We start from the raw sequence: 57,671 nt of genomic DNA, 5'->3' as shown, positions 1-57,671 counted from the left end.
TAAAGATAAACTATCTCGACAAATAATTTTTAAGTTTGCAATACTTTTAGCATCAATATATATAATCCTTATTGGATTTATCTATTACATACTAAAAACTGCTCTTTATCCTCTAGAAAGAATAAATAAGCGTGTAGCAAAAATTAATCCTCGTAGAAATGAGAAACTTAATGAGGATATTATTCCCTTTGAAATAAAATCTATTGTTGAACAGATTAATTCATTAATAGAAAAGTTTCATGCAACATTAGAGAGGGAAAAGCGATTCTCAGGCGATGCTGCACACGAACTTAAGACTCCTATAGCAGGAGTAAAAACTTTGGTTGAGATTGCGCTTGCATCTGATGACATAAATGAGATTAAACAAAAACTCGAGCGAATCAAAAACTCCACCAATAGATACTCTCACATTATTGACCAGTTATTAACATTAAGTAGAATCCAGCCGAATGAGCAAATCACATTTGGTAAAAAACTTATGATCAATACTGTACTTGAAACATTCATTGCTGATAATGCTATTAAAGCTATCGAGAAAAATATAGAAATTGCCTTCTATCCATCACAAGAAAATTTATATTGCTATAGTAACGAATACCTATTAGGAATAATGTTTAAGAACCTAATATCAAATGCTATAAAATATACTCCAGATGGTGGACTCGTTGAGATACACTCTTTCCAAAAGGATGATAATATCGTTGTTGAAATTAAAGATAATGGTATAGGTGTCCCTCCTGAAAATATCGAACGTATTTTTGATAGATTCTATAGGGAGACAGGCACCGGTGAAGAAGGAAGCGGACTTGGACTGGCAATAGTTTCAGAAATCGTAAGGCTCCATGACGGTAAGATATTTGCACAAAACAATACTGATGGAAGTGGTATCACTGTTACTGTCAAAATTCCTATTGAGCATAAACAAGAAGACTAAATATATCTTTCTAGAGCCTTTGAAATCTCAGGATCCTCAAACTCAAAACCCTCTCTTTGTAATTTAGTTGGTTTTATGTTTTGGCTAGATAACAAAAGCTCCTCCCCCATCTGTCCAAACATTAGCTTAATCATTGCACTTGGAATCTTAATTATACGTTTTTTGGCTAGATATTTACTCAAAAGCTCTATTAAGTGCCTATGCTGGCTAGCTTCGGGCGATGTCAGATTATATACTTCTTTCTTGTCCAACTTGTTGTCTATAATAAACTCAACCGCTCTCGATAAGTCAAAGACACTTATCCAAGTCATATAATTATGTCCATTACCAAACATTGTCAAAAAGCCAAATTTAGCAGGCATAATCATTTTTTCAAGAACACCACCGTTACCGATAACAACCCCAAAACGCATGATTGTGTACCTAGCTAGCGGAGAATCCACTAAACATTTCTCCCAACTATCAACAACTTGCTGACCAAAAGTTAAGTTATCAAACTGTCTATCATGCTTTTCTTCATCCTGAGGAATATCAGAAAAATTATAATAGCCAATAGCACTAGCATTAATTAGCCAAATATTTTTATTACCTATTAGTTCAACCAACCTAGTAGTTGGTTCTATACGACTAGATATAATCTTATTCTTAACAGAGTTACTCCAACGCTTCTGACCAATGTTATAACCACATAAATTTATGACAATATCAAAATCGGATATCTTAACCTCATCAAGTTCAGACCAAGTTAATAAATCATCATAGTATCCAATTTTAGATTTTTGCGATCTAGTGAGTAATGTCAATCTATACTTAGGACTTAAATATTTTGATAACTCCCTACCTACAAATCCTGATCCGCCTGCTACTAGTATTTTCATAAGATCTCCTAAAATCTTAACTTATACTACTATTATATTTGTAAAATTTGACTAAGTAACATTACAATTTATTAATCTAGTTTGTGGTTACTTGAGAATAGTAAACTATTGTGAGATTCTATTTATAGTAGCCTCCCAGCTGAAAATCATAATAAAAGTTACTAGCCTAATCTATAAATAGGTTGGTTTTAATAACAACGAAAAAATAGAGGTTCTTTCTATGTACTGGGTCGAAATACTATCAAGAATACAGTTTGCCTTTACGGTAAGTTTTCATATTTTGTTTCCAGCCTTCAGTATTGGGTTATCAACATTTTTGATGATCTTCGAGGCTTTATGGCTAATTACCAAAAATGATAAATACCTCGCTATAGTGAAATTCTGGACAAAAATATTTGCTCTTACGTTTGGTATGGGCGTTGTGTCTGGAATTGTTATGGAGTTCCAATTTGGTGCTAACTGGGCAGGCTTTGCCGAAAAAGTTGGTCCTGTACTTGGCTCTCTGTTCACATATGAAGTCCTTACAGCTTTCTTCATAGAGGCTGGAGCATTAGGTATTATGATTTTCGGTTGGGGTAGAATAAACAAATATGTTCATTTTTTGGCTAACTTCACAATATTTGTTGGTGTGACATTATCAGCCTTCTGGATATTATCAGCTAACTCATGGATGCAAACACCTGATGGTGTGAACTATATCAATGGTAAGTTTGAAGTATACAGCTGGTATCATGTAATCTTTAACCCTTCTGTGATTCCAAGGTATATCCATATGCTTATGGCTGCATACTTGAGTACTCTAATGGTTATACTAGGTGTTAGTGCATATTACATCATTAAGGATAAACATCACACCTTTGCAAAAACATGCATCAAATTTTCGATAGTTTCCATTCTAATTTTAAGTATAGGTCAACTTGGTGTGGGTGACGATGTAGGTAGAGAAGTACATGAACATCAGCCACTTAAAACAGCGGCAATGGAAGGTGTTTGGGATACTCAGAAAGGCGCTCCTTTTGTAATATTTGCATACCCAAGCGAATCACAAGAAAAGAACTTATTCGCTATAGAGATTCCTAAGCTTGCTTCTCTAATAAACACTCATGAGTTAGACGGAGAATTAATAGGCCTTAAATCTGTTCCGGAAAAAGATAGACCAGTGGTTGCTGTCGTATTCTATAGCTTTAGAATAATGGTAGGTATTGGTACGCTAATGATACTTATGGGTGTTGTAGGAACTATACTCTTAGCGAGAAAAAAACTACAAACTTCAAAATGGTTCCTAAGACTCTGTACACTAACTACACCACTTGGTTTTGTTGCTATCATCACAGGATGGTTCACAGCAGAATTTGGTAGACAACCTTGGACTGTATATAACATACTAAGGACTGAGTATTCCGTCAGTGATATTAACTTCTGGCAAGTGTTTAGCTCATTAGCAGCAATAATTATTGTTTACTTCATTATATTTGGGTTCTTCTACTTCAGATACTTATTTAGAATTATAAATGGTGGTCCAAGTACTGGTGGAGAAGAAAGAATGCCTTACTCATACTTCCAATCAGTTGAGAAGACTACAGGCGAGGAGGAATAGTTATGGACTTAGGATTAATTTGGTTATTTATAATTGCTTTTGCTCTACTACTATATATTGTATTAGATGGATTTGCTCTAGGCATGGGGTCACTATTTCCATTTTTTGATGATCATCAAAAAGATATTGCAGTGAGTATATTACTACCAACTTGGGATGGTAACCAAACATGGCTAGTTTTTGCTTTAGCGTGCTTTTATGGGATGTTTCCTATCGCATTTGCCTACATATTCCCTAAGATTTACTTATCCGCGATACTTTTAGTAGTTATGATACTCTTCAGAGGTATTTGCTTTGAGTTTAGACTAAAATCTCATAAAGGTATCAAAAACTGGGATAAGCTTTTCTTCATATCTTCATTAACGGCAACTTTTCTGCAAGGCTACATAGTTGGCGAATTGATAGTAGGTTTCCCACATAGTACTTTTTATGGTGCTGGCTTTTCCATACTTACGGGTATAGCTCTAGTATTTGGTTATAGCTTACTTGGCGCAACTCGTCTTATACTTAAAACTGAAGGAGAGCTTTATGATAAAGCTAAAAGACTAGCTAAATCATGTAGTATAGTACTTGCGATATTAATGTTAATTATTGGAGCAATTACTCCTATATATACTAAATTACCTTTAGATAGCTTCTATAAGATGACTGTCCTTGGCGCACTTTTTGTACTTACCATTATAAGTTTCTTAGTCCTTATCAAAGTGATAGATGCTAAAAATCATGCTTTACCATATTGGTCGGCTGTAGCAATATTTGTCTTTACGTATACAAGTATGCTGGCATTAATATTTCCATATATTATCCCTTATCACATTACATACACCCAAGCACAAGCTAGTGATACCACACTACTATTTACGCTAATTCCAGCTGTAATTATGATTCCATTACTGTTGCTATACACCAGCTATGCTTATTATATCTTTAGAGGAAAAACCAAAGAAAAATTAAGTTACTAGGAGAAATAATTTGAAAAGCTACAAGAGCTTAGACATATATCTTGCCTATCTAGGTTTAGTTCCTTTCATATTCTTTTCATCATGTATACTACTAGGCCACAACAGCTTTCTAATATTTGAAAATATAGCAAAAGCTCTATCCGTATATGGATTAGTTATTACATGTTTTATGGCTGGAACCCATTGGGGCAGACAAATTAATTTAGAACCTAGCTTCACAAAGACATTGATACAAGTTGCTAGTAATTTAATTGCCATAATAATTTGGCTTGGATATCTAAACTTAGATCCACAAGATTTTATATTATTACTCATAGCAGAATTTTTAATACTACTCAAAGTCGATTACTACTTCTTTAAATTAAACCTTATTAGTTCAAAATATTTCAAATGTATAAGACTACCAATAACACTATGCGTTGTTATTTCACTAGCAGTTTCTTGGAGTCTTGTATGAAAGTGGCAATAATAGGTGCTGGTCTTGCTGGATTAACCGCTGCAAATATTCTAAAAGATTTGGCACAAATAACTATTTTTGAGAAATCTCGTGGAGTTAGTGGCAGAATGTCAACAAGATATGCTAACCCTTACTACTTTGATCATGGAGCTCAATATTTCACTGCTAAATCCCTTGAATTTAAAGAGTTCCTTAAACCAATGATAGATCAAGGCATAATCAAAAACTGGCAAGCAAATTTTGTTGAAATCAAAAACTCTGAGATAATAAATCAAAAACCTTGGGGTAATGAATATAAACATTATGTTGGCTCTCCTAAAATGAATGCCGTAGCGCAATACTTAGCTCAAGATCTAGATATATCTCTGAACACACGTGTTAGCTCTATCACCAAAGAAGATAGACTTTGGATTGTTAAGGATGATAACAACCAATTTTTAGGATATTTTGACTGGATTATTTTTGCAATCCCATCAGACCAACTTAAAGATTTACTACCTCAAAACACTTCTTTCTATAACCAAATTAGCTCGATAAAAATGGATAGCTGCTTTTCACTAATGCTTGGTTATGATAAAAAGATTAATCTGAATTTTGATGCTGCTCTAGTACATGACGAGATAATTAGTTGGATATCTCTCAACAGCTCAAAACCAGATCGTAATACTCCTAGCTGCTTAATGATACACTCTGCAAATAAATGGGCTAATCAATATATTGATTACGATCGTGAACAAATCCTAGAAACAATTTTTGAAAGAGTCAAAGAGATATTAGCTATAAATCTAAATCAGCCAGATTATAGAACACTACATGCCTGGCGTTATGCAAATATAGGTAAACAAAATACACCTGGTTACTTTATTGATACAAACCAAAATATATCCGCATGTGGTGACTGGTGTATAAAGGGGCGTGTTGAATCTGCATTTACAAGTGCTTCAATATTGGCCAATCAGATTAAAAATTTATTATAATATCAAAAACAGAATCAAATATTATCGAAACATACCCTATCTTATTATTATATACTTAGCTGCCTCTTCAGGAGTTATTGTTCCCGCTTTAAGAAGGTTTTCTATACTTTGCTCCATAGTTGCCATACCTTTTGCCGTACCAGTCTGAAGAGCCGTGTATATTTGAGAAAGCTTATTCTCTTTTATCATATTTCTGATACCAGTATTAGAAATAAGAACCTCATACCCAGCAACACGCCCACCACCTTTACGCTTAAGAAGACGCTGAGATATTACAATCTGTAAAGATTCTGCTAACATATTACGGACTAATTCCTGCTCAGCTGGTGGAAATACCGATATTACCCTATCCACTGTTTTGATTGCTGACATTGTATGTAATGTCCCTAGTACCAAGTGACCAGTTTCAGCTGCCTCAAGAGCCAAACGTATAGTTTCTAAATCACGCATCTCCCCAACAAGAATACAATCAGGATCTTCCCTTAGTGCTGATTTTAGAGCTGCGTTAAAGCTTCTTGTATCTCTTTTGACCTCACGTTGGTTAACTAAAGCTCTTTGGCTTGTATGTACAAATTCAACAGGGTCTTCAATCGTTAGGATATGAGAATCTTCTTTTTGGTTTATCTCGTTTACTAAAGCTGCTAATGTACTACTTTTACCAGAACCTGTAGGTCCGGTAACAAGTATCAAACCACCCTTTTTAGCTTGAACTGTTTTCAGAATCTTAGGAGCCCCGAACTGATCTAGAGTGGGGATAGTATTCTCTAAACGACGAAATACAGCACCATACCCACGATTATGAAAAAATGCATTAACCCTAAATCTTGCATCATTATCTTTATCATCAATTGAAAAATCACATTCATAGGTCTCTACAAGCTCATCCTTCTGATCATCTGTCATAATCTCCAAGAGCATTTGAGAGATCATCTTATCATTTAATACAGGAGATGTTTCGATATCAATCAAGTCCCCATCAATTCTATACTTAGCTTTACAACCAGATGATAAATGTAAGTCTGACGCTTTTTTTTGCACACACAGAGTTAATAATTTTCTTATCATATATAAAAAATAAAATTAATAGTTATAGTAAAACTTTATCACTATTAAGAAACAAAAAAAACAAAGAATTAAATTATTTTTAGAGATAAATTATTTGAATAATTTTTTGAAGAAATTAGCTATTCTTGCAAATGGACAAGAAGACTCTTCAGAGTCTTTAGAGCAAAAATTATTATCAGTGTTTACTGAACTAGATTTTTTTTTTTGATCCATCATATCTTTAAGAACTGTTTGCAAGATACCGCCGTTCTTCAGATAATCAACATCAACATCTGCATCTAAACGAGCTAATGCTTCAAACGTTGTAGTATGAGCAGTCTTAGGATGTACAGCTTCAACAACAACTGTTTGACGAGGCTGAATATTATTCAAGTTTTTGATATTGAACATTTCAGTACCATCTAGACCAAGAGTCTTAGCACTTTGACCATCAAGATATTGAAGAGGTAACACACCCATACCTACAAGATTAGATCTATGAATTCTCTCATAGCTCTCAGCTATAACTGCTTTAACACCTAATAGGAAAGTACCTTTTGCAGCCCAGTCACGTGATGAGCCAGTACCATATTCTTTACCAGCCAAAATAACTAGAGGAATATCTTTCTCTTTATACTTCATAGCAGCGTCAAATACATACTGTTGAGAGCCATCAAGATGATACTTAGTATATCCTCCTTCTACGCCATCAAGAAGTAAGTTACGAATACGGATATTAGCAAATGTACCTCTCATCATAACTTCATGGTTACCACGACGAGAACCATAAGAGTTGAAATCTTTTTTCTCTACACCGTGAGACTTCAAATATTGTCCAGCAGGATACTCTTCTGGAATAGCTCCAGCAGGTGAAATATGGTCTGTAGTTACAGAGTCACCCAACATAAGTAGAGTTCTAGCACCTTTGATATCTAAGTCATCATTACCCTCTGCGAACTTCTCAAAGAAGCTTGGGCATTGGATATAAGTAGAAGAACTGTCAAACTCATAAAGCTTACCTTCAGGAGCATCAAGTTTCTTCCAATCTTCTGTACCATCAAGAACTGTAGCATATGCTTTTTCAAACATTGCAGAATTGATTACATCTGATTGGATTGCAGCAATTTCTTCTGTAGTAGGCCAAATATCTGCCAAGTATACAGCATTACCTTCCGCATCAGTTCCAATTGCATCTTCAACAGGATCAAAATCAACAGTACCAGCTAAAGCATAAGCAACCACATGGATAGGAGATGCTAGATAGTTTGCTTTAACATGAGGGTTAATACGACCTTCAAAGTTACGGTTACCTGAACTTACAGAAGATACTACAAGATCAGCCTCATTGATTGCATCAACAACAGGCTCATCTAAAGGTCCTGAGTTACCAATACAAGTAGTACAACCATAACCTACTAAGTTGAAGCCTAAATTCTCTAGCTCTGGCAACAAATTAGCTTTCTCAAGATATTGAGTTACTACTTGAGATCCAGGTGCTAGAGATGTTTTAACAAAAGGCTTAACTTTAAGACCTTTTTCATTAGCTTTTTTAGCTAATAAACCAGCACCTAAAAGTAGTGATGGGTTTGATGTATTTGTACATGAAGTAATTGCGGCAATAGCAAGAGAACCATGAGTGATTTTCTCACCTAAACCTTTTACTTCTGCAGATTTCTTAAGTTGCTCTTCTGTCAAACCAAAACCATGTAGGCCCTGCTCATGAACTAGAGCCTCTGCAAATGCTTTTTTCATATCATGGAAAGCAACTCTATCTTGTGGACGCTTAGGGCCAGCAAGGTTAGACTCGATATCAGATAAGTTTATCTCTACAATACTAGAGTATTCAGGCTCTTCTGATGGATTTTCTCTAAATAGTAATTGCTCTTTATACATATCACGAGCTGCATCAACAAGCTCACTACGGTTTGTATTGTTAAAGAAGTCTAATGTTACTTCATCAACTGGGAAGAAACCTATCGTAGCACCGTACTCTGGAGCCATGTTAGCGATAGTAGCTCTATCTGGTAGAGATAAGCTCTCGAGGCCTTCTCCATAGTACTCAACAAACTTACCTACAACACCATGCTTTCTAAGTGCTTCTGTAATCTCAAGTACTAAGTCAGTTGCCGTTACACCAGTTTTTAACTTACCAGTTAGTTTAACACCAACCACATCTGGAAGTACCATGTAGTACGGCTGACCCAGCATTACAGCCTCAGCTTCGATACCACCTACACCCCAGCCTACTACACCAACACCATTGATCATGGTAGTATGAGAGTCTGTACCTACTAATGTGTCTGGATAAATTACATCTTCACCATCAATATTTTTAACTAGTGCTCCTTTTGCAAGGTACTCTAAGTTAACTTGGTGAATAATACCCATCCCTGGTGGTACTACAGTGAAATCATCAAATGCCTTTTGTGCCCACTTAAGTAGACTATATCTTTCGCCATTTCTTTCAAACTCTTTAGCCACGTTTTGTGCTAGAGCTGTTTTTGTACCATAGAAATCAACTTGTACAGAGTGGTCAATTACCATAGCTGTATCTACAAGAGGATTAATCTTATCAGCATCACCACCGGCGTCTTTGATAGCCTTTCTCATAGCAGCTAAATCAACAACCGCTGGTACACCTGTAAAGTCTTGCATCACCACTCTAGCTGGCATATGTGGAATTTCAGGTCTTGAGCTAGCTTTAGCGTCCCAATCTAAAACCTTATGCATATCATCTTCTTTTACTTTGTAGCCATCTATATTTCTTAGTTGGTTTTCAAGTAATACTCTGATAGAGTAAGGAAGACGAGTTACATCTTTACCAAGCTCTTGAGAAAGTTTCTTTAAGCTATATAGAGAGTATTTCTTTCCTTTTTCCTCTATCTGTAGCTTAGTGATATTTTTAATATCAGACATGCTTTAACCTCCGTAGATACTAATTAATTTTTGCATAACACGCGTATATTTTAACCTGTTAATGACTATTTGTATATAAAATATAATCTTTCAGCTATTTTGCATCACTTTAATAGTGAAATATCAAGCTTACCTTTTTTGAAAGGTGGACACCACAAATAGCTTGTCTCAATAATCTTAGAAAATTTAAAGACTCCGTCAACAATACCATCACTACCACCGAGCATATTGCCCATCTGTAAATTAAATGATCTAAATGATAATGCAAACGCAGAGAACATGAAGCCTCCATTTAGATTATCATCTGACCAAGGCATTGATCTTCTTAGTAACTCTGCTTCTGGATCAAAGTTTTCTTTGGCAGATCTCTTAACATGAGCGAAGTCTTTCAAATCCTTAAATTGATGAGAATCATCCAAAGACCTACCAATACACTCTTCTTTCGCTGATTGGCTTGCACTATTTAACCAATCAAAGTCATGTAACCATTGCTGAAGAACCCAAAAGCTCGACCCCTCTAACTTGCCTTCTGGTATTACCGATGCTGGAACAACCTCTTCACCCTTAGGATTCTCAATACCATCTTCAAATCCTGATAAATCATACTTTCCATGATAGGTATAGCTAGAAACTATTTTTTCTACAGTAAAGAAATCTTGCAATGCTTTTCTGATGTTTAATGCGTTATGAAATAGCTCTCCTCGATCATCACCTCTTAGCCAAAGTACTAAGCCATAACCATCATTATCAGGCATTCTTTCATTATTGAATTTAGCTCTTTTGAAATTATCATCACTAGGAAGATCAAACATTTGCAAAAGATCTTTACCAAATCCAGCAACCACACTCTTACCATCGACAAACTTTTGTAACACCTTCAATCCAAACTTGACATCATTATCTTTATTGATACTAAACATCATATATAAAGCAGATGATGGTAAACCCTCAGTAATTCCCAATTGATATTTAATTATTTCCATCTAACTTTCCCTTATAAAATTCTCTTTAATAGTTATAATATAAACAACTACTATAAAACTCCACAAACTAATGTTAAAAAAACAACTATCTTATTTCATAATTATAGGTATATTAGCATCAATAACTAACTTTGTTATTGTATGGTTGCTTGTTGAACTTGATATTTTCAAGCCTATGGTTGCAAATTTCTTTGCATTTCTTATTGCTTTTAATGTCAGCTATTTTGGACATAGGTTTTTGACATTCTCCACAACAACTCAATCACATAAAAAGGCTGCTACACAGTTTTTCATCAATGTAATGATTGGTTTAGCGCTCAATGAAGGCATATATTACGTATTACTTCATCTTCTGCATATACAATATCTAATTGCACTGTTTATAACGATGGGGTTAGTCGCAGTATATACTTTTGTTGTTAGTAAATTCCTCATCTTCAAGGCATAAGATGTTTAATATAAACAAGCAAATAGGAATATACATACACTTTCCCCGGTGTGTCCGTAAATGCCCTTACTGTGATTTTAACTCTCATGCAATCAAAGATGATACATATCTTTCACAAGATTATTACAAAAAGCTAATTGCCGACTTTGATACTCATCTAACTGATCTACAAGATAGAGAAGTTATAAGTATTTTTATAGGGGGTGGCACACCTTCACTTTTCAAAGCTGATTATCTTGGTAAAGTTTTACAACACATAAAAGATAATTCAAAGCTTAATCCCAATTGTGAAATAACTCTAGAAATGAATCCTGGTACTGTCGAACGTGGCTCTATTTCAGAGTATGCAAATATTGGTATAAACCGTATCTCAGTTGGTGTACAAAGCTTTCAAAATGAAAAGCTGCAGTCATTGGGTAGAATCCATAATTGCGACAATGTTTATACAACTATTGAAGAGATTAAGAATTCAACAATTTCGAATTTTAATATTGATATCATGCATGGGCTTCCCAATCAAAGCTTTGAAGATGGTATTTTTGACATTTCTCAAGCAATTACAATGAAGCCAACTCATATATCTTGGTACCAACTAACTATAGAACCAAATACTCTTTTTGCAGCAAAGCCTCCAAAACTACCAGACGAAGAAACTTTAGAGCAAATTGAAATAACTGGTAAAAAACTACTCCAACAATCTGGGTACTATCAATATGAGATATCCGCTTATGCAAAAGATAATTTAAGATCTATTCATAACTCAAACTATTGGAATTTCGGCGACTATATAGGTATTGGTGCTGGAGCTCATAGCAAGATTACAAATCTTCAAACCAAAGAGATTAAAAGAACACGGAAACACAAACATCCCAAAATATATTCACAAGCAAATAACTGTATAAAAGATTTTAATACTGTTGGTAAAAATGAACTAATATATGAGTTTATGTTAAATGCTTTAAGATTAAAAAATGGCTTTGGTATCAGCACTTTTGAGCAACAAACTTTTTTATCTAAGAATGAAATTATCCAAAGATTATCGCAAGGGGTAGAAAAAGGGTTACTAAGTTTCTCTAATAACAAGATCGAGCCAACAGACAAAGGTTACTTATTTCTAAATGATTGTATTAACCTTTTTATCTAATCATCATATCTAATCTGAGATAACTTACCACTAATTGCATCAACATACGCCTTAACTTCCTGCTGGCTATTATCTACACATTCAATCTCATATACACCATTCTTACTTTCAACACTAGTAATAGTTTTACACCTATCACTAGGAACCGCCCTTATAGCTTCGCTCATATTGATTTCTTTTGAGCCTTTTTTTGGCAAGGGGACTTCACCTGTATTTGGATCTATGTATATATATTCTTCTTTACCGGCATTACTGATAACTTTGGCTTTATAAACTCCATCATCGTATTCTATTTTGTTAATCCCATCATATCCCTTGGCATAAATATTAGAAATAACTTTAGCCATAGGTATAGAATTAGTTGGTGGAATATCATCTGCGTACATAACTGACGTAGATATTACTATCAATAAAATCATCTTAGAAGTTATTAGAACTTTTCTCATTTTTTAACTTATTTTTTTGAAAGATGACTTTAAATTACCATTACGAACTTATAATATCAATGGCATATAAAGCAATAGCTACTGTCCTAAAACAGTACTGACATAATTATTCATTTGTTTACGAAGAAACTCTATTATCTTTGTTCTATTTCTAAGGTGCTTTGACACTATTACTGCCTGCATATCATAAAAAGTTTCCGTTGTAATACTGTCTATACTAATTATAGATGAATTTGATATTTTGGCATAGTTATCCAAAAGAACCCCTGCTCCTAAACCTTTATCAATAAGAGATACTTTATGGCCATCATCCTCAACCAAATACTTGATATTTTTAATCTGTTGATTTATAGATTTACCCTCTACCGTAATATTCAAGCTAAATGAAGGCTGATCTCTACGCATAATGAAAGGAAGTTCAAAAACATTCAGAGGATTTGATTTTAAATCGTACTTGTCTAATAGCTCTTGGTTAACATAAATCTTAGATGGCAAATTTACTGAATCTATAGTTGCACAGACCATCCAATGATCTTGATCTATTTTATCCAAATCTTTAAACGCTATAAATGCTATATCATAGTTATTCAACTGATAAATATAACTATTTGCTTGAGATAAAAGATAGCTATCAAATGTAAAAGTATACTCATTCTTAGGGTCTACCTCATGGATAGCTGGAGAAATATAGTTAACAAATGTTCTAGTGCCAAAAATTCTTATATATTTTAATTTATCAACACCTTTATATTTACTGGAAAGAATACTATTCTCTAAATCTATATATAGCTTATGACAAGATGCATAGTATTTTTTACCATATTTTGTTATTTCGACTTTATTGCTACCTGATTGAATTAATTTAACTCCTAGATAACTTTCCAACAGCTCTAACTTATTTCTAATAGTATTAACTTCGACCGAATAATAACTCTTTACCGCTGCATAAGATCCCAGCTCTACTAATGATATAAAATACCTTGTACCTTCTATTATATTTTTGTCTACAACTTCTTTGACTTGTCTACTCATAGATAGCTAATTTAATTAGATATACCTAATACACTATAGCTATGTTATCAATAATAAAAAATATTTTATAGATGCTATCGATATATTTACTTAAACAGCTCTCAATACAGGTATTTTAAAAATTATTTCTAACAAAGTCACTATATTAGATTTGGAAATTTAAGGATAATTAAATCTAATAATATGCCTGCTCTAATTCCGTTTTTATAAGAAAAACTTTATCAAGAACTTCATTGATATGATTTGGGACTATATAAAACTATCAAGCTAGCTAAGAATATTGATTTTAAAGATTTTTCGATACTTGTTAGAAATGATATTTGGTGCACCGAGCGAGATTTGAACTCGCACGTCCTTCGGACACCACCCCCTCAAGATGGCGTGTCTACCAATTCCACCACCGGTGCAATTAAACTTTACTTAGATGCTGCTTCTTTAGTCGTAGAAGTTTTTGCAACCTCTTTTTGATATTGGTCATACTGACTAGCTATTGAGCTATCAGTGTTCGCAGTACTTACACTAGTCATTGTAGTGTGCGACTTTCCTAGGTATCCTAAAGTAAGGCAACATACAAAAAATACCGCTGTAAAAAACACTGTCATTTTAAATAGAAATGAAGCTGCACCTTTACTACCAAAAACAGTATTAGACGCTCCACCACCGAAAGAAACACCCATATTAGCTCCTTTACCTTGTTGCAACAACACAAGTGCCACAATAGCAATAGCAGCGATAATATCTATAGTTAAAATTATTCCGTACATATTTTATTTGCTTGATTTATTATTTCGTTAAACTCAGAAGCTTTCAATGATGCTCCTCCAATCAAACCACCATCAACATCTGGTAGGCTTAATATATCTTTAGCATTTTCAGCTTTTAGGCTACCACCATACACTATTTTCATATTTTTAGCAAGATTTTCATCTACTTTGGCCACTAGCGAACGAATAAACTGATGTGTTTCTTGCACCTGTTCTAATGATGCTACAACTCCTGTACCTATAGCCCAAACTGGTTCATACGCTATTACAACCTTAGCAAGTTGCTCAATAGACAAATTTTCTAGTATTAGACTTAATTGTGTTGATAATACTCTTTCTAACCTTCCACCTTGTCTATCTTCTAGCGACTCACCTATACAAACAACTGGCACAACTGATGTATCTATAATCTTATTAACTTTTTTGAAAACATCTTGATCAGTCTCACCAAACAAAGATCTTCTTTCAGAATGTCCTATAAGTAGATAATTACATCCAATGTCATGAAGCATATCAGCTGATAGCTCTCCAGTATATGCACCATTATCATAAAAAGTAATATTTTGTAGACCTACTCCAATTTCTTTAGGAAGTTGTGCAAGCACCTCTTTGATATATACACTTGATGGAAACACAGCTACAGCGACTTTGTTACTATTGTACTCCGCTTGTGAAATACCTCTACAAAGCTCTTCTATGCTTGCAGAGTTACCATTCATCTTCCAATTGCCCATTATTAATTTTTGCATATCTATACCAACTTTTGTTTTACTTTTTCAACCAAATATTCTGCTTCTTTTGTAGCTAAATTCTTATTGTCTGCTTCGACCATAACTCTCAAGACAGGCTCAGTCCCTGAAGGCCTTAACAATACACGTCCACGATTACTCAAACGCTCTTCAACTTCTGCAACATCACTAGCTAGCTTAGCTAAGTGATCAGATGTTACTTTAAAATTCAGTGGGACATTGATCATCGTTTGTTGCATCAACTCACCATCTAGCTTAAATGCCGACACTGGTTTATCATTTTGTGAAAAAATAGCTAGTAACTGTATAGCTGTGGACAAACCATCACCTGTAGTTCCAAAGTTTAGATTGATAACATGACCTGATGACTCACCACCTATCTTATAACCATGCTTAACTAAATCTTCTAAAACATATCTATCACCAACTTTAGAACGAATAAATGATATGTTATTTGACTTATAGTGATTTTCATAACTCATATTTGTCATCTGTGTACCTACTATACCAGCAGTACCTCCGCAAATATCACTATACTGCGCGATAATATTTAGTATTCCGTCACCATCAATCTCTTGAGCATTTTCATCAACGATAATAATTCTATCAGCATCTCCATCTAATGATATTCCTAAATCAGCATTATGCTCTTTTACAGCTTTTTGAATATTAGAAATACAAGTCGCTCCACAATCAACATTTATGTTTAACCCATCAGGATTAGATGCTATAGAAATGTAATCAATACCAAATCTATCAAGCAAAACTTCAAAATGCTTTGAGGCAGCTCCGTGTGCGCAATCGATAACAACCTTTCCTTTATACTTAACTAAAGAGCCAAATCTATCAAATAGGTTTTCGATATATTCACGCATAAAACCATCAGCAACTTTATAACTACCAAATCTATATTCTGGTTGATAAATAAAGTCTGAATCTATTTTGGCTTCAATCTCTTCTTCTAACGCATCATCTAACTTAAAACCATCTGATGAAAAAAGCTTAACTCCGTTATCAGTAAATTTATTATGTGATGCAGTAATTACAAACCCAGCAGCTGCTTTATGCTTTACTGTTATGAATGCTACAACAGGAGTAGGAACCACTCCTAAATCAATAACATCAATCCCTGCCGCATTTAAACCTGAGACTAAGGCAAATTTTAAGAACTTTCCAGAGCTACGCGTATCTTGCCCAACAATAGCAATTTTAGGATAACCTTTATCAATTATGAATGTACCAACCGCATTTCCAAGTTTTTGCATAAACTCTGCCTGTATGACAGAGTTACCAACCTCTCCACGAATACCATCTGTACCAAAATACTTAGCCATAATCTTCCTTTAGTATTTTACCAACGACGAAACATCATACCCTTCAAGAACTTTTCTACCATTTAAGCCATCAAGCTCTATTACAAATATAAGGCCTGCAACATTTGCTTGAGTTTTCTCGATAAGCTGCACTGTGGCTTTTGCCGTACCACCAGTTGCCAATAAATCATCAACAACTAGCACACTATCTGACGGCTTAAAAGCATCTTTATGAATTTCTAAACTATCACTACCATACTCTAGCTCATAGCTTACACTATAAGTTTCTCTAGGAAGTTTGCCCGGCTTTCTAACAGGCACAAATCCTAAACCTAAGACTTCCGCAAGTGCAACCCCAAAAATAAAACCTCTACTTTCAGTACCTGCAATAATTGTTGGGTTTATACCCTTTGCTTTAAGTTCTTTAGCCATAGCCAAAGCAGTTATCTTCAGACCTTCAGAATCTGCTAGTAATGGAGTAATATCTCTAAAAATTATACCCGGCTTTGGAAAATCAGGCACGGCTACAATTCTATCTTTTATAAAATCTAAACTCATGAAAATATAATACCTTTAGAATAAGTTTGAATAGAATAATTAAACTTGTAAAAGAATTCTATTAGGATCTTCAAGCAATTCTTTGATCATCTTTAAAAATCTTACAGATGTTCCACCATCAATAATTCTATGATCATAAGATAATGCCAAGTACATGATTGGACGTATTTTGATCTCACCATTAACTACCATAGGTCTTTCGACAATGTTATGCATACCTAAGATTGCACTCTGTGGTGAGTTAATGATTGGTGTAGATAGCATAGATCCATAGGTACCACCATTAGTGATAGTGAACGTACCGCCTTGCATATCTTCTAAGCTTAACTTGCCATCACGACCTTTAATTGCTTTATCAAGCACATCAGCTTCTAGCTCCGCTAAGGATTTACTGTCAGTATCTCTTAAAACTGGTACTACTAAACCTCTATCTGTACCAACAGCAATACCGATATCAAAGAAGTTATGATAAACAATTTCATCACCATCAATTGAAGCATTAACATCTGGAAACTTCTTAAGAGCTTCAGTCGCAGCCTTTATAAAGAATGACATAAATCCAAGCTTAGTATCATGCTCTTTGACAAACATGTCTTTATATTTTTTTCTAAGCTCCATAACTGCTGTCATGTCCACTTCATTAAAAGTAGTCAAAATCGCATTAGTATGTTGAACTTCAACCAACCTGTTTGCAATTGTTTGACGCAGACGAGTCATTTTAACTCTTTTTTCATATCTTGGACCTTGATTAGCAACTACAGTTGGCTGTTGTGGTTTACTACTAGATGCTGCCTTTTTAACATCTTCAGATGTTATACGTCCCTTTTTACCAGTACCTTCGATACTAGCAGCAGATTCTAATCCACTTGAATTAAATGCCTTACGCGCAGAAGGAACTAGATGCGGATCATTACCTGTGCTATCAGCTTGAGATTTCACTTCTTCTTTGGCTACTGTAGCAACAGCCGCACCTTCTGAAATTTTTGCAATTAATTCTGATGAAAGAACTGTTTCACCAGCAGGTTTCAATATTTTAGACAATACACCATTTGATGTCGCTGGAACTTCCATAACTACTTTATCAGTCTCTATCTCAGCTAAAATATCACCTTCGGCAACAGCTTCACCTTCTTGCTTATGCCACTCAGAAACTGTACCATCTGCAACAGACTCTGGGAAAACAGGCGCTTTAACATCGATCTCCTTGCCTGATGATTGTGTAGCCTGAGCTGTTTCTTCAGTAGCAACCACTTCTTGAGCAGAGTCAGCAGCTACAGCATCTGTATCAATACTTGCTAAAGATTCTTCAGAAAGCACAGTATCTCCTTCATGCTTTTTAATGCCTTTAAGGACTCCGCTCGCTGTCGCTGGAACTTCCATAACTACTTTATCAGTTTCAATTTCAGCGATAATATCACCTTCTTCAACAAAGTCGCCTTCATTCTTATTCCATTGAGCTAATGTGCCATCTGCAACGGACTCCGGAAACATAGGTACTTTTAATTCAACCATTTCTTACTCCTAGTAATAATTCAAATTTTATATTTCTAAAGCTCTATTAATAATTTCTTCTTGCTGCTTAACATACAAAGCGTGGTAACCGACTGCAGGAGTAGATGATCTTTCCCTTGCTACACACAGCAACTCTTGGTTTTTAGATACAAGCTTCTCTATAAAGTGTCTAATATTGTACCAAGCTCCTTTATTCTGCGGTTCTTCTTGCAACCATACAACTTTGTCAACTTGCTTATATTTTGCAAAGATATTTGCTAATTCCTCTTGTGGGAATGGATATAGCTCTTCGAGTCTTACTACAGCAATATCATTATGAGTATCTTGCTTTTTAGCAATCAAATCATAATAAACTTTACCATTACAAAGTATTAATTTCTTAACTTTATTTTCACTAGCATTTACATCATCTATAATAGGCTCAAACTTACCTTTTGAAAGCTCTTCTAGTGTAGACACAGCCATAGGATTTCTTAATAAACTCTTAGGTGTCATTACGATCAATGGCTTTCTAAGCGGTCTAATCACTTGACGTCTTAATAAATGATAAATTTGTGCTGGTGTTGTAGGTGTACACACTTGCATATTTTTATTGGCACATGAACTCAAGAATCGTTCTAAACGCGCTGAAGAGTGCTCAGCACCAGCACCTTCTTGACCATGAGGCAAAAATAATGTCAAGCCAGACAAAATACCCCATTTTTCTTCTGCTGCCACTAAGAATTGATCTATTACAACCTGAGCAGTATTTACGAAGTCACCAAACTGCGCCTCCCAAATTACTAGAGAGTCGGGACTATAGCAACTATAACCATATTCAAAGCCTAACACTCCATACTCTGAAAGTGTAGAATCAATAATATCAAACCTAACATTTTCATTAATATGCTTCAGTGGTACATATTCTTTTAGCTGAGAACTAGTGTTCATGTTTTTAACAACAGCATGTCGATGAGAGAAAGTACCCCTACCACTATCTTCTCCAGATATTCTTACTGAATAACCTTCATCAAGTAGTGTTGCATAAGCAAGAGATTCTGCAAATCCCCAATTTAAAGGAAGCTCTCCGTTTGCCATCTTCACTCTATCTGTTAATGCCTTTTTAACTTGCATCTGCGCCTTAACTTCTTCAGGCACTTCACTCATTCTTAATGCTAGCTCTTTAAGACCTTCTTCTGCTATTGCGTTATAGCTATATTTAGTTTCTTGCTTACCTATATAAGGAAGCCAATCACAAACATTAAGTTTGTCTTTCACTGTTTTTCTATCAAGAATATCTATCGTAACTTTACCATTATCAAGCTTACTACGATAATTAGCATTCAACTGTGCAAGAAGGCCTGCATCAATAGCACCTTCGTTGATAAGTTTTTCACTATATAACTTTAATGTTGTAGGAAGCTTCTTAATTACCTCGTACATTTGTGGCTGAGTTCCTGATGGCTCATCAGTTTCATTATGTCCATTCCTACGATAACAAACCAAATCAATAACCACATCCTTATTGAATTTCATACGATACTCAAGAGCTATATCAGCAACCTTAAGAACAGCTTCAGGATCATCACAGTTTACATGAAATATTGGTGCATCAACCATCTTAGCAATATCAGTAGAATAATTACTACTTCTATTTACACCAAATGTACTACTAGTTGTAAACCCAACTCGGTTGTTAACTACAAGATGAACCGTACCACCAGTTCCATATGCTTCTGTAAGTGAAAAACCAAAAGTTTCCATAACAATACCTTGTCCACAGAAAGCCGAATCACCATGTATCAATATAGGTAAAACCTTGTTATGAACATTACCATCTAGCTTATCTTGTATAGCTTTAGCTGCACCTTCAACCACAGGATCAACAGTTTCAAGATGTGAGGGGTTAAATGCTAGTGCAATTTTTGCCTCTTTACCATCAACACACCTATAATCTGAGTATCCCATATGGTACTTAACGTCACCAGATAAACTTTTTTCACTTTGCTTACCTTCAAACTCTTCAAACAAATCCTTAGGATTTTTACCCATCACATTTACAAGAACATTTAAACGTCCTCTATGAGCCATACCTAGCTGAATGAATCTTGTTGAGTGTCTAGAAACTGCTTTTTCAATAACATGCTGAAGTGAAGGGATTAGGGATTCACCACCCTCTAAGCCAAATCTTTTCTGACCAACATACCTTAGAGCTAAATATTTCTCTAACCCTTCAGCTGCGACTAACTGCTGTAAAATCCATTTCTTATCTGATTGAGACGTAGACAAGTTTTTTTCAATCTTGTCTTGAAGCCATAATTTTTCTTCTTTATTTCCTATGTATCTATACTCATAGCCGACACTAGACTCATAAATTGATTTAGCTTTTTCTACCACTTCTTTCAGACTAATAGCTTTATTATCAGTAAAATCACCAAGATTAACCTTTTCAGACAAGTCTTTTTCAGAAAGTCCATGAGCAGACAATTCCAAATCAGAATCTCTCTGGTATTTCATTAGTCCTAATGGATCAATATTTGCTGATTTATAGCCATGTGAACGATAGGCTTTGACAAGAGCCTTAGCCTTTAGCCCAACATCTCCTTCGCCATTAACGATAGCTGTGGATGTAGCTTTATTTTTAGCCAGAAACTTAAACTCATCTACCAAATCACGATGTACAGTATCAGTTGAGCTAGCTATAGAATCAAAAAAGGACAACCATTTTGGATCAATATCCTCATAGTTGCCCATTACATAGTCATCATATATTGATTCAAGATACTCTAGATTACCTCCGAAGAGCTGGGTTGTTTCCAACCATTGACTAAAATCCGGTTGTTGTTTTTTCATATAAATACCTAAATAACAGGTTTTAAATTTTACACATTTTTACTTAGTAGTGCTGACCTAATCTTACCAATTGCTTCTGTAGGATTAAGACCTTTAGGACACACAGATACACAGTTCATAATTGTTCTACATCTAAAGAGACTAAAAGGATCTTTCAAATCATCTAATCTCTGCTCTGTAGCTGTATCTCTTGAGTCTGCGATAAACCTATATGCCTGCAATAAGCCTGACGGACCTATAAACTTATCTGGATTCCACCAGAATGATGGGCATGAAGTAGTACAACATGCACATAAAATACACTCATAAAGACCATCAAGCTTAGCTCTATCTTCAGGAGATTGTAATCTTTCCTTAACTGGTGGCTCTTCATCATTAATAAGATATGGTTTTACTTTTTCATAGTTTTTATAAAACTGCTTCATATCAACAATCAAATCTCTAACCACAGGTAAACCCGGCAAAGGATTAACCTTGATTGGCTGCTTCAACTCGCCAACTGAAGTAATACAAGCCAAGCGGTTTTTACCATTAATATTCATACCATCAGAACCACAAACACCTTCTCTACAAGATCTTCTCATAGCTAATGTAGGGTCTTGCTCCTTAATGAGCTCAAGAGCTGTTAAAACTTTAACACCCTCATTTTCTACCGTAATAGTATATTCATCATAATATGGCTTTTTATCTACTTCTGGATTATATCTATAAATTTTAAATCTTACGTCCATTACACTAAATCCTCGTAATTAATACTTACGTTCTGCTGGTTGGAAAGCTTTAACCTTAGTAGGTGACATATTCACATCACGCTGTGATGTTTTATCACCATCTAAGAAATATAGCGTATGCTTCATCCAGTTTTTATCATCTCTATCAGGATAGTCTACTCTTGAGTGCGCCCCTCTAGACTCTTTTCTTTCAAGAGCCAACTTCGCAGTTGCTATCGCAGTTAATACTAGGTTATCTAGCTCTAGCGCTTCTATTCTCATCATATTGAAAACTCTAGAATTATCTTCAAGAACTGCATTATCCAGCCTTTCTCTAATCTTAAATAGCTTATCGAGACCTTCTTTCATTGTGCTTTCCTGTCTAAACACAGAAAAATACTGCTGCATTGTTTGTTGCAACTCTTTTCTAAGTACCGCGATCTTTTCTTGACAACCTCTCTGCTCAGAAGTATCCCACTTTGTGATTCTAGCAGTTGCTTTCTCAACATTCTCTTGCGAAACTTCTTTCATAGGCATACCTTCTTTAAGGCTTTGTTCAGCGTGCATACCCGCAGCTCTACCAAATACTACCAAATCTAACAATGAGTTACTACCAAGCCTATTAGCACCATGAACTGATACAGAAGCACATTCTCCAACAGCATATAAGCCGCCAATAACTTTATCTTCACCATCAACTTGAGTAATCACTTGGCCATGCTTATTAGTTGGTATACCTCCCATCTGATAATGACAAGTAGGTACAACAGGTATCGGTTTTTCTACAGGATCAATTCCAGCAAAAGTTCTACCCAATTCTCTAACTGTAGGGAGCCTTTCATCAATGACATCTTCACCCAAGTGTGTTAAGTCTAACCAAACACAGCTTGTACCGGAGAAAGTATCGCCTCGACCTTCCATAATTTCTTGCTGCGACGCACGAGATACAACATCACGACAAGCAAGATCCTTAGCATTTGGAGCATATCTCTCCATGAATCTTTCACCATCTTTATTACGCAACACACCACCTTCGCCACGGCATCCTTCAGTAACAAGAACTCCTGCTCCTGCAATACCAGTTGGATGAAACTGCCAAAACTCCATATCCTGAAGAGGAAGGTCAGCTCTTAGTGCCAGACCCATACCATCGCCAGTATTAATATAAGCGTTAGTACTAGACTCATATATGCGTCCAGCTCCACCAGTAGCCAAAATTGTGATCTTAGCCTTTAAGAAAACAGTTTCTCCTGTTTCGATACTTAAAGCTATGACACCTGCGACACTTCCATCATCAGCTTTAACTAAATCAACAGCAAACCACTCTGTATAAAAATCTGTTTTATGAGCCAAATTACCTTGGTATAAAGTATGTAAAAGAGCATGACCTGTTCTATCGGCTGCCGCGCAGGTTCTCTCAGCTTGATTGGCTGGGTCATAGTTTCTTGACATACCACCAAACGCTCGCTGATATATTTTACCATTTTTGAGTCTTGAGAAAGGCATACCCATATGCTCTAGCTCAATAATTGATTGTGGAGCATGCTCACACATATACTCTATAGCGTCCTGATCACCAATATAATCAGAACCCTTAACAGTATCATACATGTGCCACTTCCAATCATCTGAAGGAAGATCATCATCAAAATCTATATTCCCCAAAGCTGCTGCGATACCACCCTGAGCCGCAACCGTGTGCGATCTAGTAGGGAAAACTTTAGAAACAACAGCTGTTTTAAAACCTGACTGCGAAAGCTGGAAAGATGCTCTCATACCAGCACCACCTGCTCCTATTACAATAGCGTCAAATTCTTGCGTAGCTATACTCATAAAAATAACCTCTTAGTAAAAAAATAAAACTGCAAACAACCAAAAAAAGCAGAATACATAAACTAAAACAAAACTCAGCATAACAAGAGCTGATGCCCAAGCACACTTAATGTAGTCACCACAGATAATCCAAATACCTACCCAAGCATGAAAAAACATTGCCAAATAAGCCATCAACGTAGCAACTCTGAAGAACATACCATCAGTAAACAAACCTCTCCAGCTATCGTAATTAAGAGTTCCTGAGTAGGACAAACATAAAGCCTCAACGATAAGATAACCAAAATAAGCCGCAATAATTACTGCAGTAACTCTTTGTACAAAAAAGTCTTTAATACCCGATGAAGTTAATGAAATTACAGCCATAAGTAGCACCCCCATAAAATAGCCGATAAAACACCTAATACAATAACTAATAGCGAAGTAAATTTAGCAACCTTCATACTTTCACCAAAGCCCAAATCCATGATCATGTGTCTAACACCTGCATAAACATGATATGTAATAGATGACAAAAAAAGCCAAAAAAACACGCTACACCAACCTTTGGTTAATATAGCAACTGTTTGCTGGTAGCCATCAGGACCCGCTAGAGTATAGTTCATACCAACCACTGCCAAAGGGATTGCAAAAATCAACACCACACCAGAGATACGGTGTAGTATAGAACTAATGGCGGTAATAGGAAACTTATAAGATTTAATTGACATTAAATCAACATTTGTAATTCTTTTCATGCTCGACATTCCTCCGAAGCAATTTTTATATGTATATCAGTAAATTGGATGTAAACCAATGTCATACCACAACCCTTAAATAATATATTTTTACTAAAACAAATTCAAATACTTAAACAGTTTTTTAATCCTTATTTAGTTTAAATTACAACAACACAAGCTACAAAACATTATCACATATAGCAAGAACACTTTAGGCTTATATTTTTTTTATTTGCAAAAGAGAAATCTTTAGCTTATTATTCCCCTGTAACGATACCTAATAAGCATATTTTTAAAAGGTATCTTTTTATTGCAAACCACTTGCATTGTATTTTTTGATCAACTCACTTGGAGGCCTATTAATGAGTAAATATGCAACTCTTAAGTATGCAGAAAAAAATATTGAAATAGAATTACCAGTCTACACTCCTAGCCTTGGTAATGACTGCATCGATGTATCATCTCTGGTAAAGCATGGTGTCTTTACTTACGATCCTGGATTTATGTCAACTGCTGCGTGTGAGTCTACAATCACATATATCGACGGTGGCAAAGGTGTTCTTCTTCACAGGGGCTATCCAATAGAAGAATGGACACAAAAATCAAACTACAGAAGTCTTTGCTATGCTTTAATATATGGAGAGCTTGGCAATGATACTCAAATCAACGATTTTAGAAGCGAAATCATTTCAAAAATGCCAGTATGTGAGCATGTCAAAGCTGCTATATCGTCTATGCCACAGCATACACACCCAATGTCTGGGTTAATTGCTGGTGTTAATGTATTAGCTGCTGAGCATATACACAATGGTCAAATAGAAGCTCAAGACGATGTTGCTAAAAATATTGTTGCTAAAATTGCTACTATTGCAGCAATGGCTTACAGACATAACCAAGGCAAAAAGTTTTTAGAACCTAAGAAAGAGTATGGCTACGCAGAAAACTTTATCTATATGATGTTTGGTGAAGATGAAAACTTTAAACCTGACGAGCTACATGTTAAGGCTATGGATACTATCTTCATGCTTCATGCTGATCATGAACAAAACGCTTCAACATCAACCGTTAGACTTTCTGGTTCAACTGGTAACTCTCCTTATGCTGCTATCATTGCTGGTATTACTGCTCTATGGGGTCCTGCTCATGGCGGTGCTAATGAAGCTGTATTAAAGATGCTATCAAAAATTGGTAGCGTTGATAATATCGACAAATTCATCGAGAAAGCGAAAGATAAAAATGATCCATTTAGGCTAATGGGCTTCGGGCATAGAGTATACAAAAACACTGATCCGAGAGCCACAGCCATGAAAGCTAACTGCGAAGAAATTCTAGCTAAGCTAGGTAACAGTGACAACCCGCTTCTTGCCATAGCTAAAAAATTAGAAGAAATTGCCCTACAAGATAGCTATTTTATCGATAGAAAACTTTTCCCGAATGTAGATTTCTACTCAGGAATTATCTTAAAAGCTATGGGTATCCCAGAAAGCATGTTTACAGCGATATTTGCTCTTGCAAGAACTTCTGGCTGGATATCTCAATGGATCGAAATGGTTAATGATCCTGCACAAAAAATTGGGCGTCCAAGACAGTTATACACTGGTGCAACTAGTAGAGATCTTTAATTTAATCAAAACTACATTCTTATTTTATTTACTTTTCTATCCAATTAAACTACGATTCCTTTATCAGTAAATTTCTACCTTATGTATAATGAATAGCTCTCCAACATTTGGTGAAAAGTTAGTCGCACCATTTAAACAGCCCAAAATGCTTACAATGCTAATCCTTGGCTATGCATCAGGATTACCTTTGATGCTTACAGCATCATCCTTACTACTTTGGTATCGAGATAGCGGCATCAACATTCAAAATATAAGCTTTCTAACACTAATAGCTATACCATATACTTTCAAATATTTATGGGCCCCATTTCTTGATAAAATCAATATCTTAAACATAGGTAGGCGCAAAGGATGGATACTTACAACACAAGTAACTCTAATAATACTAATCGCGCTCATGAGCCAATTATCCCCTGCAAATCAGCCTCTTTTGATTGCATTCATTGGCTTTATGATATGCTTTACATCTGCGACACAAGATATTGCTATCAACGCATACCAAACAGAAGTCCTAAACGAAAGAGAGAAAGCTTTAGGTAACGCCATAGCAGTGATGGGTTACCGCATCGCCATGCTTGTTACAGGCTCATTAGTGTTAATATTTGCTGATTACTATAGTGGAGGTGCCGAGCCTATAAAAATATGCACTCCCAAACTTACCGAATACTATGGTGCAAGTGCCTTATTTACCAATATTGATATAGTTTCAACTCAGAATCTTATATCTAATGGTTGGAGCTTAGCTTTAGTAACAATACTTGTATTTTTTATAGTTTGCCCACTATATTGCATATTCTTGAGAGAATCCGCATCAACTATTGCTCCAAAAAATTTTAAAGAAGCCTTTACAGAACCCTTTATCGAATTCTTTAAACGACAAGGAATTAAAACAGCAATCATAATACTTTTAATAATAATTGGTTATAAGCTTGCAGATGCGATTGCGTTCTCACTCAATACGGTCTTTTTCGCCGACTTAGGCTTTGATAAAACCACGATAGCTGTTTCATACAAAGCCTTCTCATTAGCAGCCACACTAATAGGACTTATTACTGGTGGATTAATCGCTAACAAGATAGGAATTTTTAAAAGTTTTCTTTTCTTTAGCATTATTATGGCGTCAGCAAATCTAATGTACGTACTACTCGCAATCGTTGGTAAGAACTACTACTTAATGGTAAGCTCTGTTGCTGTCGAATACTTTTGTGGAGCAATGGGCACAGCAATACTTGTTGCAATGATAATGAGCCTTGTAAATATAAAGTTTTCAGCAACCCAATTTGCCGTACTTAGTTCGATTGACTCACTAGGAAGAGTTCTTGTAGGACCATTTGCCGGATATGTTCAAAGCCACTATAACTGGGAGGGACTCTTCATTGCTAGTTTCATAATCGGCATACTAATATCTACAATCATTTATATCTTCAGAAACAGAATCAAATTAATGGCAAATATTGAATAGGTTAACTCACTTATCTTTTCTGAAAAACAATAAAGAAATAATAAAAACTATCCATGGTAGCAAAAGAATCGCTAACACAACATTTTTTGTAATAGCAGTTATCTGAAGACTTGGGAATAATATAATTACCACCAAAACAAGAACTATAGAAAGCACACCTGCTATAAAAGAGAAAAGTGGTAGATTATTCTTAATCATTTATAACAGCCTATTTTGCAAACTGCTCAGAAACAAACTCCCAATTTACAATATCCCACAGAGACTCAACATACTTAGGTCTAGCATTGCGGTAATCGATATAGTATGCATGCTCCCAAACATCAAATGTTAGTAATGGCTTTTTACTCTCTGTTAGAGGACAACCTGCATTACTAGTAGTCACAATTTCAAGTTTACCATCAGTATTTTTAACTAGCCATGCCCAACCAGATCCAAATGTAGTCACTGCAGCTTTTGAAAACTGCTCTTTAAAACCATCTATTGACCCAAAAGTCTCAATTATAGCTGCTTTCAATTGACTAGATGCCTCAGTCTTATTAGGTGTTAGACAGTTCCAGTAAAACGTGTGATTATATACTTGAGCAGCATTATTAAATATACCACCGGAAGAAGTTTTTACTATTTCTTCCAAATTTTTACCAGCATGTTCTGTACCTTCAACCAAATTGTTTAGGTTTGTCACGTACGTTTGATGATGCTTACCGTAGTGATACTCAATCGTTTCTTTTGAAATAGTAGGCTCTAGTGCATCTAGTGCATAAGGTAGTTTTGGTAATTCAAATTTCATTTAATCATTCTCCTCGAACTAATTGAAGTTAATTATTATAGCATCTTAGTACTATACCCGTTTAGTATAATATGCTATCATTTTTTAGATAAAATTTCTAAGCTTAGTTGTTTAATCAAATAAAAAGGAAATAAATATGTATACACCTGAAGAGCAAAAAGTTGTTGATAGAATAGAAAAACAACTTAAAGAAAATGACATTATACTATACATGAAAGGCTCTCCAAACCTTCCTCAATGTGGCTTCTCTGCTCATGCTGCCACAGCTGTTAGATCATGCGGAAAACCATTCGCTTTTGTCAATATCTTAGAAAATCCTGACATCAGAGCTATTCTACCAAAATATGCAGACTGGCCAACCTTTCCTCAACTATGGGTAAAAGGTGAATTAGTGGGTGGATGCGATATAATCATGGAAATGAATGAATCTGGCGAATTGAAAGAGCTTATAGAATCAATCTAATCATCTATTACTTATCTTTGTCCAAGCATCTGTGCCATATTTACCAGTTGGCTTATATGCACTCATGGTACACAAGCTTGACTCAGGACCGATATTACATCTGTATAAATCACTACCTACAGCAACTACGGTGCCTCCCTTATAGTCTTCAATACTATATGGATAAATATACTCAGCACCACTAGGTTTAATCTCCTGTCTATCTGCTGCAACATGAGTGATATCATTTGTAATATTGCTCCATGCTAAAAATCCTCTTTTATTCATGGGACTATAGGATAAGTCATTACAGTATCTTTCTTTCTGACATTCAAACTCTCTTCCTTCAGCTAGCACTATTTGACCAACCTTATAACTTCCCATTCCCTTTGGATAATTAGCCACCTCACCTGCTTTTAATTTATATTTCTTGTTTTTTGAGGACTTTTTAGTATTATTCGACTTAAGCTCTTGCCATGCAAGATCGCCATATAAACCATTAGGAATATAAGCATCATCATTACAAAGCTTAATTTCTAGCATAGACTTACATTTATACATCTTACCCGCAAAACTTACTATAGTATCAGCATCATAAGTTCCGATATTATATGGATACCTAATAATATGTGTATCTCCAATATACTTTTGTGGCTGTATAGAGCGTTTATTTACACTATCATCCTGACTATCCATATAAATATTCGAAAGTACTGGTGGCAATTTAATACTAGCTATTATATTAGTAGTACTCCAAGGCTTATGTTTATAATCATCACTCAAATCTTCTAATTTAATATTACTTGCATCAAAGTCCATACTCCAAATAGCGAATCCTGCAAATGATGCCTTATTTTCTTTCATCAATGTGACTGCTCGATTTATTTTAGATTCTGATAACACATATATCCTTCCTCCATGAACAGCACCCTGTGTAGCAGGAATAACAAAAACAAGCTTTTCGGGAGATATAACAATAGGTTTATCTATTTTACTATATTTAGGCTTATTTACTTTGAAACCATCTTGAGTCGTCAGTGCCCAAGCAAGCGAAGCTATAAACTTATCATAACCGTCAATTGGTGAAATCTTACCATAATCATTATTAACATTTTTATCAAACCCTATAATTCCCTCAGATGGCTTCCCTGAGAAAGTACTTACAAACAGGTAATTTATTTTATCCATACCAATAGCATCTAATAACTCAACATAACCACTTTCTCTATACAAGTTATCTTCACCATTTTTTGCTAATGGCGCAACAATATATTCCCACTCAGGTGAGAAAGTTAACCAAAACTGCTTATTATTTTTCCTAAGACTTGATATTAAGCTACTTATTTTCATAGCTGCAATTTCAACTGTTTTGTCATTCTTTGGAATAGCTGAATGTGGTAAATTGAAGTTTACACCATCAAAACCATATTCTTTAACAACACTAGCTAAATTATCAAAATTCACAGATTGCCAATCAATATGAGAAGATTCTCCGCCAATCGAAACAATAACATGCTTTCCTTTTGACTCCATATAGCCAATAAACTCTTTAAGCTTTTCTGGGCTATACAATCTATCTGAGCCCCTATTTTTTTCACCAAATGAAAGCTCAAACCCTTTCCCGTGTATATATGTTGCATATGCTGCTATTATCACATTATACTTACATACTTCGGGGTTTTGCTCACAATACTCTTTAGTTTTTGGCATAGCTATATCTACAGGGGTTGTATTAATCTGCTTACCAACAGTATCATAAGAGCTACTTTTAGCCCATAAGGGTAAAATTCCTGCGATAACTGGACCTTTTATTGTTTTATCGACTTGTGCACAAGCATTATTATAAATACACTCTCTAAGACTCTTAGCAAATGCTCCTGAACTATGCTCAGAATCTCCATATAAATCAGCGGCATAGTCAGTATTTAGAGACCAGCCTGTTACCCCTGCGAACCTTGGTTTAAACTTAAGCTTCTCAAACTGGGGCAACATAAGTTTAACAGCCTGCTCAGTTGTTAATGACAAAGTAGCATTTCCTTCAGGATGATATACTGTATTTGTGCCTCCTGAAACTGCATTTGTTGGCTCACCTATCAAAATTTTAGTATGAATTGGGATATGCAGGTCATTGACAATTCTTGAATAGCTATCAGCTATAAAGCCAGGTTCATATTCAGGATATGTGTCATACTCTTGAATAAATAAATAATCTATATATCCATTCTGAATGACTTTATCATAGTCATTACTCTTACCCGTTGTCACTAGCTTATAGTCATTTACTTGAGGCTCTGCAACAATTACAATTTTTGAATCCAGTTTCTTTATATCAAGAGAAAGCTGATTAATAAAATCTGCTGAAGTAAACTTTCTAAAACTATAAACAATTCCATCAATATTATTTTTATGTAAAAAATTAACAATATTATTTGCTAAAGTGTTAATTTGAGCTTCTGTCATTTTTTTACCAAAAACTTTTGGCTCAATATCTGTTTTACTTACGCCAGGATGAAATGTATTTGGAACACCTCCCACTGCTAGTAACACTTTCATTCCAGATTTTTTAGCTTGTCTAACTTTATCTATGATAGTCTGTATCGATGTAGGACTAGAAGTATAAAGACCTATGTCAGTACCATATACCTCACCATAGGCAATAACAACAACATTATACCCATCACTCTTTGCCTTCTGAATATCGACTCTAGAGGTAGAGCCAGGTGTTCTAACATCCAAAAATCCTGCTATGATTCTATCTGGAAGCAGATTCGCTTTAGAAATATTTTTTTGTATTCCTGCAACAGACTCTGCAGCTGTATAAAAAGGTATAGTCAAAAAGCAAAATACAACCAGAGTAAAAAATCTTTTCATTACTATATAAATATAAATACTAATTACATAATTATAAATAATTCTATATAAATATGTTAACAATAGTCATTTTTTTAATTACACTATTATCATATAAATCAAATAACTGATTTAATACTTTGACTAAAATGGAACAAGATGTAGAAGAAAATTAGATAACCAGTAGAACTTTTTAGTCGTCTTTTGAGTAATATAATCCTTTAGAAGAATTAAGCGCCTTAAGACGAGCATCAGCCTCTTGAAGCCTTTTTGTCGCAGCTTCAATATCAAGCTTAGAAGCATCTGGCTTCTTAAGAGCTTCTTGCGCTCGCTTCCTAGCTTTCTCTGCTTCTGCTTGATTTAAATTTTCAGCCCTTTCCATATCGTCAACCATAATTGTAACGCGAGTAGGAGTAACTTCAACAATGCCACCTGAAACATATAGCACATCAGTATGTTCATCTTTTCTTATATTTACAACACCCGCAGGGAGAGTAGATAAAAGTTCAGTATGTCCATACGCTATACCCATCTCTCCAGCAGATCCGCGAAGACTTACAATATCAGCCTCACCTTTAAATACTGAACCTTGAGGACTAACAACATCAACTTTTAGGTATTTTTTTGTCATATCTACACCCTATTATAGAGTTTTTGCCTTCTCAATTGCTTCTTGAATTGAACCAACCATATAGAAAGCTTGCTCAGGTAAGTGATCATACTCACCATTAACTATAGCTTTAAAACTCGCTACAGTATCTTTAAGTGACACAAACTTACCAGGGTTACCAGTAAATACTTCAGCAACATGGAATGGCTGGGATAAGAATCTTTGAATCTTACGAGCTCTATCAACTGTTTTCTTATCTTCGTCAGATAATTCATCCATACCAAGAATAGCAATGATATCTTTCAGCTCTTTATACCTTTGAAGTACTTTCTGTACAGCACGAGCAGTTTCATAATGCTCCTGTCCAACTACTAGTGGATCTAACTGTCTAGAAGTTGAGTCTAGTGGATCTACAGCTGGATAAATACCTAACTCTGCAATTTGACGCGATAATACAATAGTCGCATCTAAGTGTGAGAATGTTGTAGCTGGTGATGGATCCGTTAAGTCATCTGCAGGCACATATACAGCCTGAACTGATGTAATAGAACCTGTCTTAGTAGATGTAATACGCTCTTGTAAAGCACCCATCTCAGCAGCAAGTGTTGGCTGGTAACCAACTGCTGATGGCATACGGCCTAATAGTGCTGATACTTCTGTGCCGGCAAGAGTATATCTATAAATGTTATCAATAAACATCAAGACATCACGCTTCTCGTCACGGAAACCTTCAGCAATTGTTAGACCACTAAGAGCCACTCTTAATCTGTTTCCTGGTGGCTCATTCATCTGACCATATACCAAGGCAACTTTATCTAATACATTAGAGTCTTTCATTTCATAGTAGAAGTCGTTACCTTCACGAGTTCTTTCACCAACACCAGCAAATACAGAATATCCACTATGCTCTTTAGCAATGTTGTTGATAAGCTCCATCATTGTAACTGTCTTACCAACACCAGCACCACCGAAGAGGCCTACTTTACCACCTTTTGCAAATGGACAAATAAGATCAACTACTTTGATACCTGTTTCTAATATTTCAGTACTTAGTGCAAGCTCATCATAAGCAGGAGGAGCTTGGTGTATAGATCTTGTCTCTGTGTATTGAACAGGTCCAGCCTCATCGATAGGCTCACCTAATACGTTCATAATACGACCTAAAGTACCTTGACCTACTGGCACAGAGATTGGAGCATTTGTGTTTTCCACAACCATTCCGCGTCTTAAACCATCACTAGAACCCATAGCGATAGTACGTACTACGCCATCACCAATCTGTTGTTGTACTTCTAGCACTAAACCTGTTTCATTTACATTTAAAGCATCATATACTTTTGGAGTGTTATCTCGAGAAAACTCTACATCAATAACAGCACCAATTACTTGAATAATTTTACCTGTACTCATTTACCTCTCCTAAACTGCTGCCGCACCTGAACAAATTTCCGCAAGCTCTTGGGTAATCATAGCTTGTCTTACCTTGTTGTAATCTAATTTTAACTGATCAATAATATCACTAGCATTATCAGTTGCATTTTTCATAGCCATCATACGAGCTGCTTGCTCACATGCTGCATTTTCCAATATTGCGCCTCTAACTTGAGCTTCGATATACCTAATACACAGAGCATTTAATACTTCTTCTATATCCCTCTCATAGATATAGTCCCAATGACCTTTAGAAGCATTTTTTTTGTTTTCTTTTAGCTCTTCTTCTGTGAAGATATCTTGTATAGGCAATAGCGTTTGCAATCTTGGCTTTTGCTTAATTGTACTAACAAACTCGTTACTACTCATATATAGCCTATCTATTTCACCAGCAGTAAACTTGTCTAACATCACTTTAACAGCTCCGCTAATAGCCCTAATACTGCCCTCTTTATCTTTATCGTTATAATGAGCTGTAGCCACTACATTTACATCTTTCAGCTTTGCAAAAAAGCTTGCTGCTTTTGAACCAATTACACAGACATCAATCTCAACTCTATCTTCAACATTCTTTTTGATATTTTTAAGAACATGCTTAAACAAGTTAATATTAAGCCCACCACATAGGCCTCTATCAGTAGATGTAACTATATAGCCAACCCTCTTAACTTCTCTATCAAATAGATAAGGGTTCGGATAATCTATACTTGCAGATGTAACATTTTTGATAATAGTATTTGCACTTTCAACATAAGGGCGAACATTGTTCATCTTAACAATAGCTCCTCTCATCTTACTAGCCGCAACTAATTCCATAGCACCAGTGATCTTTTGTGTATTTTTAACACTCGATACCTTGGATTTTATTTCTCTAGCGTTAGACATAGTCTATACTCCTATTACCAAGCTTGATTTGCTTTACAATCTTCAACAATTGTTTTTAACTTGTCAGCTATCTCAGCATCATATTTGCCTGTCTCATTAATTTCTGCAACCACTTCTGCATAATTACTTTCTGCAAGAGCATGTAGCGCAGATTCAAATGGAATCACTTCAGAAACTTCTAGACTATCTAGATAACCATTATCAGCCGCATACAAAGATAGCGCCATCAATGCAATTGATAATGTTGAAAATTGCTTCTGTTTAAGTAATTCAGTTACTCTTTGACCTCTATTAAGCTGTGATCTAGTTGCTTCATCAAGATCTGATGCAAACTGTGAGAATGCTTCTAATTCTCTAAACTGAGCTAGTGCTAAACGGATACCGCCACCAAGCTTTTTAATAATCTTTGTTTGCGCAGCACCACCAACACGAGATACCGAGTTACCTGGGTTGATTGCTGGTCTTAATCCAGAGTTAAATAAGTCTGTCTCTAAAAATATCTGACCGTCTGTAATTGAAATTACGTTCGTAGGTACAAATGCAGAAATATCACCAGCTTGTGTTTCAATAATAGGTAATGCAGTTAAAGAACCAGTTTTACCTTTTACTTCACCGTTTGTGAATTTTTCCACATACTCTTCATTTACCCTAGCTGCTCTTTCTAGAAGCCTTGAGTGAAGATAGAACACATCACCGGGATACGCCTCACGTCCAGGCGGTCTTCTTAGAAGCAAAGAAATCTGTCTATAGGCCCATGCCTGCTTAGTCAAATCATCGTACACAACCAAAGCGTCTTCACCACGATCTCTAAAGTATTCACCCATAGAACACCCAGCATAAGGTGCAATATATTGCAATGCAGCAGAATCAGAAGCTGTAGCAGCTACAATAATTGTATGCTCCATAGCCCCATGCTCCTCAAGCTGTCTAACAATATTTGCAATCGATGATGCTTTTTGGCCAATCGCCACATAAATACACTTTACACCAGTACCTTTTTGGTTGATAATCGCGTCGATAGCAATGGCAGTTTTACCAATCTGTCTATCACCGATAATTAACTCTCTTTGGCCTCTACCGATTGGAACCATCGAGTCAATTGACTTAACGCCAGTCTGTAATGCCTGATCTACTGATTTTCTCCAAATCACACCAGGTGCAATTTTTTCAATTGGTGAAGAGTGATCAGTTTCAATCTCACCCTTACCATCGATAGGGTTGCCCAAAGCGTCAACCACTCTACCTAAAAGAGCTTCTCCAACAGGCACCTCTAATATTCTACCTGTACAATATGCTTTATCGCCTTCTCTAATATGTTCATACTCACCTAAGACAACAGCCCCAACTGAGTCAGTATTTAGGTTTAGCGCTAAACCATATACGTCTCCTGGTAGCTTAATCATCTCACCAGCAGTTACATCATCCAAACCATAAATAGTAACAATACCATCAGCAACACTGACAATAGTACCTTCTGATTTAAGTTCAACTGAATTGTCAAACTTTTCAATTCTTTTCTTTATTAAACCACTTATTTCTGATGGACTTAATTGCATAAGCTCACTTCCTATAATTTATGATAACAAAATACTTTTTAATGTCTCTATACGACCTGATACAGAATCATCTATTACTGTATCACCAACCTTAATTACTGTTCCACCCACTATAACAGGGTCAACACTCACATTCATTTCAATAGTGCAGTTAAACTTCTCTTCAAGTTTAGCTTTTAGCTTAGTAAGCGTGCTCTTATCAGCTTTGTAAGCCAAGGTAACATCTGCTACTTTTATATTATTATGTGTGTTTTTGATAGTTTCAAACTGGAATGCTATTTCAGGCAGTATAGATAACTTTTTATTTTCTGCTATTAGTGCAACAAAGTTATAAAACTTCACATCTAACTGGCCTTTTACAGCACTTATAATCTCATCCTGAGAAATTTCAGGATTAGCAATAATAGCTGCGACAGAATCATCTTGTACTAATTCAGAAAAAGACTGAAGATGCTTTGACCATTCTTGCAGAAGATTATACTCATTTGCAAACTCAAACGCAGCCTTTGCATATGGTTTAGCAATTACACTTAGATTTGTCATGTACCTACCTTTTATACCCAAAAGTTATACTTTCTCTACGAAGTCTTTCAGAATCTTTTTACTAGATTGCTCATCAACATTTGCTGATATAATCTTACTAGCAGCCGCCATAGCCAAGCTAACAACTTCATGTTTAAGTTCTTCTTTAGCTTTGATTTTTTCTTGCTCGATTTCAGCCATAGCCATGCTTTTGATTTTATCAGCTGCTGCAATAGCCTCTTCTTTAGCTTGTTCATCTACTTTATGAGCTCTAACATAAGCATTCTCAACTATTTCAGTAGCCTTTGCTTTAGCTTCACGCAATACTTCAGCAGACTGTCTTTTGGCAACTTCTAACTCTCTAGATGCTCTATCAGCAGATGCCAAACCTTCAGCAATCTTTTCTCTACGCTCATCTAAAGCCTTGCGCAGTGGAGGCCATACAAACTTCATTGTAAAGCCAACGAAGATTGCAAATGTTATCATCTGCCCAATTAGAGTTATATTAATATCCATCTACTTATCCTTTAGATAACAAATTTATGATTTTATATTCTTTTTACTATGCACCAACAACTTTTTGAGCAGCTTCTGCTAAGCCGGGGATAGCTAATGGGTTAGCATACAACACTAAGAAACCAATAGCGATTGAGATAGCAGCGAATGCATCTACGAAAGCAGCAACAATAAACATACGACCAAGTAGCATACCACCTAGCTCTGGCTGACGAGCCACGCCCTCTAGATACTTACCACCCAACACACCAAAACCTATCGCAGTACCTAATGCTGGTAAAGAGATTAGTAAAGCAACCGCTATAGCAGTCAAACCATTTAAGTTACCTAAAACCTGTAAAGACATATCCATTTCTTATTTCTCCTGTTTTTATTTAATTTTATTTAGGTTGATTTAAACTTAGTGAGCTTCCTGCGCCATATTTAGGTAAACCACAGTTAGCATCATAAATACAAATGCTTGTATTAAAACTATCAATATATGGAAAATAGCCCATATTCCGCCAAGCGTCCACTGGAACCACCACGGTAACAGTGCAATCAAGATAAATATTAACTCTCCTGCAAAAATATTACCAAATAAACGTAGCGACAGCGAAACTGGCTTAACTATCTCATCTACAAGCCTAAAGAATATATTTAAAGGGAATAACCATATCCCGAAAGGAGAACTTAAAATCTCTTTCAGCAAACCAAACCCTTTAGCTTTAAGATTATAAAAAACCACCAAGAAAAATACCGCGATAGACATCGCAAAAGTAACGTTAGGATCTGCTGTAGGCACCACCCTAAAATACACATCATGACTACTTGTGAAGAAGCTAATAATCCAACCAAAAAGATCAACAGGGAGTAAATCCATCAAATTCATAAGAACAACCCAGACAAAGATTGTTAAGGCCAGTGGCGTAACAAAATCTCTTTTGTGATGATAGTTTTCAGCAACCATACCATCCATCCATTCCCATACTGCTTCAATCATATTTTGAAACCTTCCCGGAACTCCTGCATTAGCTTTTCTTGCCGCCATAAACATAGCTAAGATGAATACAACCCCCAAAACCCCACTAACTAGCAAAGAGTCGACATTTAACTGCCAGAAAGAACCTTCGCCAAGGCTTATTTGCCAATGATGTAAGTGATGCTGAACGTACTCAGTAGCTACTTGAGAACCTGCCTCTGTATTTGCCATTACATATCCACCAATAATTTTTAAATATTTTTTGTATTTAACAACCCTAAAACGTGCTTATCTTACCCTTCTAAACAAGATAGGCACAAAACATACGACCAATTGTAACAAAAGTAATCCAAAAATGTAAGAAAATAATTTGGGTTTGACATAAACTGCCAACAGTATTGTAATCAATGCTACAATGCCCAATTTTAGAAGCTCGCTCATATAAAAAATGACTATCTCAACTCCTGGACTGAACTGCTTTTCAACAAACAATCTGAAGAAAAAAATAAAATTGGCTAAGAACATTGTTGCAGCACCAAACGCAAAAGAATTAGCGTATACATAGCCATATATTGACAAAATAACAAGATATCCAACGATACCCAAACAAAACTGAATTAAAATAAATCTTTTCTCATTTATCCTAATATTTGACAACACAACTCAACTATCACTGTTAATAAAAAATATTAAAGCTATGATATCAAAAAAGCATATATTTAACAAAGAAAAGCTTTAGGCTTGATTTATATATTACTGGAACTTAAAATTATATCCTTAAACTACCTAAAATAGGCACGGTATGGAACAAAAAATTCACAACATTCGCGGATATGCATGGATAATAATTGTACTTAGTTCTTTCTTGCTCTTTGACAAATATATTATGCAAGTATTTCCAAGCCTAATTACTGATGATATGATGTCCAGCTTTCATACCAACGCCACTCAAACAGGGGCGTTAGGCTCAGCTTTTTTTTGGTCGATAATTATCTGTCAGCTATTTCTTGCTGGCCCAATTATAGACAAATTTGGATTTAGACTAATAAGCCCAATATCAATAACCATCTCTGCAATAGGGGTCATACTTTTTGTTGTAGCCTCAAATCTAGGTAGCTTAAGCATGGCATATATTGCTAGAATTATTACAGGGCTAGGAGTTTCATTTGCCACCATATCTTACTTAAAAGCTGTTTCCGTTTGGTTTGAACCCCGTAAATTTGCATTCGCTGCTAGTTTTTTAGCAACTGCAGCAATGATTGGCGCACTCTGCGCACAAGCACCTCTAGCATACCTAATAACACTATGTGGCGACTGGAAAATGGCTATGCTTCTATTCGCTGTTGCTAGTTTATTTATCGGTGTTCTTTACTATATAGTTGTACGTGACTTTAACCCAAAACAGCCTGAAGCTAGCTCACCAAGTAATCAATTAAAAACATTAGATGCACTAAAAGAAGTTGTCAAAAATAAAAATAACTGGCTTTTAACTTTTTATGTAGGACTAAGCTTTACAGCTGTTGATGCATTTGCTGGATTTTGGGGCAATGCTTATTTTAGAGAAGCCTACCACATATCTCGTGAAGAAGCTGCTAGTATCATATCAATGATATTCATAGGTATGGCAATAGGATCTCCAATCATAGGAAAGCTATCTGAAATTCTTGATAGCCGAAAAGGGGTCATGATTTTCTTTCACATTATAGGGTCTATCGCCTTAAGCTTTGTACTACTAACCAAAACTAGTGCAACGCTATCAGCAATACTACTTTTCGTATTTGGCTTATGCCTAGGCATATACATGCTGTCGTTTGCAATAGGAAATCGTATAAACCCTATCGTTATCACAGCCACAGTAGCGGCATTCATCAATACAGGGGAACCAATATTAGGAGCTATCTTTGACCCTTTAATTGGCTATTTCCTAGACTGGTCGTGGACTGGAAAATACCTAAACAAAGCAGGAGAGGTTATTTCACAACACACAAGTCCAGATGATATTAAATATTTTGATTTAAGTTCATACCATTTTGCTTTTACAACTCTTGTGATAAGTATGGCAGCATCCTTGATAGTCCTATTATTAATAAAAGATAGTAAAGACTAAAAGGTATCTTACTTAAGCAACATGTCAAATCTTGAATCTAATTTAGCCTCGACTGTTACAAGCTTCTGTTGTTTCTCATCATAAAACTCTAGCTTTCCAGCATGAAGTAACAATTTATCCACACCCCTTGCTAGTAGTTTTTTATCTTTATCTATGTAGCCATATTTTTTGTCAGCTACAATAGGATGTCCCATAGCTTTAGTATGAACCCTGATCTGATGAGTACGGCCGGTTTCCAACTTAATCTCTAAAAGACTATAATCGCCAACTTTTTGCACCGATAATATTCTTGTAAGGGCTTTTTTACCTTCTCGTTTATCAACTTTGACTATTCTTTGACCATCTTTTGTCTCTCTACGACTCAAAGGTAGGTCAATCATTAAAATCTTTTTATCCCAATAGCCATGAACTAAAGCATAATAAATTTTTTTCACTTTACGTTCTTTGAAGATATCAAAGAAATATACTAGTGAGCTATGTTTTTTAGCCAACAGTACACAACCAGAAGTTTCTTTATCGAGTCTATGCACCAAATCTAAACGTCTTGCTTTGGGGCGCAACTGTCTCAACCTTTCTACTAAGCCAGAATTGACACCAGACCCACCATGAACAGCCATACCAGATGGTTTATTTACAATAATATAATCATCTGTCTCATATAAAATTCGTTGTTCTAAAAAATCCAAATGTGACCTAGGAACCTTTATATTTTCTACTTTTTCATCTAAATTGAATGGCGGTATCCTAACGATATCCCCCGCACTTACACGAGTTGTCTGCTTAACTCTTTTTTTATTTACACGTAATTCACCCTTGCGAATCCAACGGTAAATAAGCGGTTTTGGCAAGCGAGAATATCTACCTATTAAAAAATTATCAATCCTTTGCTCTACAATATCTTCAGCAACTTTAATAAGCTGAACCTTATTCATTTGAGATACCAAAATTATTATTCTGCATATCATTCAGTCTACTTATCGTTCTTTGAAACTCGAATCTTAAACGCTCACCTTTATAAAGCTGAGTAAAATCACTATTCGCCAATATAACAACTTTTTTGTTTTGATCATAAAACTCATCAATAAGGGCAATAAAACGTCGCGCCATGTCCTCATTATACTGATCAAAACCAGTCAGATCATAAATAAAAACTTGTTCATACCTACTACAAATATCAATATAATCATAAGAGCTTCTACCATCACCACAAATAACCTTAAAGTCAAAACAAATATCCTTATGGCTTATAAGTAGCGCAGCAATTCTTCTACCCAAAACATCTATACTTAGATCTTTATCAAAGTGCTCATTTCTAAGGAAAAACTTATCAAAAAAGTTTTTACGATTTTGCTCGTTATATGGGTAGAGGTAATTTAAGTATTCCGTAGGCAGACGAAACCTATAATCAACACCTGAATCTAAATTCAAAACATTAACATTTTTAATAAGAATATCTATGGCTGGTAAAAATAGCTCTCTTTGCAAGCCTCTCTTATATAAATTTTCAGGCTCAATATTCGAGGTAGCTACAAGTATCACACCAAGCTTAAATAGTTCTGTAAAAACACTTCCCAAAATCATAGCATCAGCAATATCTTCTACAAAGAACTCATCAAAACAAATAATTCGCATATCCTTAGCCATATCATATGCAACCTTCGATATGGGGTTCTTATAACCTTGATATTTCCTTAATTCTGAATGAATCTCCTTCATAAAATGAGAGAAGTGCTGTCTTCTTTTTTGCTTAATAGGTAAATTATCAAAAAAAATATCCATGATGAAGGTTTTACCTCTACCTACACCTCCCCACATATAAAGTCCTTTGATATGAGAATATAATGACCTCTTGAGAAAACCGAACTTCTTTTTCTTATCTACTGATATCTGATTCATTATTTCCTGCAAATTCTTTATAGCCTCAAGCTGCAAAGAATCCACTTTTAGATTAAGTTCTCGAACTTTTTGGAGATAAGCGTTCTCTAATTTCATTATTTGACTTCTTTATCTTTAACTAAAACTAATAGGAAAAAAGACACAAACATGCTAAAAACCAAAATCAAAAAAGCATTATGATAAGCACTTATATGAAAATACCTATGAGCGCCTTCCGTAGCAACATTTGTAATTTGATTATGAATATCTATATATTGACCAGTCCATGTCAGATCAAGTAGATGCCCTATAAGAGGATCGAATAACGCACCTAGTAATGGCTCACCTGTATTAATTAAAGCAGCTACAGTAGCGGCCACAACTATTGGGTTTATGCGATTACCTATGGCAAAAGCTAGCATATATACCCCCAGGCAAAATCCAAATACAAACAATAATGCTCCTGAAATTCCGGGAGTGAGCTTAAATTGTAAAACCAAAGCCAAACAAATTGTTGCAATTATATGGAAAATGACCATAATCTTAACTCTACTATCAAATTTCTCAGAAAGCTTACCAATAACAGGAGAGCCTATAGCAAGTCCAAGAAACATCATAGATACAATAAATGAAGCTTCTTTAGCAGGAATTCCATATAACTCCCTGAAGTAGTTATTACCCCAAATACCACCAAAAACATCTATCGTTGTAAATGTTAATCCCGTATATAGTGTAAGGTACCAATTATTCTTGTTCATAAGTACCTTTTTTATACCAGCGAGAGTCCCTGTATTCCCTCTAGTATCATTAGCAAATGATGCTTCAGGGTTATAGTCTCTTACCAAGGCAAGATATAGCAAAGCCATAACTATACTAAAGCATGCATAACCAATTAAGGCCCTATGCCATGACCCTGTAATTTCAATAAGATAAACAAGTGGAACTTGTCCTAGCAAAGCTCCCAGCATTGCAGCAGTCATCAAAAAACTACAAACAAAGGCGAATTTACGTGGATCGAACCAAACTGCTGCTGCTTTAATATAACCAACAGTAGCAAAAGATGCTCCTATTCCAATCATTAATCGAGAAACACAGCCAAGCGCAAAACTATGAATATCTGCCGAAAGAACAAATAATATTAGTCCAATTGCAGAAAGAATCAGTGAAAAAAAACTGACTTTTCTAAACCCTAACTTGTCTATAATTGGGCCGGCTACAAAAAACTGACAAAATACTACTGACCACAAAAATAGCGATACCATAGCACTCATTTCTGTAGCATTTATCGAAAAACTAGTCATCAGCTCATTTGCTATAAGACTAGGAGATACATTCATTATGTATTTATCAATCAGTAAAAATGAGCTCAGACCCACAACTATCCAAGCATAACCTTTTATATTATGTAACTTCATATAACTATTTTTTCTAGAAAATTTATTAATTCATTCAAATGAATTTGCTCTTGCGGCTTATCTTGTTGTAAATATTTCACACCAACAGCTTGTTGCAACAGTTCATCCTGACCAATTATCACAGCAATTTTAGCACCAGACTTATCTGCCTTCTTAAACTGCGACTTAAAGCTACCAAATTTCAAATCCATACCTACCTTTAGCATAGGTAACTCTTGGCGTATACTCTCAACCGTCAGCAACGATCTATGCAACTGACTACTATCTAGCACGAAAAAAACATCACAAGCATCATTATCTAGAGGAAGCTCACCTTCACTTTCAAGTAAAAGTATTAATCGCTCTAGACCAATAGCAAAGCCGATAGCACCAGTTTTTTGACCGCCTAAGTTTTCTACTAAATTATCATAACGACCACCAGCGCATACTGCTGCTTGAGCACCCAACTGATCAGTAGTCCATTCAAAAACCAATCCGCTATAATAATCTAGACCTCTGACTAGATTCTGATTAACTCGATAGTTAACTCCTAAGTTATCAAGATACTCACATGTCTGCTCAAATCTCACCAATGAATCTTCATCAATAAAATCAATAAGCTTAGGAGCATTCAGCAATATCTGTTGAGTTTGCTCATTCTTAGAGTCGAGTATTCTCAGAGGATTCTTATCCAACCTCTTGATAGAATCTTCATCCAGTTGAGCATGATATGGTTTTAGATACTCTAACAATGCTTTAGTATATTCTTGTCTATCAGAACTAGATCCCAGACTATTTAACTCCAACTTTACACATCCAGAAATACCCAGCTCTCTGAATAAGTTCCAGCCAATAGTAAGAATTTCTAAGTCTATCGCAATATTATCATAACCATAAGCTTCAACACCAAGTTGATAAAATTGTCTATACCGACCTTTTTGAGGTCTCTCATAGCGAAACATAGGCCCAGAATACCAAAGCTTTTGTGTTTGCCCCCTATTAGCCAAACTATTCTCAATTACCATACGCACACAACCGGCCGTACCTTCAGGTCTGAGCGTTAGACTTTCTCCACTTCTATCTACAAAATCATATGTTTCTTTTGAAACTATATCTGAAGTTTCTCCGACACTTCTATGAAATAGCTCACTTTTCTCTAAGACAGGCAGTCTAACTTCATCATAATTATATTTACCAAGAACTGATTTTATTTTTGACTCTAGAAATTGCCACTTAAAGCTATCGGAAGGAAGAATATCATTAAAGCCACGGATAATAGTAAGTTTGCTCATAAGCTACCTACCTTAATTTTTCAACTTTAGTTTCTGTAACACTATCTTTATAGTTTTCTTGTAATGACTTATCATCTTGTTTAATTATCTTTGAATCAGCATCTAATGCTTGTTGGATTTTTCCTTCCATCTCCATTCCGTAATCAAGAGATTTATCATAAATAAACTTAAGATTTGGAACTATTCTAAGATTTAGTGATTTAGCTATAGATGATCTAAAAAAACCCTTTGACTTATCAAAAGCTTTAGATATATATTGAGCTTCCTGAATGTCTAAGCAGGTATAGTATACCTTTGCATAAGATAAATCCTTAGAAAGCTCTATCTCTGTAATAGTTGCAGTAGCAAGCTTGGGATCTTTAATTTTTGTACGCAATAGTAAAGATATTACTTTTTGTAACTCACTCGCCACTCGTTGCACTCTACCTTCTGCAGCCATAACTATAACTCCTTAGCAACCTCAATAACTTCAAATACTTCTATCTGGTCACCTTCACGGACGTCATTATAATTCTTGACACCGATACCGCACTCCATACCTTTCTTAACTTCATTAGCATCATCCTTAAATCTCTTAAGTGACTCAAGGCTACCTTCATAAATAACCACGTTATCTCTCAAGACACGAATAGGATTTGTACGTTTAACAGTACCTTCAACTACCATACAACCAGCAATTGAACCAAATTTAGAAGATCTATAGACCTCCCTAACTTCCGCAATACCAATAATTTGTTCTTTCATTTCTGGAGATAGAAGACCAGTCATTGCTTTTTTAACATCATCTATCAAATCATAGATAATATTATAATAACGAAGCTCTACACCATCTGTTTCAGCAAGCTTTTTCGCAGCACCATCAGCACGCACATTGAAACCAACAATCACAGCCATAGACGCAACTGCTAGTGTCACATCAGAAGAAGTAATAGCTCCAATTCCACTTGCGATAATATCAACCTTAACCTCATCTGTCGAAAGTTTAAGTAAAGACTCTCTAATTGCTTCAACTGAACCCTGCACATCACCTTTAAGAATAATTTTAAGAGTTTGTTGTTCACCTTCTTTGCCCATATTGCTAAACATATTGGACAACTTAAGTGCTTGCTCTTGAGCTATTTTAGCTTCTTTCTGTCTTTGAGATCTTTGTGCTGCAAGCTCTTTAGCCTTCTTCTCATTATCAATAACGACCACATCATCACCAGCTGCTGGAACACCAGACAGACCAAGTATTTCTACAGGAGTAGCTGGACCTGCTGTTTTAATCTTCTTACCTAGATCATCATGCATAGCTCTGACTCTACCGTACTCAGTACCACACAAGATATTATCGCCTTGCTTAAGACTACCATTTTGAACCAGTACAGTCGCGACTGGACCACGCCCTTTCTCTAAGCGAGATTCAATAACAACACCTTCAGCCAAGCCCTCAGCAAACGCCTCTAATTCGAGAACTTCTGATTGTAATAATACAGCATCTAATAGTTCAGCAACACCCTCACCAGTTTTAGCGGAAACATTAGCAAACATAACGTCTCCCCCCCAAGATTCTGGAATCACATTACGCTGAGCTAACTCGCCAATAACCCTATCTGGATCAGCTTCTGGTTTATCAATCTTATTTACAGCTACAACAATTGGAACACCTGCTGCTTTAGCATGCTGAATAGCCTCTTCAGTTTGAGGCATAACCCCATCATCTGCAGCAACAACTAGAATCACGATATCTGTACTTTTAGCACCACGAGCACGCATTGATGTAAATGCCTCATGTCCCGGAGTATCTAAGAATGTAATCGATCCTTTACTCGTTTCAACAGAGTATGCACCAATATGCTGTGTTATACCACCTGCTTCTCCTGCTACAACCCTTGCTTTACGTATATAGTCCAACAATGAGGTCTTACCGTGATCCACATGACCCATAATAGTCACAACTGGTGCACGAGAAATCTTTTTATGCAAACTTCTATCAACTGTAGTAACGGCTTCTTCAAGAGCATTTTCATTATGCAATGTATACTTATGACCCATTTCTTCAACAATCAGAACAGCTGTCTCCTGATCTAATGACTGATTAATCGTAGCCATCACACCCATATTAAACAGTACTTTAACAATTTCAGCACCTTTTACAGCCATTTTATTAGCTAAATCACTAACTGTAATACCTTCATGTATTTCAACTGTCTTCACTGTATTTTCAACAGGTTTTGTAAACTCTTGTTTTTTAACTTTAGGAGCTTTTAGTTTACCTTTTTTACTGCCAAACTCATCAAATGAATCCATATCACCTGCAAGCTGTGACAATTGTCTTGGATTAGCCTTTTTGAAGCCTTTACCACCAGCTTTTTTAGCCTTTGATTTTCTCTCTTCCTCTTCCCTCTTGTACTTAGTATTACTATTAGCGGGTTCAGAGAAAACTTTCTTTGTAGCTTTTTTCTTAGTTTGTTTAGCAGCAGCAGACTTTTCATCATCTTGAGACTTAGTTTCTTGTACCTTAACTTCAGGCATTGATGTGATTTTAAAGCCACTATCTTTGACAACAGGTTTTGAGACAGTTTTTTCCTGCTTTTGCTGTTCAGCATTAACATTTTGCACTTGAGCATTCACACTATCAGCTACTTGATTTTCTTTACTATCAACTATTGGCTTAGACTCTTCAGTATTAGACTTCTCTACTTTTATAGCAGGTTGTTCTTCTACCTTCTTTGCAACTCGTCTCTTTTTCTTAACTGATACATTTATCTTATGTTTACCATCAAGCTTAAGTGAAGTCACTTTCTTCCTAGCAACTGAATTCTTTGTACTATTAATCTTCTCTAAAAGAGTCTTCATCTCTTCTGGACTTAAAGTATCTTTTTCACTATTCTTTTCAATACCAAAAGATTTAAGCTGATTCAGCAAAGTGCTTACATCTTTATTTGTTTGTTGTGCCAACTGCCCAACTGTAATTTCTGCCATTTCCCTCTCCTTTGTACTATTTTGATTCGTACTTCCTATTCAAACCAAGGGGCTCTTGCTTGCATTATCAAATCTGTTGCTTGTTTTTCATCAATAGCAACAATATCAAGCAACTCATCTACAGATAGCTCTGCTAGATTTTCCATTGTTACTACATTATTTTGAGCTAACTTATTAGCCAGCTCCGCATCCATACCTTGCATATTAAGCAAGTCTTCTGCAGGCTTCCTACCACCTAATGCCTGAGATAATATTACAGCTTTTGCTCTCTCTTGAAGTTCATCTACTATCTCTTCATCAAAACCTTCAATCTCTAGCAGCTCATCTCTATCAAGATACGCTAAATCTTCCAATGTTTCGATACCTTCTTCGATTAACACTAGTGCAAAGTCATGATCAATATCCAATGCGTCCACAAACTTTTCAACTATCGTCATTTGTTTCTCTTCTTGCTCAGTATCAGATAAAACATTTATCTTCCAACCAATAAGAGCACTTGCCAATCTAACATTAACCCCATTCTTACCAATAGCTTTTGATAGACTTTCTTGCTTAACCACAATATCCATTGAGCTAGTTTCTTCATCAACATTTACTTCCAAGATATCTTCAGAGTCAACTGGTGACAAAGAGTTGATTGCATATTGAACCATATCCTCATCCCATAGAATAACATCTACCTTTTCACCATTTAGCTCACTCATAATAGAGTGTATTCTAGATCCTCTAACACCAACACAAGCACCACATGGATCTATTCTCTGATCATTACTTTTAACTGTTACCTTTGATCTAAAACCTGGTTCACGAACAACATTTACTACGTTTATCAGCTCTTCTTCTACTTCAGGAACCTCAAGCTTAAACAACGCCTTAAGCATCATATTGCTAGCACGACTAAGCATGACTGTGCTTGGTTTGCCAAACTCATCAACCTCGACATTCTCAACACATGCTCTAATTTTATCACCAACACGGAATCTTTCTCTCGAAATCAAGTCTTTTTTAGGTAGGATACCTTCAGCGTTATTACCAAGATCGATAACAAGGATCTCATAGGTTGCTCTTTTAACCTCTCCGTAAACAATATCACCAATTTTACTTTGATAAAATTTAGCTGTTTTCTCTCTTTCAAAATTTTTGATTTTTTTCATTAAAATCTGTTTTGCCATAGTAGCAGCAATACGCCCATATTCTTTGACCTCGACAGACTCACGTATTACGTCACCAGCTTTAACATCATAGCCCTTTTCTTGTGCCACGTCTTCATAAAGCTCTTTAGAATAATCAATCAAATCTTCATCTTCAGAGACGATATGCCAAACTCGATCTGCCTTAAAATCTCCTGTAACTCTATCGATTTTAACTTCGATATTCATGTGCTCATCAAGCTCTTTTTTAGTTATAATAGCCAATGCTTCTTCCATAGCCTCGAACAAAAGATCTTTTGAAATATCTTTTTCATTTGCTACAGTCTCTAATACTAACAATAATTCTTTGCTCATACCTAATCCCTCTATCTAACTAAAATCTGGCGAAACTCTAAACTTCTTAAGCTCATCAAAATCAAAACTGACTTCTTTACCATCATCAAGCTTTAGAGTAACATCATTGCCTTCAACTCTCTCAAGCACACCTTTAAATTTTGTTTGAGACTCAACTGGTGTTAAAGTAACTGCCTTAACATTAAATCCTATCAAAGCTTGTGCTTGAATAATATTAAAAATTTGGCGATTCATACCCGGAGAAGATACTTCTAGAACATACTTATCTGAGATAGGATCTTCCACATCAAAAATTGCACTCACCTCTTTACTTACAACCTGACAGTCATCAACTGAAACACCATTCTCATGATCAATAAAGATACGTATTGTAAGCTTACCAGTACCTACAACCTCTATTCCCCATAAAATATAGCCTAAATCAGCTGTGATGGGTTCTACTATTTCATACAAATCATCTAGTAACATTTTCACCCCTTAGATTTTGCATACCCTCTAGATAGCAAAAAGGCCCTTGAAGGGCCTTTATAAAATAAAAACTTTTGGTAGCGGGGGCAGGATTTGAACCTACGACCTTCGGGTTATGAGCCCGACGAGCTACCAAGCTGCTCCACCCCGCGTCTATGAGAATATATAATAACAACATTTCAGTAGATGTCAAGCCTTATAATAATCTCTTTTTTTAAATACTAAACTCTCTTATAGCATCTATCATAACTTTTACATTGTCAGGGTCAATATCAGGATATATCCCATGACCTAAATTTACAATATAATTATTCAGCTTATCTGAGTGGATAAACTCCATACTTTTCTTAACCGTACTTCTGATACTATCAGGTGTGCCATACAAGAATGCCGGATCAAAATTGCCTTGCAGAACCTTACCTACACCTATCCTATGGCGTGCTTGATCTAGAGTTACACTCCAATCAACACCAACCCCATCACATGACTTATCTTTAAACTCCTCAAAAAAGTTTGCCCCTCCTTTTGTGAAGAAAACTACAGGAACATTAGATTTCTGCTTAACATTTTTAGCAATATACTCCATATACTTTAATGAAAATTCTTTATATTGTTCTAAAGGTAGAATTCCTCCCCAAGTGTCAAAAATCATTAAAGAACTAGCACCGGCTTTGACTTGCTCAAGCAGGTAAATCACTGTTATATCCGCTAACCTTTGAAGAAGTGCGTGCATCAATTGAGGATTTGCATACATCATTTTTCTTAGTTTATTAAACTGTTTTGAGCCAGAGCCCTCAACCATATATGCAGCAAGTGTCCATGGACTTCCAGTAAAACCTATAAGAGGTACATTTATAGCAGCCTTCGTAGTTCTAACAGCATTGTAAACATATTCCAAATCACCAACACTATCTTCTGCTGACTTTAACCTATTTAAATCCTTTTCTGACTCAATAGGATCAGAAAATACAGGACCAACTCCCTTGATAAATTTCAGATCCATACCCATTGCTTCAGGAATAGTTAAAATATCTGAAAATACAATTGCAGCATCAAGATCATATCTTTCTAGCGGGTGTAGTGCCACCTCACAACAAGCATCTGCATTGCGACACATATCCATAAAGTTCTCAAACTTTGATCTTACTGCACGATATTCTGGTAAATATCTACCAGCTTGACGCATTATCCATATCGGTGGTTTTTCTAATTTCTCATGCTTAAATGCATCTAAAAACAACTCTCTCATACTTAACATACCTTTAAATTTATTATGAAGGACTATTTAAAAAACTTGTCCATTTTTCTGTAACCTATAGCTTCTTGAATTGCTAGTTTTTCAATTTTCTTGCATCCGCTTAAATCTGCTATTGTTCGAGCAACTTTGAGTATTTTATAGTACCCTCTGGCTGATAGTCCAAGCTTTTCTATAGCTAGTGTTAGCATTTTTTTACTTTCTTCATCAAGGTCACAAACCTCGTCTAACTCTTTACTCGTTAGCATTGAATTTATTTTACCTTGCCTAGTGATCTGGATATCTCTCGCTTTTTTAACTCGCTCCCTAATTATACTACTTTTTTCGCCTCTTAACTCTTGATTTGTTAGATCCTCTTTTGCTAGCTCAAGAACCTCAACCTGCAAATCAATTCTATCCAAAAGAGGTCCCGAAAGCTTACTTTGATATCTTCTAATTGATTGAATTGAATCTGAGCACTCTTTATACTGCGATCCTAAATACCCACACGGACAGGGATTCATAGCAGCTATCAATTGGAAGTTCGCTGGATACTCTACCTGACACTTTGCTCTAGAAATATTTACAACTCCCGTCTCAAGAGGTTCTCTTAAAACCTCTAGAACCTTACGGTCAAACTCTGGCAACTCATCAAGGAATAACACGCCATTATGAGCTAAAGATATTTCACCGGGCATAGGATTGCTACCACTGTCAATTCCAAGAATTAGTGCTAATATACTTCTATATAAATCAATGATTTTATTAGACACAATTCCAAGAATTAATGATAATCTGCCATAAAATATGTCAATTATCCAAGAATTAGTGCTAATAAATAACATCTGAAAAAAACATTATGAAAATAAAGTCTAATTATAGAGATATACACTACACTTATTCAAGTGTTTCAGGGAATTATCCTTTTAGATTAGAAAAAACTGTTAGTTTCGAATCAACCTTAGAAAGAGATTTTATTACTCTTATGGAGTTTAATCCTCTTGTATTAGATCTAACTGAACAACCTATAACCTTTAAGTATAATAACTTAAATAATAGAGAAGCTTCATATACTCCGGATTTCAAAGTGGATTTTTCTGCAGATACTAGTTTACCCTCTTCATACATTGTAGAGGTTAAACCTAGAAAGTTTATAAAAACAAATTGGTCTAAACTTCGAGAGAAATTCAGGTTAGCTACAAAATATGCTAAAGAAAATGGTTATATATTTAAGATATATGATGAGAATAAAATACGCTCTCAATACTTAAATAATATCAAGTTGGTTAATGCTAGAAAATATATTGAATATTCTTTGGAAGAAGAAGCAAGGATTTTAGAGCATTTATCACTATCAGGACATTTATCAATTGATGAAATCTTAGAGTACTTATATGTTACTAGAGAACAAAAAGGCATTGCTCTTGGGCAAATACTTAATTTGATAGCTAAGCATTGTATTTGTTGTAATATGAATCTGCCAATAAGTCGTAGCACGATTATATGGTGCAAAAATAAAGAGAATTTTTATGAGTCAATACACTATAGATAGAAGTAAAGTGGTAATAAAACCAAAACAGTATGTTAAAGTCAAAAATGATATTTTTAGAATAACGCAAACCATTGATTTTGAAACAGTCGTTGGCGTGAATATTAAAACAGGAAAAGCTAAGTCGATATTAGTTCATGAAATAAAAAATATTATAGATAAAAACGAAATAATCAGTGATGGGCAAGATGTTTCTTCGTATACCGATACACAGTGGCAAGAGATAGAAAGACGCTTTGAAATAATCAAACCTTTACTTGGCGTATCGACAACAAAAGAAGATATAGAGACTGTAGCAGAAAAAAACAATATTCATTTTACAACCATATATAGATGGTTACGTAATTATAGAATTAGTGGAGCTATCACAAGTCTTCTAAAACAAAAACCTGGTAGTGAAATTGGTTCTAGTCGTATCTCTCAAATAGCTGATATGGTTATAGAAAAAACTATTGAAGAATATTACTTAACTAAGCAAAAACCCTGTATACAACGAATAATAGAACTTGTTCACATAGAATGTCATAACAAAAATATAACTCCTCCCAGTAAGAATACTATTCGATCAAGAATTGCAAAAATAAGTAATGAAGAAAGATTAAAGAAACAAGGCAATAAAGATATAGCAAGGAATATATATTCACCTGCAGCTGGAAGCTTTCCTCATGCAACAAATCCACTATCAGTAGTTCAGATAGATCATACTCTTATGGATATAATTTTAGTTGATGATGAAAATAGGTTACCAATAGGAAGACCATGGATAACTCTTGCTATAGATGTATACAGCAGAATGATAACTGGTTACTACCTATCATTAGAACCTCCAAGCGAAGCATCAGTAGCTTTATGTCTTACATGCTCAATGTTACCTAAAGATAAGCTACTGCTACAATATGAAGTTGATGCTGGTTGGCCTGTATGGGGAATAATGAATACTATTCATGTCGATAATGGTGCTGATTTCAGATCTGATTCACTAAGAAAATCTTGTTTATCTTACGGTATTAACATTGAATTTAGACCTGTCGGAAAACCGAACTTTGGTGGGCATATAGAAAGACTTATTGGAACTATAGTAAAAAAGGTTCATTCGCTACCGGGAACTACGTTTTCAAATATCTCTGAAAGAGGCAATTATGACTCAGATAAAAATGCGTGCTTGACATTCAAGGAGTTTGAAAAGTGGTTGTTATTATTTATAACCAAGGTATACCATCAAAAGAAGCATAGTTCTTTAGGGATGTCTCCACTACAAAAGTGGGAAGATGGTATATTTGGAACAAGCGAACATACTGGTTGTGGTTACCCTACAAAACCAAACAATCAAGATACCTTATTAATAGATTTCTTACCAATATTCAATAGAACAATTCAAAGAGCTGGAGTCAATATAGATGGGCTGAGCTACTATGATAATTGTTTAAGACCTTGGATTAATTACATCTCTTCCTCAAGTAAACAAAAAGAAAAATTTATATTTAGAAGAGATCCGAGAGATATTTCATATATCTGGTTTTTCGAGCCACAACTAAAACAATATTTTAAAATTCCTTTAGCAGATCAATCCATACCTCCTATTAGTCTATTTGAATATAAATCTGTAAAGAGTACTCTAAAAACTCAAAGAGCTAAAATAACCTCTTCAAATGTATTACTAGCTCTAGAAGAAATGCAACACCATGTAAAAACAAGTGCCTCCGCATCAAAAAAGATAAGAAGACAGAAGCAAAGAAAGGATAATATAAAAGAACAACTAACCATAAAAAAGACCCCTATTACTAATAGCACAAACCATGAAGATGATTTATGGGATGATGATGTTGAAGCTTTTGATTAGAGAAATTTGAGCGATGTCAGAATATTTACATTTGGATGAAGAAACAAAGAAGATTATAGATGAAAGCACTGATAAAAGAATAGACTATCTCTACAGACCTGTTTGGATTAACTACCCTAAGACTATAGATATAGTAAAACTGCTTAATAGTCTTTTAAGAAGACCTAAGCAACCAAGAATGCAAAACTTACTACTTATTGGTGAGTCAAATATGGGAAAAACATCCTTAATTAACTATTTCCAATCCCTCCACCCTTGCCAGATAATTGAAGATACTGAGAAAATGTCTCATGCGCAAAAAACACTAGTTGTAGCACAATCCCCTGTTTCAGCTGATGAAAAAGCACTGTACATAGCTATTCTAGATAAGTTTTGGACACCATTTAGAACTACTGACACAACAGCTAAATTACGTCATCAAGTTATTCATCTTATGAAACAATGTGATGTTAAAATGCTTATTCTAGATGAGATTCATAATTTGCTCAGTGGTACAGCCGCAAAACAGCGTATAGTTATGAATGTAATAAAGAATTTAAGTAATGAACTTTTCATACCAATAGTTGGAGTAGGAACACATGATGCTGCATTAATATTGCACTCAGATCCACAACATGCAAGCCGCTTTGACATTGTTACTTTACCTAAGTGGGATTTGAATAAAGATTTTAGATCTCTACTAAAATCTTTTGAAAAGCGACTTCCTCTTAGAATAGATTCAAATTTAGCCTCTAAAGAAAAAGCTACTCTTCTCTACACTATCTCAGAAGGCAATCTGGGTGATTTACATAAGCTATTAATTGAATGTTGCGTTACAGCATTAGAAACAAAAACAGAATCTATATCTATAGAAATTATTGAAAAACATAAATGGGTTAAGAAAACTCATGGACTCAGAAAAAGAAAATAAGTGGCCCATCATTCTTCAATTTAATGAAAATGAATCGCTAAGCTCATGGCTTATTCGTAATTCTATAGCTAATGGATCTGATCCAATAAACTTTACTGGAGCTATATGGAATAACTGGAGATGTTGGAGCATAGATATTGATGTAAACATTTCTACTAAATACCTAAAAGCATTAGCTAACTCGACCAACATCCCCATTTCACGCTTTAAAGAATCGCTACTTCACGAAACCCTTCTAAAAATTAATAAATACTCTTCTAGATACTCTTGGCTAGTTCCCTTAGGCTCTAGAAATAGAATAAAAACGAATGGTTACTTCTATTGTCATGAATGCTTTAAAGAAAATGACTTTTCATTAAAAAAACCATATAGACTAGCCTGGGTTATAACTTGCACTAAACACAAATGTTTACTATCAAATGCATGCCCTAACTGCAGCTCTTTATTCCTACCACATCTTGTTACTTTCGATAAGGGTAAAGTACAAAACTGTTTTTACTGTGATTATTCATTAGCAAACCATAAAGGTGTGCCTGCAGATAAATTAGTGATACAAATACAGGATCACTTAACTCATAGTATTTATACAAATACCCACTTATTGTTTGGAACAAAATACTGTAAAGAACAATTTGAACTAATTAGAGTAATTCTATCAATGATAATAAGAGCTATAAAATCACCTAAACCATTTAGTTATTTTTTAAAAAGATTTGCTTTTGACATAGAGTTAAAAAGCTGCAGCTTTTCTAACAAGGCTTTCGAATATCGAGATATTTTAGAAAGATACACAATACTTAAGATACTAGCTAGAATAGCTTTTTTAACTAAAGAAGAATTAATACAAGTATTAAAAGATTCTAGCATTTCTAAATCCATGTTCATTCAGAAAGAAAGTTCTTTTGAAATTATAAATTTTATTAAAGGTAGTCTTGTCGATAATAGTAAAAACTCAGTATCAAAGAAAATTGTAAAAAAAGAATTTATACCCACTCCTGAAGGTATTGTTGACAACATGCTAAAAGACTTAATAAGTAGATTATGAATAAACAAATATGCTTTTCATGTAAGTATACAAGACCCTGTTATTTCTATGACCTTAATAAAAAACCAATTTGTAATATTTGTGCTAATGAAGTCTATAGATGTTGTAAAACATGTGGTAAAAAAATACCAGCTGGTTTTGGTAATTTCTGTAATGGGTGTACATCTATGAATGGTATTTACAGAAAGCTTCGATCATATGAGTTTAAATTACAGAATACCATGAAATTATTTGTAAAATTCTGTTTATGGCTAGCAAGATATAGGGATCCACATTACTCGAGCATAAACATAAATAGGTTTCATAAGCATTTTATGATTATTGATCACACAATAATGAAACTCCAAAAATTCCCAAGCTTTAAGGATATTTGCTCTGAATACATTAATATATCTCAGAGCTGCAGCTCGACCGTATTAAAATTTCTTAAAATAAAGAAACTAATAAACATCTCTAATCAAGATAAGAAAGAATATCATTTACGAAAAACCATACATACCTACTTAAGAAAACATAAGCACTCTCAATCAACATTTTCTTCTGCTTTTTTAAAGTACTATGAATATCTGAATAATAAGCCTAAAATAGCTCTCTCTGCTATTAGACAAGCTCTAACCTCAGCTAATTCACTCATAGAAATCCTAATATTTTACAATCTCAAAGATTTTAATAAAGAAGCCATAAGCAGCTTCGTATTTATCTACCCCGGTCATAAATCTTCAATTACGGGCTTTATTAATTTCTTACATAAAAAGAACTTTATTGACTATAGCATGAAAACTCTTCCAAGAACTGAATTAACAAGACCTTCTTTATCAGAAAAACATTTAGAGTTTCAGCTTTTAAGGATCCTAAGATTCAAAAAACACTCAAATAAACAAAAACAAAGATTCTTACATTTATCATTATCATATTTTCATAGGTTACAGTTACCTAAATATTCGTATATCAGCAACCGCATTCTAATACACACTAATGGAAAATATTACGTAAAGCTATACAATACAATTTTTTATATCCCTTTAGTCTTGCGATC

Annotated in this window: 54 protein-coding genes, 2 tRNA genes and 1 pseudogene (2 of these 57 running past the window's edge); 15 read left to right on the top strand and 42 right to left on the bottom strand. The window is 35.1% G+C overall.

Annotated features, from left to right (window positions below; all coding sequences use genetic code 11):
* A protein-coding gene (locus F0R75_RS09880; RefSeq protein WP_149368847.1) for a sensor histidine kinase crosses the window boundary here: on the top strand, window positions 1–934 show its 3' portion. The gene continues 491 nt to the left of window position 1, outside the view; the window shows 934 of its 1,425 coding nt (coding positions 492–1,425); the start codon falls outside the window, past its left edge; its stop codon occupies window positions 932–934.
* Here the strand turns inward: F0R75_RS09880 and F0R75_RS09875 are convergent.
* Entirely contained in the window at window positions 931–1,812 is an 882-nt protein-coding gene (locus F0R75_RS09875; protein WP_149368848.1) for a TIGR01777 family oxidoreductase, read from the bottom strand. The genes F0R75_RS09880 and F0R75_RS09875 overlap by 4 nt on opposite strands.
* A 220-nt stretch (window positions 1,813–2,032) precedes the next feature.
* Here F0R75_RS09875 and F0R75_RS09870 point away from each other — a divergent pair, with 220 nt between their 5' ends.
* From F0R75_RS09870 to F0R75_RS09855, 4 genes are read left to right on the top strand one after another with little or no spacing between them, the layout of a single operon-like run.
* Window positions 2,033–3,409, top strand: coding sequence for a cytochrome ubiquinol oxidase subunit I (locus F0R75_RS09870; protein ID WP_146420879.1), 1,377 nt, complete (start codon window positions 2,033–2,035; stop codon window positions 3,407–3,409).
* A 2-nt stretch (window positions 3,410–3,411) separates the two neighbouring features.
* Complete coding sequence (locus F0R75_RS09865; protein WP_013922372.1) at window positions 3,412–4,371, top strand: cytochrome d ubiquinol oxidase subunit II; 960 nt, start codon at window positions 3,412–3,414, stop codon at window positions 4,369–4,371.
* Window positions 4,372–4,381: 10 nt separating this feature from the next.
* Window positions 4,382–4,828, top strand: coding sequence for a DUF3429 domain-containing protein (locus F0R75_RS09860; RefSeq protein WP_149368849.1), 447 nt, complete (start codon window positions 4,382–4,384; stop codon window positions 4,826–4,828).
* Entirely contained in the window at window positions 4,825–5,805 is a 981-nt protein-coding gene (locus tag F0R75_RS09855) for an NAD(P)/FAD-dependent oxidoreductase (RefSeq protein ID WP_149368850.1), read from the top strand. Before F0R75_RS09860 ends, F0R75_RS09855 begins: the two co-directional genes overlap by 4 nt.
* A gap of 36 nt (window positions 5,806–5,841) precedes the next feature.
* Here the strand turns inward: F0R75_RS09855 and F0R75_RS09850 are convergent, their stop codons facing one another.
* From F0R75_RS09850 to F0R75_RS09840, 3 genes are all read right to left on the bottom strand, one after another.
* The gene (locus F0R75_RS09850) at window positions 5,842–6,870 is read right to left on the bottom strand and encodes a type IV pilus twitching motility protein PilT (protein ID WP_146420883.1); all 1,029 of its coding nucleotides are present in this window, start codon (window positions 6,868–6,870) and stop codon (window positions 5,842–5,844) included.
* A gap of 90 nt (window positions 6,871–6,960) precedes the next feature.
* Window positions 6,961–9,765: an aconitate hydratase AcnA gene (gene acnA / locus F0R75_RS09845; protein WP_149368851.1), complete on the bottom strand. Its 2,805-nt coding sequence runs from the start codon at window positions 9,763–9,765 to the stop codon at window positions 6,961–6,963.
* Window positions 9,766–9,869: 104 nt separating this feature from the next.
* Window positions 9,870–10,748 (bottom strand): Dyp-type peroxidase, encoded by an 879-nt coding sequence (locus F0R75_RS09840; protein WP_149368852.1) that lies wholly within the window; start codon window positions 10,746–10,748, stop codon window positions 9,870–9,872.
* Window positions 10,749–10,818: 70 nt separating this feature from the next.
* On the opposite strand from F0R75_RS09840, the gene F0R75_RS09835 reads away from it, so the two are divergent.
* Entirely contained in the window at window positions 10,819–11,196 is a 378-nt protein-coding gene (locus F0R75_RS09835; protein WP_146420886.1) for a GtrA family protein, read from the top strand.
* A gap of 1 nt (window position 11,197) precedes the next feature.
* Window positions 11,198–12,340, top strand: a complete 1,143-nt coding sequence (gene hemW, locus F0R75_RS09830; RefSeq protein WP_149368853.1) for a radical SAM family heme chaperone HemW — start codon at window positions 11,198–11,200, stop codon at window positions 12,338–12,340.
* On the opposite strand, the gene F0R75_RS09825 is transcribed toward hemW, so the two are convergent.
* The 14 genes and pseudogenes from F0R75_RS09825 to sdhC form a co-directional block, all read right to left on the bottom strand.
* Window positions 12,337–12,786 carry a PepSY domain-containing protein gene (locus F0R75_RS09825; RefSeq protein ID WP_149368854.1) on the bottom strand — a complete coding sequence of 150 codons (450 nt, stop codon included), beginning with the start codon at window positions 12,784–12,786 and terminating at the stop codon, window positions 12,337–12,339. The two genes, hemW and F0R75_RS09825, sit on opposite strands and share 4 nt — an antisense overlap.
* Window positions 12,787–12,864: 78 nt before the next feature.
* The gene (locus F0R75_RS09820) at window positions 12,865–13,818 is read right to left on the bottom strand and encodes a LysR family transcriptional regulator domain-containing protein (RefSeq protein ID WP_149368855.1); all 954 of its coding nucleotides are present in this window, start codon (window positions 13,816–13,818) and stop codon (window positions 12,865–12,867) included.
* Between the two features lie 321 nt (window positions 13,819–14,139).
* Window positions 14,140–14,225, bottom strand: a tRNA-Leu gene (locus F0R75_RS09815).
* Between the two features lie 9 nt (window positions 14,226–14,234).
* Window positions 14,235–14,582, bottom strand: coding sequence for a preprotein translocase subunit SecG (secG, locus tag F0R75_RS09810; RefSeq protein WP_149368856.1), 348 nt, complete (start codon window positions 14,580–14,582; stop codon window positions 14,235–14,237).
* Entirely contained in the window at window positions 14,570–15,331 is a 762-nt protein-coding gene (tpiA, locus tag F0R75_RS09805) for a triose-phosphate isomerase (protein WP_149368857.1), read from the bottom strand. Before tpiA ends, secG begins: the two co-directional genes overlap by 13 nt.
* A gap of 2 nt (window positions 15,332–15,333) precedes the next feature.
* Entirely contained in the window at window positions 15,334–16,665 is a 1,332-nt protein-coding gene (gene glmM / locus F0R75_RS09800) for a phosphoglucosamine mutase (protein WP_149368858.1), read from the bottom strand.
* A gap of 9 nt (window positions 16,666–16,674) precedes the next feature.
* Window positions 16,675–17,202 carry an adenine phosphoribosyltransferase gene (locus F0R75_RS09795; protein WP_149368859.1) on the bottom strand — a complete coding sequence of 176 codons (528 nt, stop codon included), beginning with the start codon at window positions 17,200–17,202 and terminating at the stop codon, window positions 16,675–16,677.
* 39 nt (window positions 17,203–17,241) lie between these two features.
* Entirely contained in the window at window positions 17,242–18,453 is a 1,212-nt protein-coding gene (gene odhB, locus F0R75_RS09790) for a 2-oxoglutarate dehydrogenase complex dihydrolipoyllysine-residue succinyltransferase (protein WP_394367477.1), read from the bottom strand.
* A gap of 96 nt (window positions 18,454–18,549) precedes the next feature.
* Window positions 18,550–18,693: pseudogene (locus F0R75_RS10360) on the bottom strand (biotin/lipoyl-containing protein); the annotation flags it as partial.
* Between the two features lie 48 nt (window positions 18,694–18,741).
* Complete coding sequence (locus F0R75_RS09785; RefSeq protein ID WP_149377296.1) at window positions 18,742–21,546, bottom strand: 2-oxoglutarate dehydrogenase E1 component; 2,805 nt, start codon at window positions 21,544–21,546, stop codon at window positions 18,742–18,744.
* 29 nt (window positions 21,547–21,575) lie between these two features.
* Entirely contained in the window at window positions 21,576–22,277 is a 702-nt protein-coding gene (locus F0R75_RS09780) for a succinate dehydrogenase iron-sulfur subunit (protein WP_013922345.1), read from the bottom strand.
* A gap of 18 nt (window positions 22,278–22,295) precedes the next feature.
* Window positions 22,296–24,089 (bottom strand): succinate dehydrogenase flavoprotein subunit, encoded by a 1,794-nt coding sequence (sdhA, locus tag F0R75_RS09775; protein ID WP_149368862.1) that lies wholly within the window; start codon window positions 24,087–24,089, stop codon window positions 22,296–22,298.
* Between the two features lie 12 nt (window positions 24,090–24,101).
* A complete protein-coding gene (gene sdhD / locus F0R75_RS09770; protein WP_146420897.1) occupies window positions 24,102–24,470 on the bottom strand; it encodes a succinate dehydrogenase, hydrophobic membrane anchor protein in 369 nt (122 codons plus the stop codon).
* Window positions 24,446–24,826 carry a succinate dehydrogenase, cytochrome b556 subunit gene (gene sdhC, locus F0R75_RS09765; RefSeq protein ID WP_146420898.1) on the bottom strand — a complete coding sequence of 127 codons (381 nt, stop codon included), beginning with the start codon at window positions 24,824–24,826 and terminating at the stop codon, window positions 24,446–24,448. The genes sdhD and sdhC overlap by 25 nt, the downstream gene beginning before the upstream one ends.
* 344 nt (window positions 24,827–25,170) lie before the next feature.
* Here sdhC and F0R75_RS09760 point away from each other — a divergent pair, with 344 nt between their 5' ends.
* Together F0R75_RS09760 and F0R75_RS09755 are read left to right on the top strand one after the other, a co-directional pair.
* Window positions 25,171–26,430: a citrate synthase gene (locus F0R75_RS09760; RefSeq protein ID WP_013922341.1), complete on the top strand. Its 1,260-nt coding sequence runs from the start codon at window positions 25,171–25,173 to the stop codon at window positions 26,428–26,430.
* An 88-nt stretch (window positions 26,431–26,518) separates the two neighbouring features.
* On the top strand, window positions 26,519–27,892 hold the full coding sequence (locus F0R75_RS09755) for an AmpG family muropeptide MFS transporter (RefSeq protein ID WP_149368863.1): 1,374 nt from the start codon (window positions 26,519–26,521) through the stop codon (window positions 27,890–27,892).
* A 6-nt stretch (window positions 27,893–27,898) separates the two neighbouring features.
* Here the strand turns inward: F0R75_RS09755 and F0R75_RS09750 are convergent, their stop codons facing one another.
* A complete protein-coding gene (locus F0R75_RS09750; RefSeq protein WP_013922339.1) occupies window positions 27,899–28,090 on the bottom strand; it encodes a hypothetical protein in 192 nt (63 codons plus the stop codon).
* A 10-nt stretch (window positions 28,091–28,100) separates the two neighbouring features.
* The gene (locus F0R75_RS09745; protein ID WP_013922338.1) at window positions 28,101–28,679 is read right to left on the bottom strand and encodes a superoxide dismutase; all 579 of its coding nucleotides are present in this window, start codon (window positions 28,677–28,679) and stop codon (window positions 28,101–28,103) included.
* Between the two features lie 136 nt (window positions 28,680–28,815).
* Here F0R75_RS09745 and grxD point away from each other — a divergent pair, with 136 nt between their 5' ends.
* On the top strand, window positions 28,816–29,142 hold the full coding sequence (gene grxD / locus F0R75_RS09740; RefSeq protein ID WP_013922337.1) for a Grx4 family monothiol glutaredoxin: 327 nt from the start codon (window positions 28,816–28,818) through the stop codon (window positions 29,140–29,142).
* Here the strand turns inward: grxD and F0R75_RS09735 are convergent, their stop codons facing one another.
* The 10 genes from F0R75_RS09735 to F0R75_RS10340 form a co-directional block, all read right to left on the bottom strand.
* The gene (locus F0R75_RS09735) at window positions 29,143–31,992 is read right to left on the bottom strand and encodes a glycosyl hydrolase family 18 protein (RefSeq protein ID WP_149368864.1); all 2,850 of its coding nucleotides are present in this window, start codon (window positions 31,990–31,992) and stop codon (window positions 29,143–29,145) included.
* A gap of 172 nt (window positions 31,993–32,164) precedes the next feature.
* The gene (locus tag F0R75_RS09730) at window positions 32,165–32,602 is read right to left on the bottom strand and encodes a F0F1 ATP synthase subunit epsilon (protein WP_013922335.1); all 438 of its coding nucleotides are present in this window, start codon (window positions 32,600–32,602) and stop codon (window positions 32,165–32,167) included.
* Window positions 32,603–32,614: 12 nt separating this feature from the next.
* Complete coding sequence (atpD, locus tag F0R75_RS09725) at window positions 32,615–33,991, bottom strand: F0F1 ATP synthase subunit beta (RefSeq protein ID WP_146420902.1); 1,377 nt, start codon at window positions 33,989–33,991, stop codon at window positions 32,615–32,617.
* 9 nt (window positions 33,992–34,000) lie between these two features.
* Window positions 34,001–34,897, bottom strand: coding sequence for a F0F1 ATP synthase subunit gamma (locus tag F0R75_RS09720; protein WP_013922333.1), 897 nt, complete (start codon window positions 34,895–34,897; stop codon window positions 34,001–34,003).
* A 14-nt stretch (window positions 34,898–34,911) separates the two neighbouring features.
* Entirely contained in the window at window positions 34,912–36,453 is a 1,542-nt protein-coding gene (atpA, locus tag F0R75_RS09715; RefSeq protein ID WP_149368865.1) for a F0F1 ATP synthase subunit alpha, read from the bottom strand.
* 18 nt (window positions 36,454–36,471) lie between these two features.
* Window positions 36,472–36,996: a F0F1 ATP synthase subunit delta gene (locus tag F0R75_RS09710; RefSeq protein WP_149368866.1), complete on the bottom strand. Its 525-nt coding sequence runs from the start codon at window positions 36,994–36,996 to the stop codon at window positions 36,472–36,474.
* A gap of 24 nt (window positions 36,997–37,020) precedes the next feature.
* A complete protein-coding gene (locus tag F0R75_RS09705) occupies window positions 37,021–37,491 on the bottom strand; it encodes a F0F1 ATP synthase subunit B (protein ID WP_013922330.1) in 471 nt (156 codons plus the stop codon).
* Window positions 37,492–37,537: 46 nt separating this feature from the next.
* Complete coding sequence (locus F0R75_RS09700) at window positions 37,538–37,843, bottom strand: F0F1 ATP synthase subunit B (RefSeq protein WP_013922329.1); 306 nt, start codon at window positions 37,841–37,843, stop codon at window positions 37,538–37,540.
* A 48-nt stretch (window positions 37,844–37,891) separates the two neighbouring features.
* Window positions 37,892–38,683, bottom strand: a complete 792-nt coding sequence (gene atpB / locus F0R75_RS09695) for a F0F1 ATP synthase subunit A (protein WP_013922328.1) — start codon at window positions 38,681–38,683, stop codon at window positions 37,892–37,894.
* A 57-nt stretch (window positions 38,684–38,740) separates the two neighbouring features.
* Window positions 38,741–39,112, bottom strand: a complete 372-nt coding sequence (locus F0R75_RS10340) for an ATP synthase subunit I (protein WP_149368867.1) — start codon at window positions 39,110–39,112, stop codon at window positions 38,741–38,743.
* 142 nt (window positions 39,113–39,254) lie between these two features.
* On the opposite strand from F0R75_RS10340, the gene F0R75_RS09685 reads away from it, so the two are divergent.
* Window positions 39,255–40,559, top strand: a complete 1,305-nt coding sequence (locus F0R75_RS09685) for an MFS transporter (RefSeq protein WP_013922326.1) — start codon at window positions 39,255–39,257, stop codon at window positions 40,557–40,559.
* Between the two features lie 8 nt (window positions 40,560–40,567).
* Here the strand turns inward: F0R75_RS09685 and F0R75_RS09680 are convergent, their stop codons facing one another.
* From F0R75_RS09680 to F0R75_RS09630, 11 genes are all read right to left on the bottom strand, one after another.
* Entirely contained in the window at window positions 40,568–41,491 is a 924-nt protein-coding gene (locus F0R75_RS09680; RefSeq protein WP_013922325.1) for an RluA family pseudouridine synthase, read from the bottom strand.
* The gene (zapE, locus tag F0R75_RS09675) at window positions 41,484–42,551 is read right to left on the bottom strand and encodes a cell division protein ZapE (RefSeq protein WP_149368868.1); all 1,068 of its coding nucleotides are present in this window, start codon (window positions 42,549–42,551) and stop codon (window positions 41,484–41,486) included. Before zapE ends, F0R75_RS09680 begins: the two co-directional genes overlap by 8 nt.
* Window positions 42,551–43,849: an MFS transporter gene (locus tag F0R75_RS09670; protein WP_146420909.1), complete on the bottom strand. Its 1,299-nt coding sequence runs from the start codon at window positions 43,847–43,849 to the stop codon at window positions 42,551–42,553. Before F0R75_RS09670 ends, zapE begins: the two co-directional genes overlap by 1 nt.
* On the bottom strand, window positions 43,846–45,120 hold the full coding sequence (hisS, locus tag F0R75_RS09665) for a histidine--tRNA ligase (RefSeq protein ID WP_149368870.1): 1,275 nt from the start codon (window positions 45,118–45,120) through the stop codon (window positions 43,846–43,848). Before hisS ends, F0R75_RS09670 begins: the two co-directional genes overlap by 4 nt.
* Window positions 45,121–45,127: 7 nt before the next feature.
* Window positions 45,128–45,559, bottom strand: a complete 432-nt coding sequence (gene rbfA / locus F0R75_RS09660; protein ID WP_149368871.1) for a 30S ribosome-binding factor RbfA — start codon at window positions 45,557–45,559, stop codon at window positions 45,128–45,130.
* A 2-nt stretch (window positions 45,560–45,561) separates the two neighbouring features.
* A complete protein-coding gene (gene infB / locus F0R75_RS09655) occupies window positions 45,562–48,084 on the bottom strand; it encodes a translation initiation factor IF-2 (protein WP_149368872.1) in 2,523 nt (840 codons plus the stop codon).
* 35 nt (window positions 48,085–48,119) lie between these two features.
* Window positions 48,120–49,589: a transcription termination factor NusA gene (gene nusA, locus F0R75_RS09650; RefSeq protein ID WP_149368873.1), complete on the bottom strand. Its 1,470-nt coding sequence runs from the start codon at window positions 49,587–49,589 to the stop codon at window positions 48,120–48,122.
* A gap of 15 nt (window positions 49,590–49,604) precedes the next feature.
* Complete coding sequence (gene rimP, locus F0R75_RS09645) at window positions 49,605–50,057, bottom strand: ribosome maturation factor RimP (RefSeq protein WP_013922318.1); 453 nt, start codon at window positions 50,055–50,057, stop codon at window positions 49,605–49,607.
* Between the two features lie 75 nt (window positions 50,058–50,132).
* Window positions 50,133–50,209 (bottom strand) — tRNA-Met (locus F0R75_RS09640).
* Between the two features lie 62 nt (window positions 50,210–50,271).
* Complete coding sequence (gene hemE, locus F0R75_RS09635; RefSeq protein WP_149368874.1) at window positions 50,272–51,306, bottom strand: uroporphyrinogen decarboxylase; 1,035 nt, start codon at window positions 51,304–51,306, stop codon at window positions 50,272–50,274.
* A gap of 32 nt (window positions 51,307–51,338) precedes the next feature.
* Window positions 51,339–52,136, bottom strand: coding sequence for an ATP-binding protein (locus F0R75_RS09630; RefSeq protein WP_246145956.1), 798 nt, complete (start codon window positions 52,134–52,136; stop codon window positions 51,339–51,341).
* A gap of 14 nt (window positions 52,137–52,150) precedes the next feature.
* On the opposite strand from F0R75_RS09630, the gene F0R75_RS09625 reads away from it, so the two are divergent.
* Genes F0R75_RS09625 through F0R75_RS09610 form a run of 4 tightly spaced genes read left to right on the top strand, consistent with a single transcriptional unit; the run spans window position 52,151 to window position 56,635 of the window.
* Window positions 52,151–52,843: a TnsA endonuclease N-terminal domain-containing protein gene (locus tag F0R75_RS09625; protein WP_149368875.1), complete on the top strand. Its 693-nt coding sequence runs from the start codon at window positions 52,151–52,153 to the stop codon at window positions 52,841–52,843.
* Window positions 52,821–54,680, top strand: coding sequence for a Mu transposase C-terminal domain-containing protein (locus F0R75_RS09620; RefSeq protein WP_149368876.1), 1,860 nt, complete (start codon window positions 52,821–52,823; stop codon window positions 54,678–54,680). The genes F0R75_RS09625 and F0R75_RS09620 overlap by 23 nt, the downstream gene beginning before the upstream one ends.
* 13 nt (window positions 54,681–54,693) lie before the next feature.
* Window positions 54,694–55,590: a TniB family NTP-binding protein gene (locus tag F0R75_RS09615; RefSeq protein ID WP_149368877.1), complete on the top strand. Its 897-nt coding sequence runs from the start codon at window positions 54,694–54,696 to the stop codon at window positions 55,588–55,590.
* Entirely contained in the window at window positions 55,568–56,635 is a 1,068-nt protein-coding gene (locus F0R75_RS09610; RefSeq protein ID WP_149368878.1) for a TniQ family protein, read from the top strand. Before F0R75_RS09615 ends, F0R75_RS09610 begins: the two co-directional genes overlap by 23 nt.
* 1,035 nt (window positions 56,636–57,670) lie before the next feature.
* Here the strand turns inward: F0R75_RS09610 and F0R75_RS09605 are convergent.
* Window position 57,671 carries a 1-nt sliver of a hypothetical protein gene (locus F0R75_RS09605; RefSeq protein WP_149368879.1) on the bottom strand. The gene runs 1,691 nt beyond the window's last position, so a 1-nt sliver of its 1,692-nt coding sequence is all that appears in the window; the start codon falls outside the window, past its right edge; only part of the stop codon is in view: it crosses the right edge, with 1 base visible at window position 57,671.

Source organism: Francisella marina (assembly GCF_008369785.1).
GTDB lineage: Bacteria > Pseudomonadota > Gammaproteobacteria > Francisellales > Francisellaceae > Francisella > Francisella salimarina.
This window is presented reverse-complemented; position numbering and strand designations above follow the sequence as displayed.

Excerpts from the sequence above, each read along its gene's own strand:
- F0R75_RS09875 (WP_149368848.1), bottom strand. The coding sequence starts at position 1,812 with ATGAAAATACTAGTAGCAGGCGGATCAGGATTTGTAGGTAGGGAGTTA.
- F0R75_RS09870 (WP_146420879.1), top strand. The coding sequence starts at position 2,033 with ATGTACTGGGTCGAAATACTATCAAGAATACAGTTTGCCTTTACGGTA.
- F0R75_RS09865 (WP_013922372.1), top strand. The coding sequence starts at position 3,412 with ATGGACTTAGGATTAATTTGGTTATTTATAATTGCTTTTGCTCTACTA.
- F0R75_RS09855 (WP_149368850.1), top strand. The coding sequence starts at position 4,825 with ATGAAAGTGGCAATAATAGGTGCTGGTCTTGCTGGATTAACCGCTGCA.
- F0R75_RS09850 (WP_146420883.1), bottom strand. The coding sequence starts at position 6,870 with ATGATAAGAAAATTATTAACTCTGTGTGTGCAAAAAAAAGCGTCAGAC.
- acnA (WP_149368851.1), bottom strand. The coding sequence starts at position 9,765 with ATGTCTGATATTAAAAATATCACTAAGCTACAGATAGAGGAAAAAGGA.
- F0R75_RS09840 (WP_149368852.1), bottom strand. The coding sequence starts at position 10,748 with ATGGAAATAATTAAATATCAATTGGGAATTACTGAGGGTTTACCATCA.
- F0R75_RS09835 (WP_146420886.1), top strand. The coding sequence starts at position 10,819 with ATGTTAAAAAAACAACTATCTTATTTCATAATTATAGGTATATTAGCA.
- hemW (WP_149368853.1), top strand. The coding sequence starts at position 11,198 with ATGTTTAATATAAACAAGCAAATAGGAATATACATACACTTTCCCCGG.
- F0R75_RS09825 (WP_149368854.1), bottom strand. The coding sequence starts at position 12,786 with ATGAGAAAAGTTCTAATAACTTCTAAGATGATTTTATTGATAGTAATA.
- F0R75_RS09820 (WP_149368855.1), bottom strand. The coding sequence starts at position 13,818 with ATGAGTAGACAAGTCAAAGAAGTTGTAGACAAAAATATAATAGAAGGT.
- secG (WP_149368856.1), bottom strand. The coding sequence starts at position 14,582 with ATGTACGGAATAATTTTAACTATAGATATTATCGCTGCTATTGCTATT.
- tpiA (WP_149368857.1), bottom strand. The coding sequence starts at position 15,331 with ATGCAAAAATTAATAATGGGCAATTGGAAGATGAATGGTAACTCTGCA.
- glmM (WP_149368858.1), bottom strand. The coding sequence starts at position 16,665 with ATGGCTAAGTATTTTGGTACAGATGGTATTCGTGGAGAGGTTGGTAAC.
- F0R75_RS09795 (WP_149368859.1), bottom strand. The coding sequence starts at position 17,202 with ATGAGTTTAGATTTTATAAAAGATAGAATTGTAGCCGTGCCTGATTTT.
- F0R75_RS09785 (WP_149377296.1), bottom strand. The coding sequence starts at position 21,546 with ATGAAAAAACAACAACCGGATTTTAGTCAATGGTTGGAAACAACCCAG.
- F0R75_RS09780 (WP_013922345.1), bottom strand. The coding sequence starts at position 22,277 with ATGGACGTAAGATTTAAAATTTATAGATATAATCCAGAAGTAGATAAA.
- sdhA (WP_149368862.1), bottom strand. The coding sequence starts at position 24,089 with ATGAGTATAGCTACGCAAGAATTTGACGCTATTGTAATAGGAGCAGGT.
- sdhD (WP_146420897.1), bottom strand. The coding sequence starts at position 24,470 with ATGGGGGTGCTACTTATGGCTGTAATTTCATTAACTTCATCGGGTATT.
- sdhC (WP_146420898.1), bottom strand. The coding sequence starts at position 24,826 with ATGAAAAGAATTACAAATGTTGATTTAATGTCAATTAAATCTTATAAG.
- F0R75_RS09760 (WP_013922341.1), top strand. The coding sequence starts at position 25,171 with ATGAGTAAATATGCAACTCTTAAGTATGCAGAAAAAAATATTGAAATA.
- F0R75_RS09755 (WP_149368863.1), top strand. The coding sequence starts at position 26,519 with ATGAATAGCTCTCCAACATTTGGTGAAAAGTTAGTCGCACCATTTAAA.
- F0R75_RS09750 (WP_013922339.1), bottom strand. The coding sequence starts at position 28,090 with ATGATTAAGAATAATCTACCACTTTTCTCTTTTATAGCAGGTGTGCTT.
- F0R75_RS09745 (WP_013922338.1), bottom strand. The coding sequence starts at position 28,679 with ATGAAATTTGAATTACCAAAACTACCTTATGCACTAGATGCACTAGAG.
- grxD (WP_013922337.1), top strand. The coding sequence starts at position 28,816 with ATGTATACACCTGAAGAGCAAAAAGTTGTTGATAGAATAGAAAAACAA.
- F0R75_RS09735 (WP_149368864.1), bottom strand. The coding sequence starts at position 31,992 with ATGAAAAGATTTTTTACTCTGGTTGTATTTTGCTTTTTGACTATACCT.
- F0R75_RS09730 (WP_013922335.1), bottom strand. The coding sequence starts at position 32,602 with ATGACAAAAAAATACCTAAAAGTTGATGTTGTTAGTCCTCAAGGTTCA.
- atpD (WP_146420902.1), bottom strand. The coding sequence starts at position 33,991 with ATGAGTACAGGTAAAATTATTCAAGTAATTGGTGCTGTTATTGATGTA.
- F0R75_RS09720 (WP_013922333.1), bottom strand. The coding sequence starts at position 34,897 with ATGTCTAACGCTAGAGAAATAAAATCCAAGGTATCGAGTGTTAAAAAT.
- atpA (WP_149368865.1), bottom strand. The coding sequence starts at position 36,453 with ATGCAATTAAGTCCATCAGAAATAAGTGGTTTAATAAAGAAAAGAATT.
- F0R75_RS09710 (WP_149368866.1), bottom strand. The coding sequence starts at position 36,996 with ATGACAAATCTAAGTGTAATTGCTAAACCATATGCAAAGGCTGCGTTT.
- F0R75_RS09705 (WP_013922330.1), bottom strand. The coding sequence starts at position 37,491 with ATGGATATTAATATAACTCTAATTGGGCAGATGATAACATTTGCAATC.
- F0R75_RS09700 (WP_013922329.1), bottom strand. The coding sequence starts at position 37,843 with ATGGATATGTCTTTACAGGTTTTAGGTAACTTAAATGGTTTGACTGCT.
- atpB (WP_013922328.1), bottom strand. The coding sequence starts at position 38,683 with ATGGCAAATACAGAGGCAGGTTCTCAAGTAGCTACTGAGTACGTTCAG.
- F0R75_RS09685 (WP_013922326.1), top strand. The coding sequence starts at position 39,255 with ATGGAACAAAAAATTCACAACATTCGCGGATATGCATGGATAATAATT.
- F0R75_RS09680 (WP_013922325.1), bottom strand. The coding sequence starts at position 41,491 with ATGAATAAGGTTCAGCTTATTAAAGTTGCTGAAGATATTGTAGAGCAA.
- zapE (WP_149368868.1), bottom strand. The coding sequence starts at position 42,551 with ATGAAATTAGAGAACGCTTATCTCCAAAAAGTTCGAGAACTTAATCTA.
- F0R75_RS09670 (WP_146420909.1), bottom strand. The coding sequence starts at position 43,849 with ATGAAGTTACATAATATAAAAGGTTATGCTTGGATAGTTGTGGGTCTG.
- hisS (WP_149368870.1), bottom strand. The coding sequence starts at position 45,120 with ATGAGCAAACTTACTATTATCCGTGGCTTTAATGATATTCTTCCTTCC.
- rbfA (WP_149368871.1), bottom strand. The coding sequence starts at position 45,559 with ATGGCTGCAGAAGGTAGAGTGCAACGAGTGGCGAGTGAGTTACAAAAA.
- infB (WP_149368872.1), bottom strand. The coding sequence starts at position 48,084 with ATGGCAGAAATTACAGTTGGGCAGTTGGCACAACAAACAAATAAAGAT.
- nusA (WP_149368873.1), bottom strand. The coding sequence starts at position 49,589 with ATGAGCAAAGAATTATTGTTAGTATTAGAGACTGTAGCAAATGAAAAA.
- rimP (WP_013922318.1), bottom strand. The coding sequence starts at position 50,057 with ATGTTACTAGATGATTTGTATGAAATAGTAGAACCCATCACAGCTGAT.
- hemE (WP_149368874.1), bottom strand. The coding sequence starts at position 51,306 with ATGAGAGAGTTGTTTTTAGATGCATTTAAGCATGAGAAATTAGAAAAA.
- F0R75_RS09630 (WP_246145956.1), bottom strand. The coding sequence starts at position 52,136 with ATGTTATTTATTAGCACTAATTCTTGGATAATTGACATATTTTATGGC.
- F0R75_RS09625 (WP_149368875.1), top strand. The coding sequence starts at position 52,151 with ATGAAAATAAAGTCTAATTATAGAGATATACACTACACTTATTCAAGT.
- F0R75_RS09620 (WP_149368876.1), top strand. The coding sequence starts at position 52,821 with ATGAGTCAATACACTATAGATAGAAGTAAAGTGGTAATAAAACCAAAA.
- F0R75_RS09615 (WP_149368877.1), top strand. The coding sequence starts at position 54,694 with ATGTCAGAATATTTACATTTGGATGAAGAAACAAAGAAGATTATAGAT.
- F0R75_RS09610 (WP_149368878.1), top strand. The coding sequence starts at position 55,568 with ATGGACTCAGAAAAAGAAAATAAGTGGCCCATCATTCTTCAATTTAAT.